The organism is Exiguobacterium sp. SH0S7 (assembly GCF_004337195.1).
GTDB lineage: Bacteria > Bacillota > Bacilli > Exiguobacteriales > Exiguobacteriaceae > Exiguobacterium > Exiguobacterium aurantiacum_A.
Genome location: NZ_SJVA01000009.1, coordinates 1 through 54834, shown reverse-complemented (window position 1 = coordinate 54834; position 54834 = coordinate 1). Strand labels below are relative to the sequence as shown.

Annotated in this window: 54 protein-coding genes and 1 rRNA gene; 38 read left to right on the top strand and 17 right to left on the bottom strand. The window is 50.8% G+C overall.

Features of this window, described 5'->3' with window-relative positions; translation table 11 throughout:
* The 8 genes from EVJ22_RS12360 to dnaA all read right to left on the bottom strand — a co-directional run.
* Positions 1-206: ribosomal RNA gene (locus EVJ22_RS12360) — 16S ribosomal RNA — on the bottom strand; the annotation flags it as partial.
* Positions 207-431: 225 nt separating this feature from the next.
* Positions 432-1421, bottom strand: a complete 990-nt coding sequence (locus EVJ22_RS12355) for an HD-GYP domain-containing protein (protein WP_131444033.1) — start codon at positions 1419-1421, stop codon at positions 432-434.
* Between the two features lie 61 nt (positions 1422-1482).
* Complete coding sequence (gyrA, locus tag EVJ22_RS12350) at positions 1483-4056, bottom strand: DNA gyrase subunit A (protein ID WP_131444032.1); 2574 nt, start codon at positions 4054-4056, stop codon at positions 1483-1485.
* Between the two features lie 22 nt (positions 4057-4078).
* Positions 4079-6007, bottom strand: a complete 1929-nt coding sequence (gyrB, locus tag EVJ22_RS12345; RefSeq protein ID WP_071398677.1) for a DNA topoisomerase (ATP-hydrolyzing) subunit B — start codon at positions 6005-6007, stop codon at positions 4079-4081.
* Between the two features lie 54 nt (positions 6008-6061).
* Positions 6062-7180, bottom strand: a complete 1119-nt coding sequence (gene recF, locus EVJ22_RS12340; RefSeq protein ID WP_070329327.1) for a DNA replication/repair protein RecF — start codon at positions 7178-7180, stop codon at positions 6062-6064.
* Position 7181: 1 nt separating this feature from the next.
* Entirely contained in the window at positions 7182-7397 is a 216-nt protein-coding gene (gene yaaA / locus EVJ22_RS12335; RefSeq protein WP_070329328.1) for a S4 domain-containing protein YaaA, read from the bottom strand.
* A gap of 134 nt (positions 7398-7531) precedes the next feature.
* A complete protein-coding gene (dnaN, locus tag EVJ22_RS12330; RefSeq protein ID WP_131444031.1) occupies positions 7532-8671 on the bottom strand; it encodes a DNA polymerase III subunit beta in 1140 nt (379 codons plus the stop codon).
* Between the two features lie 197 nt (positions 8672-8868).
* Positions 8869-10242 (bottom strand): chromosomal replication initiator protein DnaA, encoded by a 1374-nt coding sequence (dnaA, locus tag EVJ22_RS12325; RefSeq protein WP_070329330.1) that lies wholly within the window; start codon positions 10240-10242, stop codon positions 8869-8871.
* 778 nt (positions 10243-11020) lie between these two features.
* On the opposite strand from dnaA, the gene rpmH reads away from it, so the two are divergent.
* The 4 genes from rpmH to EVJ22_RS12305 all read left to right on the top strand — a co-directional run bounded on the left by rpmH (position 11021) and on the right by EVJ22_RS12305 (position 13293).
* Entirely contained in the window at positions 11021-11155 is a 135-nt protein-coding gene (gene rpmH / locus EVJ22_RS12320; protein ID WP_083274156.1) for a 50S ribosomal protein L34, read from the top strand.
* Between the two features lie 157 nt (positions 11156-11312).
* A complete protein-coding gene (rnpA, locus tag EVJ22_RS12315) occupies positions 11313-11666 on the top strand; it encodes a ribonuclease P protein component (protein ID WP_071398687.1) in 354 nt (117 codons plus the stop codon).
* 104 nt (positions 11667-11770) lie between these two features.
* On the top strand, positions 11771-12631 hold the full coding sequence (gene yidC / locus EVJ22_RS12310; protein WP_071398678.1) for a membrane protein insertase YidC: 861 nt from the start codon (positions 11771-11773) through the stop codon (positions 12629-12631).
* Positions 12632-12750: 119 nt separating this feature from the next.
* Positions 12751-13293, top strand: coding sequence for an HdeD family acid-resistance protein (locus tag EVJ22_RS12305; protein WP_131441355.1), 543 nt, complete (start codon positions 12751-12753; stop codon positions 13291-13293).
* Positions 13294-13311: 18 nt separating this feature from the next.
* Here the strand turns inward: EVJ22_RS12305 and EVJ22_RS12300 are convergent, their stop codons facing one another.
* Positions 13312-14064, bottom strand: a complete 753-nt coding sequence (locus tag EVJ22_RS12300) for a nucleotidyltransferase domain-containing protein (RefSeq protein WP_071398680.1) — start codon at positions 14062-14064, stop codon at positions 13312-13314.
* Positions 14065-14234: 170 nt separating this feature from the next.
* On the opposite strand from EVJ22_RS12300, the gene mnmE reads away from it, so the two are divergent.
* From mnmE to EVJ22_RS12275, 5 genes are all read left to right on the top strand, one after another.
* On the top strand, positions 14235-15614 hold the full coding sequence (gene mnmE, locus EVJ22_RS12295; protein ID WP_070329335.1) for a tRNA uridine-5-carboxymethylaminomethyl(34) synthesis GTPase MnmE: 1380 nt from the start codon (positions 14235-14237) through the stop codon (positions 15612-15614).
* Between the two features lie 15 nt (positions 15615-15629).
* Complete coding sequence (gene mnmG / locus EVJ22_RS12290) at positions 15630-17516, top strand: tRNA uridine-5-carboxymethylaminomethyl(34) synthesis enzyme MnmG (RefSeq protein ID WP_131444030.1); 1887 nt, start codon at positions 15630-15632, stop codon at positions 17514-17516.
* 4 nt (positions 17517-17520) lie between these two features.
* Positions 17521-18237, top strand: coding sequence for a 16S rRNA (guanine(527)-N(7))-methyltransferase RsmG (gene rsmG / locus EVJ22_RS12285; protein WP_070329336.1), 717 nt, complete (start codon positions 17521-17523; stop codon positions 18235-18237).
* Between the two features lie 79 nt (positions 18238-18316).
* A complete protein-coding gene (gene noc, locus EVJ22_RS12280; protein WP_131444029.1) occupies positions 18317-19195 on the top strand; it encodes a nucleoid occlusion protein in 879 nt (292 codons plus the stop codon).
* Positions 19196-19237: 42 nt separating this feature from the next.
* Complete coding sequence (locus EVJ22_RS12275; RefSeq protein ID WP_071398684.1) at positions 19238-20020, top strand: ParB/RepB/Spo0J family partition protein; 783 nt, start codon at positions 19238-19240, stop codon at positions 20018-20020.
* On the opposite strand, the gene yyaC is transcribed toward EVJ22_RS12275, so the two are convergent.
* On the bottom strand, positions 19993-20619 hold the full coding sequence (gene yyaC / locus EVJ22_RS12270; protein ID WP_070329339.1) for a spore protease YyaC: 627 nt from the start codon (positions 20617-20619) through the stop codon (positions 19993-19995). The genes EVJ22_RS12275 and yyaC overlap by 28 nt on opposite strands.
* A gap of 170 nt (positions 20620-20789) precedes the next feature.
* Here yyaC and EVJ22_RS12265 point away from each other — a divergent pair, with 170 nt between their 5' ends.
* The 22 genes from EVJ22_RS12265 (at position 20790) to EVJ22_RS12160 (ending at position 40743) form a co-directional block, all read left to right on the top strand.
* Positions 20790-21728, top strand: a complete 939-nt coding sequence (locus tag EVJ22_RS12265; RefSeq protein ID WP_131444028.1) for a mechanosensitive ion channel family protein — start codon at positions 20790-20792, stop codon at positions 21726-21728.
* Positions 21718-21921, top strand: a complete 204-nt coding sequence (locus EVJ22_RS12260) for a DUF951 domain-containing protein (protein WP_016509068.1) — start codon at positions 21718-21720, stop codon at positions 21919-21921. Before EVJ22_RS12265 ends, EVJ22_RS12260 begins: the two co-directional genes overlap by 11 nt.
* A 153-nt stretch (positions 21922-22074) precedes the next feature.
* Positions 22075-23175 (top strand): redox-regulated ATPase YchF, encoded by a 1101-nt coding sequence (ychF, locus tag EVJ22_RS12255; RefSeq protein WP_070329341.1) that lies wholly within the window; start codon positions 22075-22077, stop codon positions 23173-23175.
* 130 nt (positions 23176-23305) lie between these two features.
* Positions 23306-23593, top strand: a complete 288-nt coding sequence (gene rpsF, locus EVJ22_RS12250) for a 30S ribosomal protein S6 (RefSeq protein WP_071398686.1) — start codon at positions 23306-23308, stop codon at positions 23591-23593.
* Between the two features lie 37 nt (positions 23594-23630).
* Complete coding sequence (ssb, locus tag EVJ22_RS12245; RefSeq protein WP_131444027.1) at positions 23631-24158, top strand: single-stranded DNA-binding protein; 528 nt, start codon at positions 23631-23633, stop codon at positions 24156-24158.
* A 41-nt stretch (positions 24159-24199) separates the two neighbouring features.
* Positions 24200-24430: a 30S ribosomal protein S18 gene (gene rpsR, locus EVJ22_RS12240; protein ID WP_015880232.1), complete on the top strand. Its 231-nt coding sequence runs from the start codon at positions 24200-24202 to the stop codon at positions 24428-24430.
* Positions 24431-24580: 150 nt separating this feature from the next.
* Positions 24581-26572 (top strand): DHH family phosphoesterase, encoded by a 1992-nt coding sequence (locus tag EVJ22_RS12235; RefSeq protein WP_070329343.1) that lies wholly within the window; start codon positions 24581-24583, stop codon positions 26570-26572.
* Positions 26569-27012 carry a 50S ribosomal protein L9 gene (rplI, locus tag EVJ22_RS12230; RefSeq protein WP_070329344.1) on the top strand — a complete coding sequence of 148 codons (444 nt, stop codon included), beginning with the start codon at positions 26569-26571 and terminating at the stop codon, positions 27010-27012. Before EVJ22_RS12235 ends, rplI begins: the two co-directional genes overlap by 4 nt.
* 17 nt (positions 27013-27029) lie before the next feature.
* Positions 27030-28382, top strand: coding sequence for a replicative DNA helicase (gene dnaB, locus EVJ22_RS12225; protein ID WP_070329345.1), 1353 nt, complete (start codon positions 27030-27032; stop codon positions 28380-28382).
* A gap of 173 nt (positions 28383-28555) precedes the next feature.
* Positions 28556-29845, top strand: coding sequence for an adenylosuccinate synthase (locus EVJ22_RS12220; RefSeq protein WP_131444026.1), 1290 nt, complete (start codon positions 28556-28558; stop codon positions 29843-29845).
* A 118-nt stretch (positions 29846-29963) separates the two neighbouring features.
* Positions 29964-30674, top strand: coding sequence for a response regulator YycF (yycF, locus tag EVJ22_RS12215; RefSeq protein ID WP_070329347.1), 711 nt, complete (start codon positions 29964-29966; stop codon positions 30672-30674).
* Positions 30675-30677: 3 nt separating this feature from the next.
* Complete coding sequence (gene walK, locus EVJ22_RS12210; RefSeq protein ID WP_071398690.1) at positions 30678-32519, top strand: cell wall metabolism sensor histidine kinase WalK; 1842 nt, start codon at positions 30678-30680, stop codon at positions 32517-32519.
* Positions 32519-33904: a two-component system activity regulator YycH gene (gene yycH / locus EVJ22_RS12205; RefSeq protein WP_131444025.1), complete on the top strand. Its 1386-nt coding sequence runs from the start codon at positions 32519-32521 to the stop codon at positions 33902-33904. Before walK ends, yycH begins: the two co-directional genes overlap by 1 nt.
* The gene (locus tag EVJ22_RS12200; protein ID WP_131444024.1) at positions 33891-34715 is read left to right on the top strand and encodes a two-component system regulatory protein YycI; all 825 of its coding nucleotides are present in this window, start codon (positions 33891-33893) and stop codon (positions 34713-34715) included. The genes yycH and EVJ22_RS12200 overlap by 14 nt, the downstream gene beginning before the upstream one ends.
* Before the next feature lie 13 nt (positions 34716-34728).
* A complete protein-coding gene (locus EVJ22_RS12195) occupies positions 34729-35520 on the top strand; it encodes an MBL fold metallo-hydrolase (RefSeq protein ID WP_131444023.1) in 792 nt (263 codons plus the stop codon).
* Between the two features lie 49 nt (positions 35521-35569).
* Positions 35570-36838, top strand: coding sequence for a S1C family serine protease (locus EVJ22_RS12190; RefSeq protein WP_070329352.1), 1269 nt, complete (start codon positions 35570-35572; stop codon positions 36836-36838).
* Positions 36839-36875: 37 nt separating this feature from the next.
* A complete protein-coding gene (locus EVJ22_RS12185) occupies positions 36876-37037 on the top strand; it encodes a CxxH/CxxC protein (protein ID WP_131444022.1) in 162 nt (53 codons plus the stop codon).
* Positions 37038-37120: 83 nt separating this feature from the next.
* Entirely contained in the window at positions 37121-37600 is a 480-nt protein-coding gene (gene rlmH, locus EVJ22_RS12180; RefSeq protein WP_016509065.1) for a 23S rRNA (pseudouridine(1915)-N(3))-methyltransferase RlmH, read from the top strand.
* Positions 37601-37736: 136 nt separating this feature from the next.
* The gene (locus EVJ22_RS12175) at positions 37737-38798 is read left to right on the top strand and encodes a PD-(D/E)XK nuclease family protein (protein ID WP_131444021.1); all 1062 of its coding nucleotides are present in this window, start codon (positions 37737-37739) and stop codon (positions 38796-38798) included.
* A gap of 154 nt (positions 38799-38952) precedes the next feature.
* A complete protein-coding gene (locus EVJ22_RS12170; RefSeq protein ID WP_131444035.1) occupies positions 38953-39429 on the top strand; it encodes a peptide-methionine (S)-S-oxide reductase in 477 nt (158 codons plus the stop codon).
* A gap of 131 nt (positions 39430-39560) precedes the next feature.
* Positions 39561-40082 (top strand): sigma-70 family RNA polymerase sigma factor, encoded by a 522-nt coding sequence (locus tag EVJ22_RS12165; RefSeq protein ID WP_131444020.1) that lies wholly within the window; start codon positions 39561-39563, stop codon positions 40080-40082.
* Positions 40072-40743 carry a DUF3600 domain-containing protein gene (locus EVJ22_RS12160; RefSeq protein ID WP_131444019.1) on the top strand — a complete coding sequence of 224 codons (672 nt, stop codon included), beginning with the start codon at positions 40072-40074 and terminating at the stop codon, positions 40741-40743. The genes EVJ22_RS12165 and EVJ22_RS12160 overlap by 11 nt, the downstream gene beginning before the upstream one ends.
* Before the next feature lie 240 nt (positions 40744-40983).
* Here the strand turns inward: EVJ22_RS12160 and EVJ22_RS12155 are convergent, their stop codons facing one another.
* Together EVJ22_RS12155 and EVJ22_RS12150 are read right to left on the bottom strand one after the other, a co-directional pair.
* Positions 40984-41226, bottom strand: coding sequence for a hypothetical protein (locus EVJ22_RS12155; protein WP_131444018.1), 243 nt, complete (start codon positions 41224-41226; stop codon positions 40984-40986).
* A gap of 18 nt (positions 41227-41244) precedes the next feature.
* The gene (locus EVJ22_RS12150) at positions 41245-41877 is read right to left on the bottom strand and encodes an HNH endonuclease family protein (RefSeq protein WP_131444017.1); all 633 of its coding nucleotides are present in this window, start codon (positions 41875-41877) and stop codon (positions 41245-41247) included.
* A gap of 255 nt (positions 41878-42132) precedes the next feature.
* On the opposite strand from EVJ22_RS12150, the gene EVJ22_RS12145 reads away from it, so the two are divergent.
* Positions 42133-43326, top strand: coding sequence for a DUF4317 domain-containing protein (locus EVJ22_RS12145; protein ID WP_131444016.1), 1194 nt, complete (start codon positions 42133-42135; stop codon positions 43324-43326).
* 409 nt (positions 43327-43735) lie between these two features.
* On the opposite strand, the gene EVJ22_RS12140 is transcribed toward EVJ22_RS12145, so the two are convergent.
* Complete coding sequence (locus EVJ22_RS12140; protein ID WP_131444015.1) at positions 43736-45181, bottom strand: DEAD/DEAH box helicase; 1446 nt, start codon at positions 45179-45181, stop codon at positions 43736-43738.
* A gap of 290 nt (positions 45182-45471) precedes the next feature.
* On the opposite strand from EVJ22_RS12140, the gene EVJ22_RS12135 reads away from it, so the two are divergent.
* A complete protein-coding gene (locus tag EVJ22_RS12135; RefSeq protein WP_233589706.1) occupies positions 45472-46554 on the top strand; it encodes an alpha/beta hydrolase in 1083 nt (360 codons plus the stop codon).
* On the top strand, positions 46551-49328 hold the full coding sequence (locus EVJ22_RS12130) for a glycoside hydrolase family 3 C-terminal domain-containing protein (RefSeq protein WP_131444014.1): 2778 nt from the start codon (positions 46551-46553) through the stop codon (positions 49326-49328). Before EVJ22_RS12135 ends, EVJ22_RS12130 begins: the two co-directional genes overlap by 4 nt.
* Positions 49329-49364: 36 nt before the next feature.
* On the opposite strand, the gene EVJ22_RS15635 is transcribed toward EVJ22_RS12130, so the two are convergent.
* From EVJ22_RS15635 to mntA, 3 genes are all read right to left on the bottom strand, one after another.
* Positions 49365-49598 carry a hypothetical protein gene (locus tag EVJ22_RS15635; protein ID WP_233589705.1) on the bottom strand — a complete coding sequence of 78 codons (234 nt, stop codon included), beginning with the start codon at positions 49596-49598 and terminating at the stop codon, positions 49365-49367.
* Between the two features lie 215 nt (positions 49599-49813).
* Positions 49814-50221, bottom strand: a complete 408-nt coding sequence (gene hepT, locus EVJ22_RS12120) for a type VII toxin-antitoxin system HepT family RNase toxin (RefSeq protein WP_071398706.1) — start codon at positions 50219-50221, stop codon at positions 49814-49816.
* Positions 50214-50621, bottom strand: a complete 408-nt coding sequence (gene mntA / locus EVJ22_RS12115) for a type VII toxin-antitoxin system MntA family adenylyltransferase antitoxin (RefSeq protein ID WP_070327991.1) — start codon at positions 50619-50621, stop codon at positions 50214-50216. The genes hepT and mntA overlap by 8 nt, the downstream gene beginning before the upstream one ends.
* Before the next feature lie 129 nt (positions 50622-50750).
* On the opposite strand from mntA, the gene EVJ22_RS12110 reads away from it, so the two are divergent.
* From EVJ22_RS12110 to EVJ22_RS12095, 4 genes are all read left to right on the top strand, one after another.
* Positions 50751-51242, top strand: coding sequence for an LURP-one-related/scramblase family protein (locus EVJ22_RS12110; RefSeq protein WP_016509088.1), 492 nt, complete (start codon positions 50751-50753; stop codon positions 51240-51242).
* Positions 51243-51255: 13 nt separating this feature from the next.
* Entirely contained in the window at positions 51256-51795 is a 540-nt protein-coding gene (locus tag EVJ22_RS12105) for an NUDIX hydrolase (RefSeq protein WP_131444013.1), read from the top strand.
* Positions 51770-52078, top strand: a complete 309-nt coding sequence (locus EVJ22_RS12100) for a DUF1349 domain-containing protein (protein WP_131444012.1) — start codon at positions 51770-51772, stop codon at positions 52076-52078. The genes EVJ22_RS12105 and EVJ22_RS12100 overlap by 26 nt, the downstream gene beginning before the upstream one ends.
* A 219-nt stretch (positions 52079-52297) precedes the next feature.
* On the top strand, positions 52298-54688 hold the full coding sequence (locus tag EVJ22_RS12095; RefSeq protein ID WP_199749338.1) for a carbohydrate binding domain-containing protein: 2391 nt from the start codon (positions 52298-52300) through the stop codon (positions 54686-54688).
* Between the two features lie 65 nt (positions 54689-54753).
* Here the strand turns inward: EVJ22_RS12095 and EVJ22_RS15725 are convergent.
* On the bottom strand, positions 54754-54834 hold an 81-nt coding region (locus tag EVJ22_RS15725), incomplete at its 5' end, for an IS3 family transposase (RefSeq protein ID WP_131440828.1).

Below are 54834 nucleotides of genomic sequence, written 5' to 3'. Positions count from 1 at the left end.
GCGGTTCGATGACCCATCCGGTATTAGCCCCGATTTCTCGTGGTTATCCCAGACCTGAGGGCAGGTTCTTTACGTGTTACTCACCCGTCCGCCGCTCATTCCGTCGACTTCCCCCCGAAGGGTTCCGCCGATTTCCTGCGCTCGACTTGCATGTATTAGGCACGCCGCCAGCGTTCGTCCTGAGCCAGGATCAAACTCTCCAAAGAATTTGATATAGCTCTTGAAAATGACGAAGCTTGCGCTTCATTCAAAACTTGTAAAACTTTTTTTGCCTCATCGTTCAGTTTTCAAAGTTCGTCTGTCGCTCTTAACGACTCATTAATAGTATCATCTGTAATTATATTCGTCAACTATAAAAATAAAATATTTTAAAAGAATAATATCTAGCGTATTCTTTCGACGGCACTATATAGAAGGAACACGCTAGACGGTTACTGAAAAGCGACGATTCGAACCTCATCAAGTTGAGATAAATCGTATGTTTCTTGCGTTGGTTCAGCGATCACGACCGGTTGTTCTACACTCGGCGTGTAGCGTTGAATCGTTCCGCGCACACCACTGCTCAGTAAGACAGTCCGTCCTACTTCGTAAAAGCCGAGCAGTGTAGCTAAAAACGTCAATGCTTCCCCATCGTATGCCTCATTTTGCCACATATAAAAATAGGCCTCTTCTGCTGTCAACGCTGCCCTGAACGTACGTGGGGCTGTCAATTGGCAGAACCGATCAGCGACGATGAACAACGGTGATGCAGGATGAAGGGCTCGTTCTTCTAGCCGATTCGGAAAACCTGACCCGTCTAGGCGTTCATGATGTTCGGCAATCAATTTACCGACCCTGGTTCTAAGTGTCTGATCTTGCGGTAACATCGCAAACGAGACGAGCGGGTGCTGATACAACAGCTCTCGTTCCATTTTTGTGAAATAGCGCATGTGGGACCACTTTCGTATTTTAGCGTAGCTCGCATCTGCGAAATAGGAAGCAACGCCATAATCGAATTGAATGCGGTGTTCGTCTCCTCGGTATTTCGATAGCGTCTTGGCTACTAAGGCTCGATAAATCGCATGATGAATCACATGATTTTTTCGAAGTGATTGATTCGTGAAGAAGGTGACGATGGCCGATAGCGGATATTCACGTTTGAACAGTTGATGGACGAATTCAAGCGCTTCGTAAGGGTTGGGGGCAATTCGTTCTTCCCATTGGTTATAATGCCGTTCATATTGGAGCACTTTTGCACATAGATCGATTTCCTCGTCGCGGGTAAGATGGCGACATTCGACCGGAGCAACATCAATCGCTCCCACCTTTAAAAAACGGAGCAAGCGTAAATGTTCGTTTGTCAGTTTCGTTCCTGCCTCTAACGAAGAAACTGACGTCAAAAGCGTCATTCCAACGTGAACGTTTGAAATGGCAAGTCGCATGCTCATCCCTCCTGATTGTATGAAAAAAGGTCGAACGGAAGCACCGTTCAACCTTTTCGTCTTACTCAGTCTCTTCAGACGATGGGCCAACTTCGGGTGCTTCATCAACAAACCCATTCTCCACATCAACTGTCGATTCCTCTTCTAATTCATCTTTTTTCAGTTTAGCAATTGTCGCCAAGCGGTCGCCATCTTCGATATTCATGACTTTAACACCGCGCGTGCTACGCCCCATTTGCGAAATTGTTTGGGCATCGATTCGAATCGCGACACCGAGCTCGGTCATGAGCATGATGTCATCATCTTCATCGACTACGCGCATCCCGACGACAGTTCCGCGGTCTGTCTTGATTCCGATAATTCCAGAACCGCCTCGACCTTGTGTACGGAATTGTTCCATCGCCGTGCGTTTGCCATATCCTTTTTCCGTGATGATGAGCACGTCTTGCGTCGGGCGTACGATTTCCATCGAAACGACTCGATCATCATCTTTCTTCAATCGAATCGCACGTACACCGCGAGCGGTACGGCCCATCGAACGGACCTCACCTTCGAGCGGGAAGCGAATCGACATCCCTGCGTGTGTCACGATCAACATCTCGTCATCGCTCTTCGCGAGACGTACGGTAACGAGCTCATCGCTATCATTTAAGCTGATAGCACGCAACCCGTTTTTGTTGATGCGAGCATAGGCAGAAAGCGGTGACCGTTTGACAAGTCCGTGCTTCGTGATAAACACGAGTGACAATTGCTCATCAGCCACTTCTTCTTCTTCTGAACCTTCACCAACGTCCTCAACGATAGCTTTGTCCGCCAAATAGCTATTAAAGTCGACCGGAATCATCGTTTCGACCTTCTCGCCCTTATCGACTTGGAGCAAGTTGATAATCGGCATCCCTTTCGCGGTTCGGCTCATCTCAGGAATCTCATATCCTTTCAAGCGGAACACGCGACCGAAGTTCGTGAAGAACAAGATCGTATCGTGCGTTGAAGCAGATAAGAGGCGCAATACGAAGTCTTCGTCATTCGTACCCATTCCTTGTTTCCCTCGACCGCCACGGCGTTGTGTACGATACGAGTCACTCGGAATCGATTTGATGTAGCCTTCGCTCGTCAGTGCGATCATCATGTCCCGAACTGGGATCAAATCCTCATCCTCAAGCTCGATGATGTCGGTACGGATCACTGTACGACGTGCATCGCCGTAACGCTCTTTGATTTCAGTCAACTCATTGCGAATGATTTCGAGAAGGAGTTCCTCGTCCCCTAAAATCGCACGCAATTCTTCGATCAACGTACGGATCTCGCGATACTCGCCTTCGATTTTCTCGCGTTCAAGACCGGTCAACCGTTGGAGACGCATATCGAGAATGGCTTGTGTCTGCTCTGTTGATAGTCCGAAGCGAGCAATCAATTTCTCACGGGCCTCGTCACCGGTCCGCGTGCTGCGGATGATGGCGATGACTTCATCGAGGTGGTCGAGTGCGACACGGAGACCTTCGAGAATATGCGCACGCGCTTCTGCCTTATCGAGGTCGAACTGCGTCCGACGACGAACGACTTCTTTTTGGTGCTCGATGTAATAATAGATCGCTTGTTTCAAGTTGAGCGTTTTCGGACGTCCTCCGACGAGCGCGAGCATGTTCACCCCGAACGTCGTTTGCATCGGCGTCTGTTTATACAAGTTGTTCAAGATGACGCTTGCGTTCGCATCGCGGCGTACCTCGATGACGACGCGCATTCCGTTTCGGTCCGACTCGTCGCGAAGGTCTGTGATGCCCTCGATTTTCTTATCGCGAACTAGGTCAGCAATCTTTTCAACGAGACGTGCCTTGTTCACTTGATACGGAATTTCGTGGACGAGGATGCGTTCACGGCCGTTCTTCAACACTTGGATCTCGGCTTTCGCGCGCATCGTGATCGATCCGCGACCTGTCTCATACGCCCGGCGAATACCGCTGCGTCCTAAAATCTCACCAGACGTCGGAAAGTCCGGACCCGGAATGTACTGCATGAGCTCTGAAATCGTGATGTCCGGATTATGCGTGAGCGCAAGTACGCCATCGATTACTTCGTTCAAGTTATGTGGTGGTACGTTCGTCGCCATCCCGACCGCGATCCCGCTCGTACCATTGACGAGGAAGTTCGGGAAACGGGCCGGCATAACGACTGGTTCTTTCTCTTCACCATCAAAGTTTGCTTGATAGTCAATCGTGTTTTTACCGATATCGCGCACGAGTTCCATCGCGATTTTCGACATCCGGGCTTCCGTGTAACGCATTGCCGCTGCCGAGTCTCCATCGACGGACCCGAAGTTTCCGTGGCCATCGACGAGTTCGTAGCGATAACTGAAATCTTGGGCCATCCGGACCATCGTCTCGTAAACGGCTGAATCACCATGTGGGTGATATTTACCGATGACGTCCCCGACGACACGGGCAGACTTCTTATGGGGCTTGTCGGCACGAATCCCGAGCTCGTTCATCGCATAAAGGATACGGCGGTGAACCGGCTTGAGACCGTCTCGCACGTCCGGGAGGGCACGCGACACGATGACGCTCATCGCATAGTCCATGAACGACGTCCGCATCTCTTGGCTAATATTTATATCCTTGATATTTTCTTGTTCTGCCATTCGTTATTGCCTACCCTTCTTTTTAAATATCGAGGTTTTTCACGTAGTGTGCGTGTGACTGGATAAAGTCACGGCGCGGCTCGACATTGTCGCCCATGAGCGTCTCAAAGACCTCATCTGCCTCGATGGCGTCTTGAAGGTCGACACGAAGCATCGAGCGAGACTCTGGATTCATCGTCGTGCTCCAAAGTTGTTCCGGGTCCATCTCACCGAGACCCTTGTAGCGCTGTACACTATAGCGCGCGTTCTCAGGAAGTCGTTTGATTGCTTCTTGGAGTTCGCGGTCGTTTTGGACGTAAACAATCTCTTTACCATGTTTTACACCGTAGAGTGGCGGCTGGGCGATGTAGACGTAGCCGCTCTCAATAAGTGGCCGCATGTAACGATAGAAGAACGTCAGCAACAGTGTCCGGATGTGGGCACCATCGACGTCGGCATCGGTCATGATGATCAACTTATGGTAACGCGCCTTGCCGAGATCGAATTCGTCGGCGATCCCGGTCCCAAGTGCCGTGATGATTGTTCGGACTTCTTGGTTGGCTAAGATTTTATCGAGTCTTGCTTTCTCGACGTTGATGATCTTACCTCGGATTGGCAAAATCGCTTGGAAATGACGGTCGCGTCCTGACTTGGCTGATCCACCGGCCGAGTCACCCTCGACGATGTACAGTTCAGATTTTGATGCGTCCTTCGATGAACAGTCGGCCAGCTTACCTGGCAACGAGCTGACTTCAAGGATGCCTTTACGACGTGTCATTTCACGGGCGCGTTTGGCCGCGAGGCGGGCACGGGCTGCCATGAGCCCTTTGTCGACGATGAGTCGGCCGACCGACGGGTTCTCAAGCAAGAACTGTTCGAACGTCTCGCTAAAGAGTGAATCTGTCACCGTACGGGCGTCAGCGTTACCGAGCTTCGTCTTCGTCTGTCCCTCGAACTGCGGTGACGGGTGTTTGACCGAGACGATCGCGGTCATCCCCTCACGCACGTCGTCGCCAGAAAGGCTGCCATCAGCCTCTTTCATCAATCCAAAGCGTTTGGCGTAATCGTTGATCGCCCGTGTCAGTGCCGTTTTGAATCCGGTCTCGTGCGTTCCGCCTTCGTGTGTCGGAATGTTGTTTGTGAACGAGTAAATATTGCTAGAGAACCCTTCGTTGTACTGCAGCGCGATCTCTACTTCGATCCCGTCTTTCGTGCCGTGTACATAAACCGGCTCCTCGTGGATCGAAGACTTCGAACGGTTCAAATGCTCGACGTAAGACTTGATCCCGCCTTCGTAATAATAGTTTCGCTCAATCGTTTCGTCGCCCCGCTCGTCTTTTGCGATGATACGGAGTCCTTTGTTCAAGAAAGCAAGTTCACGCAAGCGAGTTGCGAGAAGATCAAAATCGTATTCGAGTGTTTCATCGAAGATGTCTCCATCTGGGAAGAAACGAACCGTCGTACCGGTCGTGTCTGTCGTGCCGACAATCTCGAGCTCACCTTGAGGTGCGCCGCGTTTGAACGATTGATAGTAAACGTTACCGTTTCGGCGTACGAACACCTCGAGTTTCTTCGACAAGGCGTTAACGACGGACGCCCCGACTCCGTGCAAACCACCCGACACTTTATATCCACCGCCGCCAAATTTACCTCCGGCGTGGAGAACGGTGAAGATGACTTCGACGGCAGGACGTCCTGTCTTTTTCTGAATGTCGACCGGAATCCCCCGGCCATCATCTTCGACCACGACAGAGTTGCCTGGTTCGACCGTCACGGTAATCGTTTCACAATGACCGGCGAGCGCTTCATCAATCGAGTTGTCGACGACTTCCCACACTAAGTGGTGGAGCCCGCGCGAACTCGTCGAACCGATATACATCCCTGGGCGTTTACGAACGGCTTCTAACCCTTCAAGCACTTGAATCTGATCGGCACCGTAATCTTGCATTTGTTTTTCGTTTTCGTTACTCATCGGTTTCATTCACCTACTATACATGAATTGGTGTTCATAAGGATTGGTCGTACGTTAGACAGATTCCGTCTCAACTTTACCTTGTTTCACGTGAAACAACTTGGCTTGTTGAATCGTTTCGTGAGCAATTCCATCGATATTGGTCGTCGTAATAATCGTTTGGACTTTCTGCCCCATCGTATCAAGCAGATGGGTTTGGCGATGATCATCTAATTCAGATAAGACGTCGTCTAACAACAGCAGCGGATACTCCCCGACCTCTTCGTGGATCAGTTCAATCTCCGCTAGTTTTAACGACAAGGCCGCCGTGCGTTGCTGGCCCTGTGAACCGAACGTTTGGACGTTCCGATCATTAACGTACAATTCGAAGTCGTCGCGATGGGGACCGAACAAGGTCACACCTCTTCTTCGTTCGTTCTCTCTTATTTTATCAAACTTTTGCCGATACGTTTCAAACATCTGTTCTTTCGTGTGACGTTCTTTTTGAAACGTGTCCGAGACGTATTGAATCGTCAACGTTTCTAAGTTCCGAGTGATTCCTGCATGGATCGGTCCGGCCCATTTCTCGAGTTGATCGATAAAATGGTGGCGCCTGGAAACGATTTTGACGGCAAGCTCAATCAGTTGGTCGGTGAGCACTTCGAGCAATGTCTCGTCCCCACCTTTGATCGACAGTTGTTTTAAAAATGCATTCCGTTGCTTCAGTGTTTTCAAATACTGATTCAAGTCATGTAAGTAAATCGGACTGACTTGTCCGATTTCCATATCTAAAAAACGTCTTCGTCCTTGAGGGCTGCCTTTGACGATCGCAAGATCTTCTGGCGCGAACAAGACGACGTTGAACGCTCCGACGTAGTCACTGAGCCGTCGTTGCTCGAGGTGGTTCAGTTTCGCTTTTTTCCCTTTCGGAGAAAAGCTCAGCGACTGTACCGTTTCACCGGTACGTTTATGGATCCGACCCTCGACGATGGCCGTTTCCGCTTCCCATCCGATCAGTTCACGGTCTTGCGTCGTCCGATGCGACTTTGCGAGCGCAAGTACGTAAATCGATTCGAGCAGATTCGTTTTGCCTTGGGCGTTCTCACCGATGAGAACATTCGTCTGTTCTGAAAAATTTAGCTCAAGGGCTTCGTAGTTGCGGTAGTTTTGCAGTCGAATCGACAATAAGTGCACGTTAGTTCCCCTCGATTTGGAAGTCCCCGTAGCCCTCGACTTCAATCTTGTCTCCGTCGCGGAGTTTACGGCCGCGGCGTTGATCGACCTCGCCGTTCACTTTGATCTCAACGTCTTCCAAAAAGAATTTCGCTTGGCCTCCGCTTGAAATAATATCAGCTAATTTTAAAAATTGTCCGAGTGTTACATACTCGGTCGTAATCGACACTTTTTCCATGTCGTCACTTCCTTTCCTTCATACTTTTCACAAAAAATCGCCATACATATTAGTTTATCGAAAAACGTCGAATAAGGCAAAAATAGGGATGATAAGGTGAAACACCTCATCATCCCCGATTCGCTCCATCTTGATTACGATGTGCGGACTGGCAAAATCAACTGAAGGACACTATCTTGTTCGACCGGACGCAAAATGAACGGGCGCATCGAACCTGTGAATTGAACCTCGATTTCCGTCGCATCGAGCGCACGAAGCGCATCCATGACAAATTTCGAGTTGAACGAAATTTTGAGTTCTTCACCTTCGAGCGATAAGATGCTGACCCGCTCGGACACTTTCCCGACTTCAGGCGAGTGTGAAGAGACTTCGACCGTGTTCGCTTCTTCAGCCACGAACTTGATGACATTGTTGCGATCCGAACGTGCCAACAGCGATGCACGATCAATCGCCTGTAAGAAATCTTTCGCATTCAAACGAACTGCAGTCCGATATTCTTCTGGGATCAAGCGAGACGTATCTGGGTACGCTCCATCAAGAAGACGTGAAAAGAACGAAATGTTTTTCAGACGGAATAGAATCTGTTGGTCCGTCAAGACGATTTCAATCGGCAACTCTTCACGGTCGAGTAATTTCGCGAGCTCATTGAGTGAACGACCAGGTACGACGACATTTTGGAACGTCAAATCGTCATCTGTTTCAAAACGGGCCCGGCGCAGTGCCAACCGATGGCTATCCGTCGCGACGCATGTCAAAAATCCTTTTTCAGCTGAGAAATTCACACCTGTCAGGACTGGACGTGTCTCTTGCGACGAGACGGCAAAGCTTGTTTGGCGAATGATCGTCTTCAACAAATCGGCCGGAAGATAGAACCGGCGGTCGCTCGCTAGTTCAGGGAGACGTGGATACTCGTCTGGGTCGAGTCCGTTCAGATGGAACTCCGCTTGACCTGATTCGATACGCGTCATGAAGTTTGGTGAGACTTCGAGTGTGACTTCGTTCGTCGGGAGCTTCTTGACGATTTCACCAAGGAAACGGGCGTTCAAGACGACGCTACCGGCACGTTTGATTTGGATGAGTTCGATTCCACCCTCTTCGACCGGGATCAATCGTTCGATTGAAATTTCCGTATCACTTCCTGTGAGCGTCAATCCATCCGCATGGGCTTCGAGTTTTAATCCTGTCAAAATTGGGATCGTCGTTCTAGAAGCAACAGCTTTTGATACATCTTGTACGGCTTGCATGAATACATCGCGCTGAATCGTTAAGTGCATGTGGATAATTCCTCCTAAGTGAAATGAGTCATATAGTTTAATAATAATAGTATTATTTAAGTCATAATAGTAATAAGGGCTGTGGATAGTGGGGATAACTCACTTGAACAACTGGTGTTGAGCCAATCTGCCTGTGAATAACGTGTGGATAACTCGGCTTGTTTATCCACAGGATATCCACAAGAGAAATGAGACGGTTACGACAACGCCTTCTTCAATGTTTTAATCGTCTCTTGCATCTCCGGATCATGCTTGAGTAACGTGCTAATCTTCTCATGCGCGTGGATAACTGTCGTGTGATCCCGCCCACCGAACTCTTCTCCGATTTTAGGGAGTGAGCTCTCGGTCATCTCGCGTGATAAATACATCGCGATCTGTCTCGGGAAAGCGAGCGTCTTCGTCCGTTTTTTCGCTTTGAGCTCATCGACCTCGATATTAAAGTGATGACCGACGATCTCTTGGATGTCACGGATGACAATCTTCTTCGCTTCTTGCACCGGCATGATGTTGTGGAGCGCTTCGGCAGCGACATCAGGGTCAATCGGCCGGGCGACGAGCTTCGCATAGGCGACGACGCGGGTAAGTGCGCCTTCAAGCTCACGAATGTTCGTGTCGATTTGATTCGCGATATAGAGCATGACGTCATTGGCGATATCAAGCCCTTCAGCTGTCGCTTTCTTCCGTAAAATCGCGATCCGCGTCTCGAGGTCAGGCGGCGTGATATCCGTGATCAGTCCCCATTCGAACCGAGACCGGAGACGATCTTCTAACGTCGGAATCTCTTTAGGCGGCCGATCGCTCGAGATGACGATTTGTTTTTGATCGTTATGGAGCGCATTGAACGTGTGGAAGAACTCTTCTTGCGTCTGTTCTTTCCCGGCCAAGAACTGAATGTCATCTATTAATAGAACATCGATGTTCCGGTAACGGTTACGGAACTCCTCTGTCTTATTGTCGCGGATTGAGTTAATGAACTCGTTTGTAAACTTTTCCGACGAAACGTAGGCGATTCGTGCGCCTGGCTTCTGCCCTTTCACGTAATGACCGATCGCATGCATCAAGTGTGTCTTTCCAAGTCCGACTCCCCCATAGATGAAGAGCGGATTGTAAGCTCTCGCAGGCGCTTCAGCCACAGCCAGTGAGGCAGCATGGGCAAACCGGTTGCCCGAACCGATGACGAACGTTTCAAAGATATACTTATCGTTTAATTGACCGAGGTTCCCTTCCTCTTTTGATCGTACTGGAACCGGCTGCTCTCTCGTTTCTGTAGCGGCAATCGCTTCTTTTGATCCCTCTGCAGGAGCATACTTGTGCGCTTGCGACTCCTCGATAAAATGAATCTCAAGTCGATTGTTCGTCACTTCCTCAACCGTATCTTGCAATAATGACAAGTACTGACGTTCGAGCCAAGTGACAATGAAACTAGCGGGGGCGGATACGACGAGTGTCGTTCCCATCAATGAAATTCCTTCCGTTGACTTCAACCACATGTCAAAGCTAGCTTTTGGTGTTCGTTCTTCTTCGTCGATTAGAGATAAAACATTTCTCCAAATCTCGCGAGCATTTTTCAATGAAAGACCTCCTTTACTCACATATTGGCGAAACTTATTCACATGATATACACATTCACTATTCTTATAGTAGAAACTAGGCTTATCCCCAGGAAACAAAAACTGTGGATAACGTTATCCACAAGGTGTTAACTATGGGGATAACAGTTATCCACAGGCTGTGTATATCTCGGAATTGATGAAATATCATCCACGAGTTGTGCACATTTAGTTTATCAAAATAAAATAGACGTGGCAACGGTTTTTGACATTTATCCACAGATTTAAAAAACAATCCACAGGCACTTATCCACATGCTGTGGACAGTGTGGATAAGCTGTGGATATGTTGTGGATAAACTTAAAGGGGACGAGCCGCCATGAAAAAGTTATACACAAAAGAGGGAGAAAGAGAATAACGTATTGTTTTTGTAAGAGAAGAAAGTAGAATTTTAAGAAACCGTACGTTACAATTGTTGAAAAAGATGGAGTTATACACATATAAGTGTGGATAACTAGGTGGATATGTGGATAAAATGGCTTTATCAAGCTATTTGTAAAAGAATGACGGCTCAAATGTAAAGGTTGCGTTTCGTTTAGCCCCCCATTTTATAGACGTCTAGCCTGATCCGTCTAGTTGGGGAGATCAAGTTCATCGTTGTTAACTATTCGTACCCGATTCGAAAACCTCTTGAAATGCCATTGACAATCGGTAGAACAGTTTATATAATCTTAAAGACTGCCTTAAATGAAACTATAACTTGCTAATAGAGCGTTAACCTTGAGGAGGTGCTTTAACCATGAAACCAACTTTTAATCCTAACAACCGTAAGCGTAAAAAAGTTCACGGATTCCGTTCGCGTATGGCGACTAAAAACGGCCGCAACATTCTTGCAGCTCGTCGTCGTAAAGGCCGCAAAGCCTTGACTGTCTAATAAAGATCAAAAGATTGCCCGGGGAACTGATCCTCGGGCAATCTTTTTTTATCGTCACAGAATTGAACGGAAAAAATCGATTCTCACTCGTTGAAATGAATGGGATATGATATGATGTTAGGTGACGATTTTTGAAGCGAAGGATGGAGTGAAAATTTTGAAAAAAGAATACCGCCTCCAAAAGAATGAAGAGTTCCAAGCGGTGTTTCGCGAAGGACGCTCCGTGGCTAATCGTCAGTTTGTCGTCTACACTCAGAAGGCGGATCAAGCGCATTTCCGGGTTGGACTTTCTGTCAGCAAAAAGTTAGGGAACGCAGTGGAACGAAACCGAATGAAACGATTGATGCGTGAATCGCTTCGCTTGCTCGAACCGAACGTGGCTCCGCATAAGTATGTCATCATCGCTCGTAAACCAGCGACGTCCCTCTCGCAAGATGAAGTGACGGAGAGTTTGAAACATGTGTTCAAACGGGCTAAAGTTTGGCAACAGAGGCAAGTCGATCGATCATAACAATCCGAGCTCGTTCTTTCATATATAACGCGAACTAATTAGGATTGACCGATAGACGTGTGAGGCAACTAAAAAGAATCGATACAGAAAGCGTAGGAGGAATTATGAGCAAAAACCTGAAATTAGGATTATTGGCCGTCATGACTGGTGTCATCTTGTTGATGGCCGGATGCGTCGATCCATCGACAATCCAAGGAGAGCCAATCACGGCTGAAACGGAAGGCTTCTGGTCTAAATACTTTGTATGGCCACTAGCATGGTTGTTAAAAGAAGCGGCTTATTTAATCGGCGGCACTTGGCAGTACGGGTATTCGATCATCGTTGCGACGATCATCGTCCGCCTCTTGATCTTACCGCTCATGATCAAGCAAACGAAGAGTATGGGTGCGATGCAAGTGTTGCAGCCGGAAATGCTCAAGCTTCGTGAGAAGTATAGCTCGAAAGACCAAGAGACACAGCGTAAACTGCAAGAAGAAATGATGAAGATGTATCAAGACTACCAAATCAACCCGCTCGCAGGGTGTTTGCCAATCTTGATTCAAATGCCGATCTTGTTCGCATTCTATGATGCGATTCGTCGGACACCTGAAATCTTTGAAGCAAGTTTCCTTTGGTTCGACCTTGGTGCGCCGGATCCGACGTTCATCTTGCCGATCCTTGCTGCGATCTTGACGTATGCCCAACAAAAAATCTCAATGGCGGGGCAAGAACAAAACCCGCAGTTGAAGATGATGCTTTATATCTTCCCGGTCATGATTTTCGTCATGTCGATCACCCTCCCGGCAGCCCTCTCGATGTACTGGGTCGTCGGTTACATCATCTCAATCATCGTGACGATGGCAATCATGTTGCCGATGCGTGAGAAGATGAAAGTTCAAGCTGAAGCGAAAATCGCTGCGAAAGAAGCAGAGCGCGCGGTACTCGCAGAAGAAGAAAAACAGAACAAAAAGAAAAAACGCAAATAAACGTTGAGGCTGTGGATAAATAATCCACAGCCTTTTTTTGTGACAAGAGAAGTATTGTGGATAAAATGCGGGAATAGGATTAAAGACCAATTATCTGAACCAAGAAGGGAGCATTCCTAATGGAGACGCTGATCAAACGGCTTGAACGTTCGACGTTAGTCCAAGCCGGTATTTATTTGGTGATCGGGTTACTGATTTTATTTAATCCGCGCTTTTTCTTTGACGTCATCGTTTATCTCGTCGCCGGTTATTTTGCTGTACTCGGTCTTTGGGTGTTGTTCCAAGGTCTTCGCCAACGAAAAGATGGGTTGCCGCCATCGTTCTTTATGGGGATCGTCTATATCTTGATTGCCTTAATCGTCTTTTTCTTCGCTGAAACGTTAGCCAGCCTCTTACCGCTCTTCATCGGTTTCTTGTTCTTGTTTGGCGGGCTCATCCGGCTCATTCAAGCCGTTGGTTTTCGCAAGACGATTGCGAATCGGTGGATGTTCTTTCTATTGAGCAGCTTGTTGTGGATCGGGATCGGACTACTCATGCTGGCGAACCCGTTCGACAGCTTACTCGTCTTGTTTCAATTGTTCGGTGGCTTTTTAATTGCCGTCGGTCTCATCGAATTAGTACTCTATTTCACGCTTCGGTCTGCAAGACGCCAGCACGTATGAACGAAGAGCCGCCTGATTTTACAGGCGGCTCTTTTCGCGTTGGAGCAAATTTATGAAAAACGGTCGGATTGTTGCGAACCCTTCGATTGTCTCCAAAAATCGACGCTCCTCCTCTAGGCGAGCGACGTACAGTCGCGCTGCCGTGGCATGTTTTGTCGGGGTCAACGACTCATACCACGCACGCAAATCAATGTGGGCGCGTGCAGCCACGTCTTTCAACCCGAGGACGCTACGATGCGGCTCGTAATGGGCTGCAAGGACGTAGGCGAAATGGTTCATCCCTTGGCGCAACATCTCGACGGCCCAAATGTCGTTTCCGCGGTCGCGTGCTTTCGTATATTGAAAGAAAAACCAAATCGTATCGAAGGCGTGCCCGTATAAGTCACCTGTAGCCAAGGTGAGCGAACGGGGATGATGTTCAAGCCGGTTGCCGGGGTCGAACAGCACCATAATTTCGTCGTGTCCGTTCAACGTCTCCGACGTGACGGTGAACAAGTCGACGTGTAAGAAGTCATCGTAGACGACAATCAGTTGCGGGGCGACGATGTCGATGTCGTCCTCGAGCAAGATTGGACGGTACGCCGACAAGTGCTGGCGCCGTCGGCTTAAAAAGTCAGCGACCTTCTCCGGGGCGACCATGACATAAAGGTCGACGTCCGAATGTTCATCGCCTTCCCCGCGTCCAAACGATCCTTTAAGAAAAATCGCTTGAACGGCTTCGTCTTGCTGTAACACGTCCGTCAGTTTAGAAATGGCCTCAAGTTGTCTCATTCCGTCGTGCCTCCTTTGGAAATATATTCCGCTATTGTACAAAAGTAAAAGCTGAAAAAGCAACTCGTGATGGAAAGGTCGGACCCTTTCGTTCGAGCTAAATATCGTGTATAGTAGGTGCGTTATGCATATGATAGATAAAGATGTTTGAAGTATGGGAGGGGAAGATTATGCTAGAGTTTGACACGATTACAGCCATTTCGACGCCGATGGGTGAAGGGGCAATCGGAATCGTCCGTTTGTCCGGTGACAAGGCTGTCGAGACGACGGCGAACGTGTTCGCGGGCAAAGACTTGACGGAAGTGGACTCGCACACGATTCATTACGGAAAACTGAAACGGCCTGGCACAGACGAGGTCATCGATGAAGTGATGGTCAGCGTCATGCGGGCGCCGAAGACGTTCACGCGAGAAGACGTCGTCGAAATCAACTGTCACGGAGGAATCGTCGCGGTCAATCGTGTCCTCGAGCTGATCCTCGAACAACCGAACATTCGATTGGCAGAACCAGGCGAGTTCACGAAGCGCGCCTTTTTGAATGGCCGCATCGACTTGTCACAAGCGGAAGCGGTCATGGATTTGATTCGGGCGAAGACCGACCGCGCCATGACCGTGGCGATGTCACAGATGGAAGGTCGTTTGTCGCGGCTCGTCCGTGATTTGCGTCAACTGTTGCTTGAAACGATCGCGGCCGTCGAGGTCAATATCGATTATCCAGAGTACGATGCTGAAGAGATGACGCAAGCGATCGTCGAAGAGAAGGCAGGCGAAGTGAAACGTGTGCTTGAACAACTGCTCGAGACGGCTCGGCAAGGGAAAATTTTGCGCGAAGGTCTCGCGACAGCAATCATCGGACGGCCGAACGTCGGCAAGTCCTCGCTGCTCAACACGCTCGTCCAGGAAACGAAGGCGATCGTCACCGAAATCGCGGGTACGACGCGCGACACGATCGAAGAGTACGTGAACGTCAAAGGCGTTCCGCTCAAGCTGATCGATACGGCCGGGATCCGCGAGACGGAAGATATCGTCGAACGGATCGGTGTTGAAAAATCGCGGAAGGCGCTTGCGGGCGCCGATCTCATCTTGCTCGTCTTGAACGGTCATGAGGGCTTGACGGTCGAAGATGAGGCGCTATTCGAGGCGATTGCCGGCATGAATGCGATTATCATCATCAACAAGACGGACTTGCCACAAAACATGGATTCTTCTAAGCTAGAGAAATTAGCGGCAGGGCGCCCGATTGTGGCTACATCGCTATTATTGGAAGAAGGGATCGATGCGCTTGAAAAGGCGATTTCGAACTTGTTCTTCGCCAAAGGCGTCGAGTCGCAAGATATGACATATATCTCGAACGCACGACACATTCAACTCATTAAACGGACGATCGAGCAAATCGATGAGGCGCTCGGTAGCGCCGGCATGAACATGCCGATTGACATGGTCCAAATTGATTTACGTCGGGCGTGGGATACGCTCGGGGAAATCAATGGGGACACGGTCCAGGAAAGTTTGATCGATCAACTGTTTTCACAGTTTTGTCTTGGGAAATAAGAAGGAGGAAACACTATGGCTTACACGGCAGGCGAGTTTGACGTCATCGTCATCGGAGCCGGTCACGCGGGGATCGAAGCGGCACTTGCGTCGGCGCGCATGGGCGCGAAGACAGCGATGCTCACGATGAACCCGGACATGGTCGGGTTTATGTATTGCAATCCGTCGATCGGAGGTCCCGCTAAAGGGATCGTCGTTCGTGAAATCGATGCCCTCGGAGGCGAGATGGCGAAAGCGATTGACGCGACATATATTCAAATGAAAATGCTCAACACATCAAAAGGTCCAGCGGTGCGTGCGTTACGGGCGCAAGCGGACAAATTCCAATATCAAAATCACATGAAGAAAGTACTTGAAGACGAGCCGAACCTGTTGCTTCGTCAAGCACTCGTCGAGCGACTCATCGTCGAAGACGGGCAAGTGCGCGGCGTCATCACGAACACAGGCTCGGAGTATCGGGCGAACGCGGTCATCGTCACGACCGGTACGTTCATGCGCGGACAGATCATCATCGGAGAACTGTCTTATGAGAGCGGTCCGAACAACCAAATGCCTTCTGTCGAGCTGTCGAAGCATCTCGAAGAACTCGGGCTTGAACTTGTTCGTTTCAAGACGGGTACGCCGCCGCGAATCGACGGGAAGACGATCGATTATTCAAAAACGGAGATTCAGCCGGGGGACGAGAACCCGTCGCTCTTCTCTTACACGTCGACCGATCTCAATCCGATCGAACAGATCCCATGCTGGCTCACGTATACGAGCGAGCGGACGCACCAGTTGATCGACGAGAACTTGCATCGTTCGCCGATGTATTCGGGCGCGATCAAAGGGACAGGGCCACGCTACTGTCCGTCGATTGAAGATAAAGTCGTTCGTTTCAACGACAAGCCGCGTCATCAAATCTTCCTCGAGCCAGAAGGCCGCGACACGGAAGAAATCTACGTCCAAGGCTTCTCGACGAGCATGCCGGAAGACGTTCAGCACCAGATGCTCCGGACAATCCCAGGTCTTGAGAACTCAGAGATGATGCGCCCCGGTTACGCGATCGAATACGACGCGGTCGTACCGACGCAACTTTGGCCGACACTCGAGACGAAGACGGTCAGCGGTCTGTTCACGGCTGGGCAGATCAACGGGACGAGCGGATACGAGGAGGCAGCCGGGCAAGGTATCATGGCCGGTATGAACGCCGCCTGCAAAGTGCTCGGGAAAGACCCGGTCATCTTGGACCGGTCGCAAGCATATATCGGTGTCTTGATCGACGACCTCGTGACGAAAGGGACGAACGAGCCGTACCGTCTGCTGACGTCACGTGCCGAATATCGCTTGCTCCTTCGCCACGATAACGCCGATCTTCGCCTCAGCGACATCGGACACGAAGTCGGTTTGTTGTCTGTCGAGCGCCATGCAAATCTTGAAGACAAACGTACAGCCATCGCTGCGGAAGTGAAGCGGCTCCAGTCGCTCGTGATCAAACCGTCTGCTGAAGTGAATGCGATTTTGGAAGAAGTCGGGGCGAACCCGCTCAAAGAAGCAGCACATGCCAACATCTTGTTGAAGCGGCCCGAAGTGACGTACGCGACGCTGACGCGGTTTGCACCGGCTCCGGTGGAAGTGCCGTTCGAAGTAGCTGAACAAGTCGAGATTCAAGTGAAATATGAAGGCTACATCTCGAAACAGCTCGAGCAAGTCGAAAAAATGCGTCGTATGGAAGAGAAGCGCATCCCTGAGAAGCTCGACTATGACGCGATCAGTGGTCTTGCGACGGAAGCGCAACAAAAATTGAAACAAGTTCGTCCGCTCTCGATTGGACAAGCGTCACGTATTTCCGGGGTGAACCCGGCCGACGTATCGATTCTTCTTGTCTATATCGAGCAGGGACAATACGCAACGGTGGAGTGAAACGATGAATCAATCCCAATTTATTGAAGCCTTACAGGCAGAAGGGTTCGAACTGAGCGAGAAACAACTCGCCCAGTTCGAACGGTATTTCGAGATGCTCGTCGAATGGAACGAGAAGATGAATTTGACGGCAATCACGGATAAAGAAGAAGTCTATTTGAAGCATTTCTACGATTCGCTGAGCGCTGCGTTTCATTTCGACTTCACGGCCGTCGAGACGGTATGTGACGTCGGCGCCGGGGCAGGTTTCCCGAGCTTACCGCTCAAAATCTTGTTCCCGCACTTACATGTGACGATTGTCGATTCGCTCAACAAGCGCATCACGTTCTTGAACGAACTCGCCCTCGCTCTCGAGCTAGATGGCGTCGCGTTCCACCATGGACGCGCCGAAGAGTTCGGGAAAAATAAAAAATTCCGTGAGCAATTTGATGTCGTGACGGCCCGTGCCGTCGCGCGGATGACGGTGCTCGCCGAGTACTGTCTACCGCTCGCAAAAGTCGGCGGAACGTTCGTGGCGCTCAAGGCCGCGAAAGTTTCCGACGAACTTGTGGACGCGAAGAATGCCTTGGCGGTGCTCGGTGGGAAAGTAAAAGCGACACACCAGTTCCTATTGCCAGGAGAGATGAGTGAGCGTAATATCGTAATTGTAGATAAATTACGTAAAACGCCCGGGAAATATCCGCGTAAAGCGGGAACGCCGGCGAAAGAGCCGCTAATCTGAGTATTCTTGTTTCACGTGAAACTAAAAGCAGATTCCAGTGGTGGAATCTGCTTATTTTTTACATAAAGGGGTGCCGACGTTGAAGAAAACATTTGCTAAACTGTTCGGAAGTCGTCAAGAAGTGGCCGTCACGGAAATGACGCAAGTTAAACCGAACGACACGGTCCAAGAAATCGCTTTAGCATTACTTCTTCCAAACCGTTATCAACCGCGTAAAGTATTTGAACCGGCTAAGATTGAAGAGTTGGCCGTCACGATCGAAGAGCACGGATTGCTTCAGCCGATCGTTGTTCGTAAGGCGGAAGGGGACCGCTATGAGATCATCGCTGGGGAGCGTCGTTTTCGTGCGGTCAAATCGTTAGGATGGTCCGTCATTCCGGCCATCATCCGTGACATGGATGATGATACAACAGCCGCCTTGGCGCTCATCGAAAACTTACAACGCGAACAGCTTAGCCCGATTGAAGAAGCGGAAGCGTATGACCGGTTGTTGTCGATGAAACAGTTGACGCAAGATGCGCTCGCGAAGAGCCTTGGCAAGAGCCAGTCGACAATCGCGAACAAGTTACGCCTCTTGAAGCTGCCGAACGACGTCAAACAATGTTTACGTGACCGTCAAATCAACGAACGACATGCCCGGGCGCTCTTGCCGCTCAAAGAAGAGTTGCTGCAAATTCAAGTACTCACGGAGATCCTTGAAGAAGACTATAACGTCAAAGAGACGGAACAGCGTGTCGCGTTCTTGACGACACCGATTGAAGAAGAGAAACGGAAACCGAAGAAGCAACGCCGGCGGACGAAAAGTTTTGCCCGAGACACTCGAATCGCGATCAACACGATCCGTGACTCGATTGATCTGATCGGGAAAACCGGTATCGAAGTTCAAACCGAAGAAGTCGATGAAGAAGAGTTTGTTGAAATTCGAATCCGAATCCCAAAAGCGCGGCCACAAAAGTGAGCTCGTGCTTTTTTTATAAATCATGAACAAGGAGGCGTCACGATGGAAAAGTTAGCGCTCAAATTTATCCGTCCCAACCCGAACCAACCAAGGAAGCAATTCGAAGCCGAGAAGCTAGAAGAGTTGCGACAATCGATTGAACGGTACGGTGTCTTACAGCCCATCGTCGTCCGTAAGGCGAGCGGCTATTATGAGATCATCGCCGGCGAGCGGCGCTATCAGGCGGCGCGGCTTGCCGGGAAGGAAGACATTCCGGCGCTCGTCGTTACGGCCGACTCGGATCGGGTCATGGAGCTCGCGCTCATCGAGAACATCCAACGGGCTGATTTGAACGCGATCGAAGAAGCGCTCGCCTATGAGCAACTCATGCAGACATTAGGGCTGACGCAACAACAGCTCGCCGAACGTGTCGGGAAGAGCCGGAGCCATGTGACGAACAGCCTCCGGCTCCTGAGACTGCCGAGCGCGGTCCAACACGCGGTCATGGTCGGGGAACTGACGATGGGTCATGCCCGTGCCATCACCGGCATGAAGTCGGAGGCGGCGATGGAACAAATCGCGCGACGTGTCATTGCTGAGCAGTGGACGGTCCGCCGGCTCGAGCGCCATTTGCAAAAAGAGCGCACAGAAAAAAAGACGCTCAAACGCTCAGACTCAGACGTCGAAGCCGTCGAGGCCGTGCTTGCGGAACGTCTTCAAATGGATGTCTCGATTCGGTCACGTCGAAAAGGCGGCGTCCTCGAGTTGAAATATTTTTCGCAGGAAGACTTGGAACATTTGTTGACGCTGTTGTCACCTCAAGATTTTGATTCGTCACGTGATTGACGAAGTCTTGTGAACGCGGCCTCTTCATGGTGGATGTTTCCGATTCGCGAATCGAATTCGACGAATCCGGCGGTGACGAAGCGCGCCAGTTCGTAAACGAGGTGGAGACGCGTGTTTTGTAGAATCATCATCTCCATGAAGCCGCTCACGTTGACGACCGCCTTGATGTTGTATTCGCCGACCGAGGGGAGTTCTTTTTGAACGCCAGCGCCCGGTGCGAGCGGGCCTTCCGAGAAGAAGACGTAACCGACGCTCGATAAGCGGCCGAGGCAGGCATCGATGGCGATGATGAGCGGACGGTGAAAGCGTGTCTGAATCTCATGGAGCGTTTCGACTAGGTTTAAGGCATGGACCGGTTTCGTGAGTGTCCCGTAGACGTGCAAGTTCCGAACCATTTTTTCCTCGAGAAACGTACCGACGAGGGGACCGAGCGAATCTCCGGTCGAACGGTCGGATCCGATGCAGACGAGAACGATCGGACGGTGTGTCTCGCTCGCCAACTGTTCATGAAGCTGGTCAGCAAAAAGTTTGGATCCACTCCGTTCAGTATGTTCGATGAAGAAAGAGTATGGTTTATGAGGTTTTAGGCGAAACGGCATGAATCTCATCCTCTCTTCTAAGCTGTTTGGGATCTAGTTGCAATTGTGGAAGGATATCGTATTAACCCATTCCCGGAACGAAGAAACTTATAACGTCCGGATGTAGGGTTTGAGAAAAGTCATCAATTGTGGTTTGATGGGTTAGAATATATGACTTTAGAGGTGACAACATGGCTTCACAGAATACAGAAACAGATTTAAGTACGGTGGCCGACGAGACGATTAATAACGTCAACCGCTTCGTCGCCTACTTTCAAGACACAGAGATGTGGATCGCTCTTGGGATTAAGCTGGTCGGGGTCGTGCTCATCATCGTGGCGTTGTATACGGCGACAAGAATATTGACGTCGATGGTCCAGCGCGTGTTCACGTTACGTAAAATCCATGAAGATAATATTGTGGCGCAACGGCAAAATGAAACGCTTTTGAAGCTGGCGCAAAACACGATCCGTTATGTGATCGGACTCATTATGATTTTGACCGTACTCGGTCAATTCGGGGTCAATATCGCCGGTTTGATCGCATCGGCCGGGGTCGCGGGTCTCGCCATCTCGTTCGGTGCCCAAAACTTGGTCAAAGACGTCATCACAGGCGCGTTCATTATTTTTGAGAACCAGTACAAGAACGGGGACTACGTGAACTTGAACCAACAAGTCGATGGGACCGTCATCGAAGTCGGCATCCGGACGACAAAACTTAAAGGATTGAACGGACAAGTGACGATCATTCCGAACGGCCAGATCATGCAAGTGACGAACTACTCGCTTGAGAACAGCGTCGCTGTCGTCGATATCGGGGTCGCTTATGAGGAAGAGACGGAAAGGGTCGAGAAAGCGCTGAAAGAAATCGCGAAGGCGGTCGAAGAAAAGTATCACGATTTGTTCATCGAACCGATCACACTTGCCGGTGTGCAGTCGCTCGGACCGTCGGAAGTCGTGTACCGTCTCATGGCCGAAGTGCCGCCGACGCAACATTTCGCGGCAGGCCGGATTTTGCATAAAGAGTTGAAGGCCGGACTTGATGAGCGCGGGATTGAAATTCCATATCCGCGCACGGTCATGATGTCTCCAACCACTTCGATTAAAGGAGCGTCCGAAAATGCAGGCTAAATCGTATGAGTTAAACGATTTTGTAGAGATGAAGAAACCGCACGCTTGTCAAACGAACCGTTGGCAAGTCACACGGGTCGGGATGGACATCCGAATCAAATGTCAAGGCTGCGGAGCGAGCGTCTTAATGCCGCGACGTGACTTTGACAAACGTTTGAAAAAAGTGCTTAAACAAGAGAACGCCGCTGAATAAGTGGCGTTCTTCTCTATGTTGCAACCGTGAGTTGCGGTTTAATCGAGGACTATCTATAATTGTGAAGGATGTGACGGTGTGGTGTACTGAACGTACCCACTCCACAGACGGATCAACATTTCCCGGGAAACGCCGGATGAGGAGGAAATATAAGTGGGATTAACAGCAGGAATCGTCGGGTTACCGAACGTCGGGAAATCGACATTATTTAACGCCATCACGCAAGCAGGTGTAGAAGCGGCCAACTATCCGTTTGCTACAATCGACCCGAACGTCGGAGTCGTCGAAGTACCGGACGCGCGTCTGGACCGGTTGACCGAACTCGTCAAACCGAAGAAGACGGTACCGACAGCGTTCGAATTTACAGATATCGCTGGAATCGTCAAAGGAGCATCAAAAGGAGAAGGGCTCGGGAACAAGTTCCTGGCCAACATCCGTGAAGTGGACGCGATTTGCCAAGTCGTCCGTTGTTTTGAAGATGACAACATCACCCACGTCGCCGGTAAAGTGTCGCCGATCGATGACATCACGACAATCAACCTCGAGCTCATCTTGGCGGACCTCGAACTTGTCGACAAGCGCATTACGCGCGTTCAAAAAATGGTGAAGTCAAAAGATAAAGGGGCCGCCCAAGAACTTGAAGCACTCGAAATCGTTCAAGCGGTCCTCGAATCAGAGCGCCCGGCCCGTGTAGCCGAATTGACGGAAGACCAACTCGCGATCGTCAAACACTTCCAACTGTTGACGATGAAACCGATGCTTTACGTCGCGAACGTGAGCGAAGACGAAGTCGCGGACTCGGACAACAACAAGTACGTGCAAGCCGTACGTGAACACGCCGCGACGGAAGATGCGAAAGTGATCGTCATCTGCGCGCGCATCGAGGAAGAAATCTCTGAGCTTGAGCCAGAAGAGCGCCTTGAGTTCTTACAAGACCTCGGGATCGAAGAGTCTGGCCTCGATCAGCTGATCCATGCCGCGTACTCGACGCTAGGTCTCGCCACATACTTCACGGCAGGTGAGAAAGAAGTCCGTGCTTGGACGTTCAAACAAGGGATGAAGGCTCCTCAGTGTGCCGGCGTCATCCATTCGGACTTTGAGCGTGGATTCATCCGGGCCGAAGTCGTCTCGTACGAAGACTTGTCGGCAGCCGGCAACATGACGCTCGTCAAAGAACAAGGCAAGTTGCGTTCAGAAGGTAAAGAATATGTGTTCGAAGATGGCGACGTAGTCACGTTCCGCTTCAACGTTTAAGACATTTCCTTGAAACGTATTGTAAAATGCAAATAAGTTTGATAGTATATTATGACGTGAGTAAAACAATTGTTTGCTCCTTGCTCCTGCAACCGGTAGGAGCCGCTAGTCCAAGAGGAGGTGAAAGATAATGCGTAAATATGAACTACTTTACATTATCCGTCCATCAGTTGATGAGGAAGCTAAAAAAGCGTTGATTGAACGTTTTAACAACGTCATCACTGACAACGGAGGTACTGTTGAAAAAACAACAGATATGGGTAAACGTCGTTTCGCTTACGAGATCAACAAAATGCGCGAAGGATACTATGTTCTTCTTAGCATCACTGCTGAACCTAAAGCGATCCAAGAAACAGAGCGTCTCATGAAGATCTCTGATGACGTTGTCCGTCAAATGACAACTAAAGATGAGCGTTGATTCTTGACGCTTCATATTGTGAAAGGGGAGCTTTGAGATGATTAACCGAGTTGTGTTAGTTGGTCGATTGACACGCGATCCAGAAATGCGTTATACGCAGAGCGGAATCGCCGTAACTCGCTTCACTCTCGCTTGCGATCGTCCATTCACTGGACAAGATGGGAAGCGTGAGGCGGACTTTATTGATTGTGTCGTTTGGCGCAAACAAGCAGAGAACGTGGCGCAATATTTGAAAAAAGGCAGCATGGCCGGCGTAGACGGTCGCCTTCAAATCAGTAGTTACGAGGGTCAAGATGGCCAACGTCGTTACCGGGCAGAAGTCGTAGCAGATAGCGTACGCTTCCTTGAACCACGCGGTGCCTCAGCGCAACGTGATACAGCACCAACGGGAGATGTTTTCGGTGGTGGTGAGTCAAGTGGATCAGGATGGGGCGCAGCCGCTTCTTCGACTTCATCTCAGTCCTCAAACCAATCTTCAAACCAATCTTCAAACAAAGGTTTTGAAGCAGATCCGTTCTCGGGTGGCGGCAAAATCGACTTATCGGATGACGATCTACCATTTTGATCGCGTCGATTCGAAACTAAACTAATAAAGGAGGTCTTCACATGGCACGTCGTCCAGGAGGTCGTCGTCGTCGTAAAGTATGTTTCTTTACGTCGAACAACATCACTCATATCGATTATAAAGACGTAGAATTGCTCAAGCGCTTCGTTTCAGAGCGTGGGAAAATTCTTCCACGTCGTGTGACTGGTACTTCAGCGAAATACCAACGTCCACTTACTGTCGCTATCAAGCGTTCACGTCAAATGGCTTTGCTTCCATACGTTGCAGAGTAATCTTTGACACACGGCTTATCCTTTTGGGTAAGTCGTTTTTTTGTTTTCTGTCTCCACGTAGGAGTGTAAGTGAAACCGGCAGATATGGTATGATAGAGCAGAAACCATTTAGACATCATGAGTGCTTGGCACTCATTTTAGGAGGCACACATGCACAGTGGTGAAGCAATAACATCAGTGAAGAACCAATACGCACGTTACGCGATTCCGTATGTGATTGGAATGCTCGTTTCGTTAGGATTGGCGTTCTACAGCATTGTGGCGGCAATCACCCTGTTCGTGGGCACGCTGATCTTCTTCACGTATCAGCAAGTGACGATCCGGCGAGAACGCAAAGCGTGGGAACGTTATGTCCACTCGCTCTCACATCGGATTGAGGATGTCGGCAAAGAAGCGCTCACGAGTATGCCGATCGGGATTCTAATATTCGATGAGACCCGGCGCATCAGTTGGTTCAATGAACAGTCCCGACTCATCTTTGAACTTGAGATGGAACTGGGCATCTCGATCGACTCGATTCATTCGGCCTTTACGGAGTTGATCGAGGAGGAAGAGGACGAGGCGACGATTGAAGTCGGGGACCGTGTATACCGTGTCCTGTACAATAAGGAATATCAAACGCTGTACTTGTTCGATATGACGGACGAGGCGGAGATTGAACAGAAGTACTCTGAAACGCAGACAGTGATCGGCGTCCTCTACTTAGACAACTACGATGAGATGTCGACTGCCGTCGATGAACAGGTCCGCAGCGAAATCAACCGCCGTGTGACCGTTCTCTTGAACCAGTGGGCGCAAAAATATCACATTTATATGCGGCGGACGGCTGCCGACCGGTTTTTCCTCGTCATGAACGAACGAACGCTCTCGGAACTCGAGAACAATCGCTTCTCGATTCTTGATGAGGTACGGGAAGCGACGAAGGAACATAAAATTCCGCTCACGCTCTCGATCGGTATCGGCTGCGGCGAGACGACGCTGACCGAACTCGGCAACTTGTCCCAATCGAGCCTCGATTTAGGGCTCGGACGCGGTGGTGACCAAGTCGTCGTCAAACGTCATAACGGAAAAGTCCGCTTCTTCGGCGGCAAGACGAATCCGACCGAGAAACGGACGCGGGTACGTGCCCGCGTCATCTCGAACTCGATGCGTGATTTGATTCGAGAGTCGAGCCGTGTCCTCATCATGGGACATAAAAACCCGGACATGGATTCGCTCGGCGCATCGATTGGAATCATGAAGCTCGCTGAGTTTGTCGGTCGTGAGGCGTACGTCGTCATCCCGGCCGGCGAGACGAGTGTCGGGATTCAACGGCTCGTCCATGAAGTCGAGAATGATGAAGACTTGTACAGCCGCTTTTTGACGGAGTTTGAGGCGCAACCGCTCATCGATGACCAAACACTTCTCGTCATCGTCGACACGCATCGTCCCTCACTCGTCATCTCACGGGATCTTTTAGACCGGGCCGAACGAGTCGTCGTCATCGACCATCATCGTCGCGGCGAAGAGTTTATCGAGGACCCGGTGCTCGTCTACATGGAACCTTACGCGTCGTCGACGTGTGAACTCGTGACAGAGTTGATTGAATATCAAGCGGGTACCCGCAAACTGTCGATTTTAGAGGCGACGTCGCTCCTTGCCGGAATCATGGTCGATACGAAAGGGTTCACGCTCCGAACCGGGTCGCGGACGTTTGATGCCGCTTCATTCCTCCGGATTCAAGGAGCGGACACCGTGCTCGTCCAACATTTCATGCGGCAAGACCTCGATTCTTATATCGAACAGTCGCATATTCTAGAGAATACCGACATTTATGCAGGCGGTATGGCAATCGCGGTCGCTTCAGACGACGAGGCCCATCATCAAGTGTTGATCGCCCAATCGGCGGACCAACTCCTGAACATGGAAGGCGTCAAGGCGTCGTTCGTCATCGCCATCTTGCCAGACGGTCGGACCGGAATCAGTGCCCGTTCGCTCGGTGACGTCAACGTTCAAGTCATCATGGAGATGCTCGACGGAGGCGGCCACTTGACGAACGCGGCCACGCAGTTGAACGTGGGTCGCGACGAGGCGAAGCAGCTGTTAAAAGAAGCGATCGATCATTACACGACAGATGAAAACGAGGGAGAGGAATCGGAATGAAAGTCATTTTAAAAGTAGATGTTAAAGGTCAAGGACAGGCAGGGGACGTGAAAAACGTCGCCGATGCTTACGCAAAAAACGTACTCTTCAAGCAAAACTTGGCAGTCGAGGCGACACCAGGCAACTTGAAGGCGTTTCAAGCGAAAGAACGCCGTGCCGAGGAAGCAGCCGAAGAAGAGCTGAAAGCCGCGCAACAGTTGAAAGACAAGCTTGAAAAAGAGACAATCGTCGTCAAGACGAAATCAGGCGAAGGCGGCCGTGTCTTCGGCTCGGTAACGAGCAAACAGATCGGTGAAGCGCTCAAAGGGATGGGCTACAAGATCGATAAGCGTAAAATCGAACTTGAACATCCAATCAAAGCGCTCGGTTTCACAAAAGTGCCCGTGAAGTTGCACCATGACGTCACGGCACTGTTAAACGTACATGTTCAAGAAGCTTGAAGGCGAGGTAGAAACGAATGAGTGATGCGATTCAAGTCAATACTCCGCCACATAGCGTTGAGGCGGAACAAGCCGTCCTTGGGGCAGTTATTCTCGATTCTGACCGGCTGATCACGGCCTCGGAACGAGTCGACCCGGACGACTTTTATCGTGTCAGCCATCAACGGATCTTCGAAGCGATGCTGAAGATCAACGACCGCGGGGAACTCGTCGACTTGGTCACGCTCAGTTCGGAGCTCCAATCACAAGGAATCCTCGATGAGATCGGTGGATTGAACTACTTGGCCGAAATCGCCGAGGCGGTTCCTGCCATCGGGAACATCGGGTACTATTTGAACGTCGTCGATCAAAAGGCGGCGCTCCGGCGTCTCATCCGGACGGCGACGAATATCGTCTCGGACGGATACGAGCGTCAAGACGAAGTCGATGCGGTCCTATCTGATGCCGAGCGAAACATTTTAAAAGTTTCGCAACGGAAAGGCCAATCGAGTTTCCATTCGATCGGTTCGGTTTTGTCGGATGCCTATTCGACGATTGAGAAGCTGCATCAATCGAGCGGTGAGATCACGGGGATCGCGACCGGCTTTAGTGACCTCGACAAGATGACGGCCGGGTTCCAGCGTAACGACCTCATCATCGTGGCTGCCCGTCCTTCTGTCGGGAAGACGGCCTTCGCCCTCAACATCTCGCAAAACGTCGCGGTTCGTACGGGCGAGAACGTCGCCATCTTTAGTCTTGAGATGGGTGCTGAACAACTCGTCATGCGGATGCTCTGTGCGGAAGGCAATATCGATGCGCAGCGTCTGCGGACCGGACGACTCGAGTCTGAGGACTGGGGACGGCTGTCGCTCGCGATGTCGTCGTTATCACAGGCCGGTATCTTTATCGACGATACACCAGGTCTTCGCGTCAACGAGATTCGGGCCAAATGCCGCCGCTTGAAGCAAGAGTACGGTCTCGGCATGATCATGATCGACTACTTGCAGCTCATTGTCGGGACCGGCAAGCCGGGCGAGAACCGGCAACAAGAAGTCTCTGAGATCTCGCGTACGCTCAAAGCGATCGCCCGGGAACTCCAAGTACCGGTCATCGCCTTGTCGCAGCTCTCGCGTGGCGTAGAGAGCCGTCAAGACAAACGGCCGATGATGTCGGATATCCGGGAATCCGGAGCAATTGAGCAAGATGCCGATATCGTCGCCTTCTTGTACCGGGACGACTATTACGATAAAGAGAGTGAAGATGCCAACACGATCGAGATCATCATCGCCAAACAGCGTAACGGTCCGACCGGGACGGTCAAACTCTCGTTCCGGAAAGAGTACAACAAGTTCGTCAATATGGAGACGCAAGCCTTCGCACCACCGATGTGAGATCGGTGGTGTTTTTTTGTAGAATCGGGGAAATAGTAATTGAATGCGAGTCAATAACGAACGAAAGGGTAATACATAAAATTATCGTTCGGTATTAGGTTGACTTTCTGAAGTGGCAAGTGTACACTTACCAATGGTTTGAACAGAACGTTTATCTACAAGGAGGATTCATTATGTCATCAGTAGTCGTAGTGGGAACGCAGTGGGGCGATGAAGGAAAAGGGAAGATCACCGATTTCTTGTCTAAACAAGCCGACGTCGTCGCGCGTTATCAAGGGGGAGACAACGCTGGTCATACGATCGTCTTCAATGATACGAAGTATAAACTTCACTTGATTCCATCGGGGATCTTCTATTCGGACAAGACATGTGTCATCGGGAACGGAATGGTCGTCAACCCGAAGTCACTCATTACAGAGCTTGCATACTTACATGAGCGCGGCGTGAGCACGGACAACCTCCGCATCTCAAACCGGGCCCACGTCATCTTGCCGTATCACCAGCTTCAAGACAAGCTTGAAGAAGATGCGAAAGGTGACGCGAAAGTCGGGACGACGCTCAAAGGGATCGGCCCTTGTTACATGGACAAAGCGGCACGGATAGGGATCCGGATCGCTGACCTGCTCGACAAGGAAGTGTTCGCCGAGAAACTGAAGACGGTCCTCGCAATTAAAAACCGGATGTTCGTCAAGATGTATGAAGTCGACGCGGTCGAGTTCGATGATATCTTTGAAGAATACTATGCGTACGGCCAACAGTTTGCCAAGTACGTGTGTGATACATCGGTCGTGTTGAACGATGCGCTCGACGAAGAACAGAAAATCCTATTCGAAGGCGCACAAGGTGTGCTGTTAGACATCGATCACGGGACGTACCCGTTCGTCACATCGTCGAACGCGGCGTCAGGCGGGGTATCGAGCGGTGCCGGAATCGGACCTTCGAAGATCGACCACGTCGTCGGCGTCTGTAAAGCGTACACGTCACGCGTCGGAGACGGCCCATTCCCGACTCAGCTCGATGACGAAATTGGTCACACGATCCGTGAAGTCGGTAAGGAGTATGGTACGACGACAGGACGTCCGCGCCGTGTCGGTTGGTTCGACTCGGTCGTCGTCCGCCACTCGCGTCGTGTCAGCGGCATCACCGACCTGTGCCTCAACTCGATCGACGTGTTGACAGGTCTTGAGACGCTTAAAATTTGTACGGCGTACGAGTACGAAGGCAAGCTCCTCGATGAGTACCCGCCTAACTTCCGCGTCCTCGAGAAGTGTGAGCCGGTGTTTGAAGAGCTCCCGGGCTGGACGGAAGACATCACAGGGGTCCGCAAGTTCGAAGACTTGCCGGTGAACGCACAGCGCTATGTCAAGCGCATCGAAGCGTTGACGGGCATCGAACTGTTGACGTTCTCGGTCGGACCGGCGCGTGAACAGACAGTCATCTTGCGTGACATCTACGAAGCATAAGACTAAGAGCCCTCGCGGCTCTTTTTTCATTTCCGTGGAAATGGACCACGCTTTCTAACCCATTGAAAAAGAGTTACAATAGGACGTGTACGTTTAACGATAGAGGAGGACTCACTGAATGGATCGTACGATTTTAGTGGTAGATGACGAACAACCAATCGCTGATATATTGAAGTTTAAACTTGAAAAAGAGGGCTATGTCGTCCACGTCGCTTATGACGGGGAAGAGGCACTCGTGAAAGTCGAGGAGGTCAAACCTGATTTGATCTTGCTCGACATCATGCTCCCGCTCAAAGACGGCATGGAAGTGTGTCGTGAAGTGCGCAAGAAGTATGATATGCCGATCATCATGTTGACGGCGAAAGACTCGGAGATCGACAAAGTACTCGGCCTCGAACTCGGCGCCGACGACTACGTCACGAAGCCGTTCAGCTCACGCGAGCTCTTAGCCCGCGTCAAAGCGAACATGCGTCGTCACGCGACGGCACCGGCTGTCGAAGCGAAAGGCGCCAACGCGAACGATATCGTGATCGGTGACTTGACGATTCATCCGGATTCATACATGGTCACGAAACGCGAAGAGAAGATTGAACTGACGCACCGTGAATTCGAGCTCATCCATTACCTGGCCCAAAACATCGGCCAAGTGATGACGCGCGAGCATTTGCTTCAGACGGTGTGGGGTTACGACTACTTCGGAGACGTGCGTACGGTCGACGTTACGGTCCGCCGTTTGCGGGAGAAGGTCGAAGACAGCCCGAGCACGCCGACGTATATTATTACGCGCCGCGGTGTCGGGTACTATTTAAAAGCGGGAGAAGAAGACTAAACGATGAAACGGACGAACTTCTTTAAATCTATCCAGTGGAAGCTCGTCGTCATCTATGCGCTGCTCATCCTTGTTGCGATGCAAGTCATCGGAGTGTACTTCGTACGCTCCCTCGAACGACAATACATCAACAACTTCTCGCAGTCGCTCGTCGATCGGGCCAACCTTCTGAGCTACAACGTCAGTGAAGGGATCGCATCGAACGGCGGTGACTCGACTACTGATCAGCAGTTGAACCAGGTACTGGATCAACTGCTGTCTGAGTTTACGGAGAGCACGACGCTAGCTGACGATATTCGCGAAGTCCAAATTATCGACACGAACAGTGTCGTCCGGGCGACTTCGAACCAAAACAACCAAAGTCTCGTCGGACAACGGACGGCGAGTTCATTCATTCAAAAATCGTTCGCGACAAGCGGTGCGCAAGAGACGCTCGTCTATGAGGACTCGAACGAGCGGATGCGCGTCGTCGCCGTCCCAATCAAATCCGAGGTCGATGGAACGACGACCGGGATGATTTATATCGAGGCGTCGATGCAATCGATTTACAACCAGATGGAGCAAGTGACGAGGATCCTTGCGACCGGTACACTCATCGCCTTGATCATCACGTCCATCCTCGGAATTTTGCTGTCACGGACAATCACGCGGCCGATTGCGGACATGCGTCGTCAAGCCGTCGAGATGCGAAAAGGAAACTTCTCGCGGAAAGTTAAAGTCTATTCCGACGATGAGGTCGGGCAACTCGCCTACGCCTTTAACGAACTGACCGACGAACTGATGGAGGCGAACGCGACGACCGAGGCCGAACGACGGCGCTTGACGAGTGTGTTAGAGAACATGTCGGACGGTGTCGTCGCGACCGACCGTTCGCTCCGCGTCATCCTCATGAACGACCAGGCCCGCGATATGATCGGTGTCGCCGAAGAAGAGGCGATGGGGTCGAACCTGCAGAGCCTGCTCGAGTTTGACGATGAAATCGTCATCCCGGAAGACGGGACGATGCCGGCGAAATTGATCGATCTCAGTACGGACGAAGAACTGTTCCTCGTCCGCGCCTACTTCTCACCAATTCAAAAGCATAGCGGTCCGATCACCGGTCTCATCGTCGTCTTGCACGACGTGACCGAGCAAGAGCAAGTCGAACAAGACCGCCGTGAGTTCGTCGCCAATGTCAGTCATGAGCTGCGGACGCCGCTCACGACGATGCGGAGCTATCTCGAAGTGCTCGCCGAAGGCGCGTACAAAGACGATGAACTCGCACCACGGTTCCTAGAGACGACCCAAAACGAGACCGAACGGATGATCCGTCTCGTCAACGACCTACTCCAGCTCTCGAAGATGGACAGTAAAGAGTATACGATGCAGAAAGTGAAGTTCGACTTCATCCAGTTCTTCAACGATATCATCGAGCGCCATGAGATGACGAAAGGCGAAACGATCCAGTTCCGCCGGAAGCTCATGAAGCGTCGCGTCTACGTGCACGCCGATCAAGATAAGATGACACAAGTGATCGACAACATCATCACGAACGCGGTCAAGTTCTCGCCAGAAGGCGGGACGATCACGTTCCGGACGATGCTGCGGGCGAAACGGCTCGTCATCGGTATCAAAGACGAAGGTGTCGGGATTCCGAAGTCGAATTTGAAGAAAATCTTTGAACGGTTCTATCGGGTCGATAAGGCCCGGGCGCGAAATATCGGCGGGACCGGACTCGGTCTGTCGATTGCCAAGGAAGTCGTTTCAGCCCACGGTGGTGATATTTGGGCGGAGAGCGAGTTTGGACGTGGGACGACGATTTATTTCACCATCCCGTTCGATACGATCGTGGAGGTGAATGACTGATGGAACGAAAACGTTTCTGGGCGAAGCCAGAGCTGGTAAAATCGCTCGTCTTGCTTACCTTGATCGTCACGTCCATCGTCCAAACGGTCATCCTTTGGGATTACCATCCGAAGTATCAATCGGTACAATCCGAGACTCAAGTGGCGACGGTGGATGAGTCGCTTCAACGTCAGGCCAGACAAATCATCGTGCCGACCCAGACGGTCGTCCACGAGAACAACGCTGTCTTTGCGACGAAGAACACGCCGAAGCAAATCGCTCGGGTCATTCGCGACGCATTCGAGGCGAACGAGTTTAAACCGCTCGTAGCCAAAAATGTACCGAGCTTGTATGCCGGTGTCAACGAGGCAGTTGAATTGATTTTACCGGAACCATACTATGCGGACACGCTCAGTTACATTTTGCCCGGATCTTACAGCCTGTCCGGAAAAGTACCGCAACGGGCGCTCATCTTCATGGATGACAACGTCTGGAAAGTCCGGGCGATCATGAGCGATCAGTCGCTGTGGGAAGGTCGGCTCTCTAAAGCCGGACAAGGGGACGTCAACAGTTTGTTCTTAAAAGATTCGAACCGTGCGATGCAACGTGTCACGTACACGGACGAGCGGGTCAACTATATCCCGGTCGTCGGGCCTGAGATGAACGAGCTGTTCGCGTATGACGTCTCACAAATCCAAATCTCGGCACGCCTTGATTGGATGCGCGATACGTTCTTCCCTGGTGACCCGAACGTTCAAGAAGTCGATCCAGCGAGTTCGATCGGCGCACTCACGAACGGGATCAGCGTCGCCGAGTATGACGCGACGTTGAACGCGAGCCGCTATCGCAACTTGTCACGCAATAGCACCGAGCGCGAGTCGGCGATCGGGCTTGATACGATCGTCGACTTCGTCAACTTTCATGGCGGCTGGGTCGATGAGACATCAGAGAGTCAAGGCCTGTCCCTTCGTTTCGATGCGATCACACCAGCGAACAAAGGCTTTGAGACGACCGTGTTTCGGTTTCACGTGAAAGGGCACCCTGTCTTTAGCCAGCGTGATGCGTTTATCAACAACGATGCGATCGACTTATCCACACTGCGCGTTGAAAACGACGGGGCACAAGTCCGGTCCATCACGCGTCATCATCTCGAAATCGACCGGTTGATCTCGGTCGGGACGACACAGCTTGCGGACGGGCAAGACGTCATCGATACGCTCGTCAACGCAGACCGGTTCGAAAACGTGACTGAGATTCGTCTCGGTTATGAGATCGAATACAATGAAGACGCGAGTCGTTACGTCACGTTCTCCCCGAACTGGTTCGTCCGTGAAGCCGGGAGATGGATCCCTTACGACAAGCCGGAAGATTGGACAGAGAGGATGATGTACCGTGGATTGGAGTAAAGCGAAAACGATTTTAATCTTCGCCTTCCTCGCGCTGAACATCTACCTGTTGTTCCAGCTCTTGACGGAAACGTGGGCGACCGAAGTTGTGACGAGCGATAACACGTCAATCGCCCAAATCTTGGACCAACGTGACGTCGACGCATCGAAATTGCCACGGATGGGACGGGATATTGGTTATTTGACCGGCTCGTCTGAGCAGATGTCGGCGTCGATGATCACGAAAAATCGTGAAGTACAATTAGCGACGACGCTCGACAACATGCAGCTTGAAGTCGAGCTCAAACAAGCCGTCCCACTCGACGAGAACGACTTGCGGACGACGGCGTCGACATTCGTCACCGAGTACGTGCCGTTCGGGTCAGAGTACGCCTACTGGCGGTTTGACCAAGAGACGCGCCAACTCGCGTTCGTTCAGACGTATGAAAACAATAAGATTTTCTCGAACCCGGAAATCGAGGCGGACACGGAGACATATATCGGTCCGTCCCTGTTATTGCTTCAATTGAATGAAAACTACGAAGTGACCGACTACAAGCAGCGCCATTTGACGAACTTGTCGTCGAAATCGCAAGACGACCTCGTCTTGACGGCGAGCGAGGCGATCTCACAACTCGCGGCCCGGAAGTACTTCCAGCCGAACCAAGAGATGCGCGCCATCAACACCGGGTTTTATAGCTTACCGCTCGATAGTTCCGGCAGCTTGATCATCATGCCGCCGCTCTGGTCGATCGCCATCGACGACAACGTGTATTTCGTCAACGCCATCGATGGGACGGTCGAGCGGGTCGAATTTAATTTAGAAGACTGAAAGGAGTGATCGAGTGACTTTACGCTACAGTGTGCTCGCGAGCGGTTCGACCGGTAACGCGCTCTATATTGAGACGGACCGGGCGAAATTGCTCGTCGACGCCGGATTGACCGGCAAGGCGATGCAGCAACGCATCACAGACATCGGCCAGTCGTTCGAGGGTATCGACGCACTGCTCGTCACACATGAGCACTCCGACCATATTAAAGGAGTCGGGATCCTCGCCCGGAAGTACAACTTGCCGATCTACGCGAACACGAAGACGTGGGCAGCGATGGAAGACAAAATCGGGAAGATCGACCCGGCCTTGAAGTTTCATTTCGAGGTCGGTGACGTCAAACAGTTCGGGGACATCGAGATCGAGTCGTTCAACGTCAGCCACGATGCGGCCGACCCGATGTTTTATCAGTTCGCCCATGACGGCAAGCGGCTGGCCCACATCACCGATACCGGGTACGTCTCGGACCGGATGAAAGGGCTCATCCGCGGCGCGGACGACTTCATCTTTGAGTCGAACCATGATGTCTCGATGCTACAGATGGGACGGTACCCGTGGAGCGTCAAACGGCGAATCCTCGGGGACTATGGCCACGTCTCGAACGAAGACGCTGCCATCGCGATGAGCGAGGTCATCGGTGAGCGGACGAAACGGATCTTTTTGGCCCACCTCAGTAAAGACAACAATATGAAAGAACTCGCGCAGATGAGCGTCGCACAGACGCTCGGCACGCGTGACGTCGATCTCGGACGTATCAAACTGCATGACACCGACCCATTAATCCCATGTCCGCTCGTTTCTTTATAAGCGAACTTGGGAAAAGACAGGTAACACTGTCCTGAAGGGGGGGCGCGTCGTGAACGAAGAGAGACACCATGAGTATGAACCTCAAGACGTCGAACCTTTAGAGCACGAAGCAGCATCAATGAACGATTCACCATCGACTTATCCATCCCGAAGCGAGTGGCGTCCAAAGCAAGAGGAACACGTGCGCCATAAGCCACGGCTGAATGTAAAACCGTTATTACTCGGAGGGGTTGGCGGATTCTTAGGAGCGGCGTTATTCTTTTTCGCGATGATGCTCTGGGATTCGCCGACCTCTCGTTTCGTTACAAACGAGCTGGTCCGTACCGAGCAAGCCGTCACCGTCACGGAGTCGGACATCACGGCCGCCGTCACAGGCGCGAAGACGTCCGTCGTCAGCATCACGAACATCCAGCGCGCCTTCACCTCGGACTCGCAATGGGAGGCCGGTGCGGGCTCTGGTGTCGTTTATAAAGTCGACGGGGACACGGCGTACATCGTCACGAACTTCCACGTCATCGAGGAAGCGGACGAGATCAACGTCGCCTTCGCCGACGGGCAAGTCGCCCCGGCCACGATTTTAGGAGAAGACCCGCTCAACGACTTGGCGGTCGCCTCCGTGAAACTTCCGGAGAATATCGACGTCAATCCGATCGTGCTCGGCGATTCGACGGTGCTACAGGCCGGCGAGACCGTGATGGCGATCGGCAACCCGCTCGGCGTCTTTTCAAACTCGGTCACGCGTGGTATCGTCAGTGGTGTCGAACGGACCGTGCCGGTCGATACGAACGCGGACGGTCTCATGGACTATAACGCCGAAGTCATCCAGACCGACGCCGCCATCAATCCCGGCAACTCGGGCGGGGCACTCATCAACATCCGCGGTGAGCTCGTCGGCATCAACTCGATGAAGATCGCCGAAGCGAGCGTCGAAGGGGTCGGCTTCTCGATCCCGGTCAACGTGGCGTTGCCGGTCATCGACATGCTCGAGCGTGACGGACGGGTGACACGGGCTCAGCTCGGCGTCACGATCCAAGAAGTCATCGCCGTCCCGGGCAATGTCCGGGAAGAATACGGCATCAGTTTTGACAAAGAGGACGGGGTGTTCGTCGAAGCGATCACACCCGGTAGTCCGGCCGAACAAGCGGGGCTTCGCGTCGGGGACGTCATCACGAAGATCGGCGACCGTGAGATTAAACGTTACGTCGATTTACGTGACGCTTTGTACCGAGACGCCGCGGTCGGGGATAACATCGTCATCGAATATACACGGCGAGGCAAGGCAGAAACGACCGAGGCCACATTAACAGAAGCAACGTAAAGGAGCGGCGACGCTTCTTTTTTAAGGAGGAAAATTTGTGGAAAAAAAAGTATGCAAGGAACATGTTGAAATCGCTTTAGACATCATTGTCGATGAGACGGGGGAGTACCCGTTACTCGAAGAACTATCCGCAAGTGGACAAGTCAAATGTGAGTTCTGCGAAGCCGACGCAACATATGTTGTGTCAAGCAAAAAATGATTGTCAACATGTGGATTTGTGGATAACTCTGTGGATAACCCTATGGATAACTCCGAAAAAACTGTGGAAAAAGGAAGAATTGGATGAATATTTCAATTATCACGGTCGGCAAATTAAAAGAAAAATATTTAAAACTAGGAATTGCGGAGTACACGAAGCGCCTGTCGGCATACGCGAAAGTGCATGAAATCGAGGTTGCGGACGAGAAAGCGCCCGAACATTTGAGTGAAGCCGACATGTTTCTAGTAAAACAAAAAGAGGGCGAGCGGATTTTGGCGAAAATCAGTCCGGACACGCACGTCATCGCTCTCGCGATCGACGCCAAGCAGCGGACGAGTGAAGAGTTCGCCCGTGAGCTCGACAAGTTGGCAACGTACGGCAAGAGCAAAATCGCCTTCGTTATCGGTGGGTCGCTTGGCTTATCCGATGACGTCATGAAACGGTCGGACGATACGATCTCGTTCTCGAAGATGACGTTCCCGCATCAATTGATGAAGCTCGTCTTGTGTGAGCAGATTTATCGGGCGTATCGGATTAATCGGAATGAACCGTACCATAAATAAATAAATAAAGAGTGGTTGAGTTGAGTCTCGATCACTCTTTTTTACGCATGAATCCAAATTAATGTGGATAAATAAGGTAATATATAGTGGGGATTAACGTTTAAATTTTAATAGCAGATGAGGAGGGAGAAATGAAATGTCATCTTCATACGCAAGAATATATAATTTGTTGCGAAAGACCGATAAAAATCCGTACGAGGACTATCTAACTGAAATCATTGCACCTTTGTTTGAACAAAGAAGCATATTAATAAGTTTTTTTAAACAATTTGCTGGTATAAATTTGAGCGATGTCCATGATATTGAAGTACATACACAAAAAACATACACGAAAATACTTAAACATTCTACAGACAGCAGACCTGATCTAGTTATTACCTTCAGAGAAGGAAAAACCCGAAAGCTTGTTTTTATTGAAAATAAGCTTAGTAGTGGAGAAGGCCATTTACAATTGGAACGCTATTACGAACACCTTCAACAAAGCGAAAAAATGGGATTTTCGACATTTTTGTTTTACATTACAAAATATTTTGACCCTAAGCAGATAGAAAAATCCTCAACGCTATTTTGTCAGGTGCAATGGTTTCAAATATTTAGTTGGCTTCATGAAAATTATAAAGAGGATTTATTTTGCAAACAAATCTTATCGTACATGGAGGAAATTGAATTGAATAAAACGAGGACGTTTTTACCGCAAGACATTTATTCTGTTCAAAATCTAGGGAAGACCATTTCAATGTTAGATCAATGTTTAGACGGAAAAACAATTCATTCATTTACAAGATTTTTTGGGAAACCAAAACCGTGGGGAAATCGGACAATTGAACTTCGTGATTATAATCGCTATGTAATTCTGAATGACCAAAGTGATTGGAAGTTTGTCGGCTGTGGTTTTTCATTTGAAGATAGTGACTATCCAGAAGTATCTATTTTTATGGAAGTTAGCCCAAATAGTAAACATATAGATATTCTGATGAATGCTTTTGAAGCATTCGTACAACGAAATGAAGACTGGACTTTTGATCGTCCAGAAGATCAAAATGACTGGTTTATGCTTCATGCAAGTAAGTCACTCATTCAGTTTTTGATTGAAAAAGATCATGTTGAATCCATTGAAAGTTTTTTTGTTGAAAAATTAACAGAACTTGAAAATATAAAAGGAAGTTTATCAGGGTTGAAATGGATGATAAGTGAATAAAAGAACCTAAATGCTCATTTTAAGGAAGAAGCTATTTGTTGAAGGTGGAAATAATCTAGAAGGATCACTTCCTCTTTTTTCTTTTCGAATAAACTCATGTATAACGATAGTATAGCGAGAATTTTCTAAAACTGACCAACAAGGAGTGAGACTCATCAAAATAGTTTATTTAGCTGGAGGCTGCCTCTGGGGCGTCCAGGCGTTCATCAAGACGTTACCGGGCGTGGTCTCGACAGAAGCTGGACGGGCGAACGGGGCGACCGATACACTTGACGGAGAGTATGACGGCTACGCCGAATGCGTTAAAACGACGTTCAATCCAGACGTCGTCACGGTGGATGATTTGATGTATTATTTGTTCGAAATTATCGATCCATACAGCGTTAATCGCCAAGGCGAGGACGTTGGGAAGAAATATCGGAATGGCGTCTATAGCGAGGACCCGCTCCATTTGGAATCAGCTCGTGCGTTTATCCACAGTCGAAGTGACGTGGACCGGATTGCGGTCGAAGTATTGCCGCTCACGAACTATATCCCAAGCGCGGACGAGCATCAAGATCGCCTGGATCGATGCCCGGATGACTACTGCCATATCCCGAAAGCGTTGCTGACAAAATATAAAACATCGTGATGATTAAACGGACATCTCAAACGAGGTGTCTTTTTTAGGGTTTTTTTCAAATAAATCTAAAATGATGAAGCTAAATCCATCAAACTTTTATCTAATGAGTGTAAGGAAAAAACGAAAAAGGGGGGCGGCTGATGAAACGTCTCATTCAAAAAGCTCAACGTGGAAACGATCAAGCGTTTCTGAAGATATTTCATCATTATGAGGCAGATCTTTATCGCATGGCTTATGTATATGTGAAAAATCCAGATGACGCGCTAGATGTCGTGCAAGAAACAGCCTATCAAGCATTCAAAAAGATTGGGACACTGCGAGAACCCGACTACGTGAAGACGTGGCTCGTAAAAATCACGATCAACTGTGCGCTCAATCTGATGAAACAAAGACAGAAGGTCATCCAACTGAAATCGGAGTTTGACGAAACGATTGGCGTCGAAGAGCAGGACGTGGCATTAACGCTAACCCTGGCCGATGTGCTAGATAATCTGTATGAAGAAGAGCGCAGTATAATCGTCCTAAAATATTATCAGGATTATACGTTCCAACAGATTTCGGATTTGCTTGAACTGCCAATCGGGACTGTGAAATCAACATTATATCGAGCGGTCGAAAAACTTCGAAACGAGTTGAAGGAGGCTGATTACTATGGATCATGAGATGAAACGCGTCTTGGAGGCAATTGAAATTCCGAGTGAGTTACAGGAACGGAGTCAAAAGGGCGTGGAACGAGCGAAACTGGAGATGCGAAAGACGCCTAGCTTTTTTCGAAAGCGTTTGATGGCGGCGAGTCTCGCGGTTGCATTGATGGTACCGACGGGTGCGTTCGCTTATCAAGCACTCTTGGCCGATGATTTATACGGTTCGTTCGATGAGTTGAAAGTACATATTGTCAGTGCGACGATGGAGAAGTATTTATTGCTCAATGCCAAGTTGGAACAAGCGAAAGGAATGTTAGATGCGTCAGAATATGATGCGTTCAAAACAGAGTTACGTATTTTCACGAACACTCGCATCACGTATGGAGATGCGAACGGAAATGTGGACTATGATGCGATTCCTGTTGAGACACGTGCAGACGTTAAACAAGCGCTTGCTGAATTACAACCTTATTTCGATACGCTCAACAAACAGGCAGCGACAAGAGAGCGATTAACAGCGGAAGAATACGATGCTTATATTGAGGCGATTATGGCGATGGAATCAATCAGAGCTCGTGGAGGAGAAGTAGTCGAGACGATGCCTGAGTCGCTTCGAACGGAATATAAAGAAGCATTGAGCGTGATTCGGGCTGTCGAAGAGAAACAGTTACAAAAATAAACTCAGCTTATGTGAGTGTGGGACAGATGATATAGTGGTCAAGGTAAACAATCATCATGTCATCACGGAGGACTATTATGTTCACACTCGGCATCATCGGTGGCGCTAGTTTGCTGTTGGCTGGAATCATGATTGGGGTTAGTTTCCTTATCATTCGTGCCATCGTCAAAATGGTGAAGTAAGCAGGTTACAAAAAAGGAGTCTCGTCACCAAAACTAGGTGTCGAGACTCCTTTCTACATCACGCCCGCTCAAGGACGTTCACGAGCAACTGATGCACGACGTCATGGTCACGTAGGTCGTGTAGCTTATAGTCTTTCCCGGGCAATGTATACCACTCAGCCGCCCCGACATACGTGATGGCGAGTTCGAGCGTGCCGTCTTCTTGGCACGTCGTCTTCAGTTCGAGCTCCCCGCTAATGACGCCGACTTCTTCAGTCATAACGCCATGTGAGGCTTTGAATGTAGAGGAATGTTGATGCATAGCAGACTCCTTTCTGAATCAGTAAATGCAAGCGTTGATGGCGGTTTGAAGGGCCGCTTTCTCTGATGACTGAAGGCTCAGTCCCCAACGGCTCTTCGTCTCGACCCACATCTTCGCATAAGCGCAGCGTGCCCCGGTCCGTGTCGGTTGCCATGTTGACGGATCTTGGTCACCTTTTGAGCGGTTCGAGCTAGCTGAGACGGCAATCAGTTGCGGGCCAGTCAAATCGTTGGCGAAACTTTGGCGTTTCGTCGTCGTCCAGCTGTTTGCGCCTGAACGCCATGCTTCAGCCAAAGGTACGACGTGGTCGACGTCGAGGCTAGATGGCGACGTGAATGTGAGCCCATCGTAGTAACTGTACCATGACCCTGACGTGACCGGGCAGTCGCCGACGTATGAGTCCGCGTCGCGTTTCAAGACGATTTGACGGGTGTCACAACTGTTGCCTTGACCGCTCCAATGGGGAAATAAGTCGCGGCTATAGCCGGTCATCGCACCTTCAGTCTTGACCGTCAACGCGTTCAACTTCGTGAGAGCGCTCGACTTCGACGGGATACCCGGCGGGAGCGCCGAAGCGGTCGGTGTGGTTAAGTGGAGCGACGTGACGATTAAGACGATGGCGAACAAAGAACTGATGCATTTTTTCAACATGTTTGTGCCTCCTATTATGTATGACGACTGTACGACTCGCACCCTCATTTTCCGGATGCACATCGAATATACACGGCAAAGTCGGCAGAAAGATTGAAATTTACAAAAATGAATCAAAAGATTAGAAAAGTTGAGGTCAGGGACATGAGACATGACATCAGACGTCCCGGCTTTAGAACTACTGACATACGCGTGAGGGAGAACTATTGGTATAATGAAGTCGATTTGTAGTCAAGAACGAAGGAGTTGGGACAGATGAATCAAAAAGACATCGCGGCAATCCGCAAGCATTTCAAGTTGAATGCGGAAGCGGTCAAAATCGCTGAAATTTATAATATTTACATCCGGCAAGACAGCAACGAGATCTTCCACGAAGAGATGCGGTCGTTCCCGTTTTTGGAGCAAGAGCACCAAGAGCTATTTTTGACGAGTTTTAAGAAAGTACTCGGCGGCAAGCTAGACGAGAAACTGTTTGAAGTGAAGTTCGAGCACCCGGAAGCGGGTCAGACCGACCATACGCAGACGCTATTGTACAAAGGATTGCAGACAGAAGACTTAGAGGACTGGGCCGCCTCGATGCAGAAAATCGCGTTGAAGATGGTCCAAGACGCCCCGTTCGAGAAAGATGTCGTCGTCACGTTCATTCGCTTCCAATACAATAAACCGACGCGGCGTCATTCTGAAGAGACGGAAATCGATATGCGCGACGAGGTTTACACGTCGCGGTTCATCCTCGGCAGCATCAACCAGACCGAACTGCCGAAACAGTCGCTCGTGTTCGACTTTATCGAACGTGAGTACAAATCGAACGTCTTCATCAATCCTGTCATCAAACTCGACGCACCCGTCGGCGGTTTCTTGTTCCCGTGTTTCACGGACAACGCGGCCGACGTCAACCATGTCTTGTATGCGGCCCAGAAGGCGCACCAACCGGACTTCGGTTTTATCGAGAACGTGTTGAATGGCACCGAGATCGTGACGGCGGTCGAAGAGAAAGCGATGTTCGAAGAAGTCGTCAAAGCCGTTATCGGGGAGGAAGTCAACTTGGCGACGCTCGCCACCGTCTATGAAGAGATCAATTATTTGATCGTCGCGGAAGAAGAGCGTGAGGACGAGGACGAGACGGTCCCGATGCTTGACGCACGAGCGGTCGAGGTCGTCTTGAAAGCGAGTGGCGTCGAGGACGTGACGACGGAGAAAGTCGAGCAGGCGTTCAAACAAGTCGTCGATGACACGAAATACGAGATGAAGGCGAGCAGCGTCGTCCCGAAGTATACGTCGAAGTCGATTAAAATCAACACGAAAGTCGCGAATATCACGATCAGCCCGCAAGATTTGAAATACGTGAAGCAAGTGAACGTGAAAGGCAAACGATGTCTGTTAATCGAATTAGAAGAGGACACGGAAATCGAAGGATTCAAGTTGATCTCGGAAGAACTGTTCGACTAATTCATCTCGGCTGGACGAAATCCGTTGCACCCGACAGAGCTGATTGAGCATGTGCTCGCAGCGATTGTTCTCTTTACGATGTTATGTATTTCACGGGAAATGGTGAACGGTGATTCGCACGCTGGCTGTGCTCTGTATGCAAGGTAGAAGTGACCGGATATCGTGCACGAAACAATACAGAGTTGAAATTTTTAGAGTGAGAGATGAAGGCTCAGGCGACATTGCTTGAGCCTTTTTTTGACAATCAGGTGAGGAAGGTTGAATTCAAGACGTGTTATCGGTATGATTCTGTTGAAAGCGTTCTCTCAAAGACATTATTTTTTTACTGTTTTTCGAAAGCGCTTTCGATAACGTGGTCAAAACACAAAAAAAGGCTCGGAGAGATCAAACTCTCCGAGACCTGGATTGGTTATTTATGTGCTTTACTCACTTTTAGCTTTTTGCCTTTGATCGGTGTCGACTCCATCGCCTGAAGGACGAGTGAGCCTTTCCCGTTCAAGATGTCGACGTACGTCATCTGATCGGTGATCGTGATGATGCCGATGTCTTCGACTGTCACACCTGGGATTTTGGCGATCGTGCCGACGAAGTCGATGGCACGAAGTTTTTTCTTCTTCCCGCCGCTGAAGTGAAGCTTCAGGATGTCTTGGTTGATGCGGGCCGTCTTGTTGTTACGGACGACGCGTCGACCGCTCAACTTCTCTTCGAACGCCGCTTTGCCGCGAGCGACTTGTGCTTCGGTCGGGGCGTCCATCGTCGGAATCTCGAACTTGATGAACGCTTCGATGGCGCGAACGAATTTACCTTCATAAGGAGTCGCGAGCGTAAGGGCTTTCCCTTTGTTACCGGCGCGGCCTGTCCGTCCGGTCCGGTGCACGTAGCTCTCTTTTTCCATCGGGACGTCATAGTTGATGACGAGATTGACGTTATCGATATCGATGCCGCGTGCCGCGACGTCTGTCGCTACGAGATAACGGAAGTTGCCCGTCTTGAACCCTTCCATGACGGCGAACCGGTCTTCTTGCTCGAGTCCGCCATGGAGCCGTTCGCAAGAATAGCCGGCCTTATCGAGCTCGCTGTACACGGTGTCGACATGTTCTTTCGTCCGGCAGAAGATGAGGCAGCTGTCAGGATTTTCGACGACAGTGATGTCTTGTAACACCGACAACTTGTCTTCATTGCGGACTTCGATCAAGCCGTGCTCGATCGTCGAGGCCGTGACGCCAGCAGACTCGATCGAGATGCGGGTCGGCTCGTTCATGTGTTGTTTACACAGACGCTCGATGTCATTCGGGAACGTGGCCGAGAACACCATCGTGACGCGATCAGTCGGTAGCTTTTGGATGATGGCTTCAACGTCGGCGAGGAAGCCGCGGTTCAACATCTCGTCTGCCTCATCGATGATCAAGTACTTGATTTGGTCCAAGACGAGCGTTTCACGTTCGATATGGTCCATGACGCGTCCCGGTGTCCCGACGACGATATGCGTCTTCTGTTTCAAGTCTTCACGTTGTTTTGAGAACGGTTCTTTCCCGTAAACGGCAGTCGCCTTGATTCGTTTGAAGCGGCCGATGTTCGTCATGTCTTCCCGGACTTGGACGGCGAGCTCGCGTGTCGGTGTGAGAATTAACACTTGTGGTTTGTTTTCTTCCCACTCGATCATTTCAGTGATAGGAATGCCGAATGCGGCCGTCTTGCCGCTTCCGGTCTGTGCTTTGACGACTAGATCTTGGTGCTCGAGTGCGAGCGGGATGACTTTCTGTTGCACTTCTGTCGGTGCCACGTATTTCATGATGCCGAGTGCGCGTTGGATGTCTTCACTTAAGCGGTAGTCCGCAAAGTTTGGTTGATTCATATGTTTACCTCGTTTTCGTGTAAGAAACTTCTGTTGTAGAAATTTTCATTAGCAATTTAGTTTACGTCTCATTATACACGAAAGGGAGCAGTTCGTCGTTCATCCGTGAAATCGAGCGAGTGCGAAGGGGGGAAGGTCGAACTGACTTCTACCGTCTAACGCTAGTTGCGTCAACACTTCACCGATGACACGACCGAATTTGAAGCCTTGTCTGAAAAAGTAAGATTTAAGTCAACGGATAAAGCTGTCATCAGCAAGGTAGCGGTGATTGAGAAAGGAGCATTCAGTTCATGTCGACTCAAAGTAACCCGTACGAACGGTTAGTTGACGAGTTAAGTGCAGTACATATTCGAGAGACGATTGATGGCGTCGAGACGACGATCAAGCCCATCCCGGACTCAAGCAAACAAGGCGACCTCGACCCACGCGTGTTGGCGAACACCAGTCAGCCGGCATCGGCCGATGAGGCACCGGCACCGTTTGACCTCGCGGCCGTCCGCGCAAGCATGGGCTGGCCGAACCGTGACGTGACGACACGTCCGATCACGACGGAATCAATCTCGATTCCAAGCCTTGAAGGCGACATCCCGGCCCGACTCTATCGGCCCGAGTCAGATGAGCCGTTACCGGCCGTCCTGTTCTTCCACGGCGGCGGTTTCTTCGGCGGGACACTCGATACGGTCGAGAACCCGTGCAAAGCGCTCGCTGAGAAAGCGAACGCGGTCGTCGTCTCGGTCGACTATCGGCTCGCGCCGGAGCACCCGTTCCCGGCTGGCTTACATGATTGCTTTCAAGCGGTCAAATGGGTATACGACCAGGCCGATGAGCTCGGGGTGTTGCGAGACAATATCGCCGTCGCGGGCGACAGTGCCGGGGGAAATTTGGCGACCGGCTGCTGTTTACTCGATCGTGCGCAACAGACGAGCATGATCAGCTTCCAGGCACTCATCTATCCGGTCGTCAATTTAGGTTCGGTCCCGACAGATGATTACGCATGGGACATCGCACAATACGATATCCGACATCATCACGACTTGATTCGCGGGATGGTGCTAGCGCTCAGCGACGCGGATTCGATGTTCAACAACATTTATTTACAAGGTGCGACCGACGTGACGCATCCGCTCGTATCGCCCTTGTTGGCGGACGACTTGAAGAACCTCCCGCCCACGCTTATCGTGACGGCGGAGTACGATTATTTGCGCTTAGAAGGCGAGGCGTATGCGCGGAAACTCGCGCGCGACGGCGTGAAGACGAGACTGATCCAATACCGAGGGATAGACCACGCCTTCCTCGATAAAATCGGGGACTATCCGCAAGCTGAAGACTGTATGAACGAAATCGCAAACGAAATGAAGGAGCTGACAACATGAAACATTACACATTGAACTGGGATACGTATAAACAACTGGCGCGAACGGCGGTCGCCGAAGGGGCTGTCCTCTTAAAGAACGAACAGACGCTGCCGATCCAGGCGGGGACGACCGTGTCCGTGTTCGGTCGCAGCCAATTCAACTACTATAAGAGCGGGACCGGCTCAGGGGGGATGGTCAACGTCTCCCACGTGACGAGTCCGCTCGAGGCGCTCCAAGCGAGTGAAGGCATCCAGCTGAACGAGTCGCTCCTTCAGACGTATGAGGCGTGGGTCAAAGAAAACCCGTTCGACAAAGGTGTCGGCTGGGCCGGCGAACCGTGGTCACAGCCGGAGATGGCCGTCACGGACGCGCTCGTCGCGGAAGCGGCAGCCAAGTCGGATATGGCGCTCATCATGATCGGGCGTACGGCGGGTGAGGACCGTGACAACACGGCCGACCCGGGCAGCTACTTGTTGACCGAGATCGAGAACGAGTTGATCGAGAAAGTGTCGAAGGCGTTTACGAAGACGGCCGTCGTCTTGAACGTCGGCAACATCATCGATATGAAGTGGGCGACGGACTATGAGCCGAGCGCGATTCTTTACGCATGGCAAGGGGGATTAGAAGGTGGGACCGGGCTCGTCGATGTACTCACAGGCAAAGTCAGTCCGTCCGGCAAGTTGACAGACACAATCGCCCGGTCGATTGACGACTATCCGTCGACGAAAAACTTTGGTCACGCCGACAAAGGAATTTATCAAGAAGATATTTATGTCGGCTATCGCTATTTCGAGACGTTCGCGAAAGACGAGGTGCTCTATCCATTCGGTTTCGGGTTGTCGTACACAAGTTTCAGCACGGAAGTCGTTGAAGCGAGCGAACAGAACGGTTTGATTACGATCAACGTCGCGGTGACGAACACCGGGGCAGTTGACGGGAAAGAAGTCGTCCAGTTGTATGTCGAGAAGCCGCAAGGCGTCCTCGGTAACCCGGCACGCGCCCTCGTCGCGTTCGATAAGACAGGTCTGCTTGCACCAGGAGAGCAGCAAACGCTCGAATTCTCCGTCCCGGTCACGGACTTTGCGAGCTATGACGATCGTGGCGTCACCGGATACGCGTCGAGTTTTGTCTTAGAAGCCGGGACGTACCGGATTCATGCTGGGACGGACGTACGTTCAGCCGTCGCGGTCTTCGACTATGAGCTCGCCGAACTACAAGTCGTCGAGACGCTCAGCGAGAACATGGCGCCGGTCACACCGTTCGACCGCATCAAGCCGGTTGAAAGCGGCCAAGGATATGAAGTCAGCTACGAAGCAACACCGCTGCGCCAGGTTGACGTTGAGGCACGTTATCTCGCCGAACGTCCGATGCAGCGCCATCAGACAAGCGACAACGGCTTGAAATTGACGGACGTCTATCACGGGAAAGCCGAGCTTGAGACGTTCCTCGACCAGTTGACGGATGAGGACCTCGCCTGTATCGTCCGCGGACAAGGTATGAACTCACCCCGCGTGACACCAGGGACGGCCGCCGCGTTCGGCGGCGTGTCGGACCGTTTGAACGAGCTCGACATTCCGGCCGCTTGTTGCGCGGACGGTCCGTCTGGTATCCGGATGGACATCGGCACGAAGGCGTTTGCGTTGCCGAACGGGACGCTGTTGGCGTCAAGCTTCAACGTGGCGTTGATCGAAGACCTGTTCGAGATGACGGGACTCGAGATGCGGAAAAACCGCGTCGACACGTTGCTCGGACCAGGGATGAACATCCATCGTAATCCGCTCAACGGACGGAACTTCGAGTACTTCTCGGAAGATCCGCACGTGACGGGCAAGATGGCGATCGCCCAGTTGAACGGGATGCACCGCGTCGGCGTGACCGGTACGCTCAAACACTTCAGCGCCAACAACCAAGAAGCGCACCGCCACGACATCGACTCGGTCGTCTCGGAACGGGCGTTGCGCGAGATTTATTTGAAAGGGTTCGAGATGGCCGTCAAAGAAGGCAAGGCGACGTCGATCATGACGACGTACGGTGCCGTCAACGGCGTCTGGACGGCCGGGCTGTATGATCAGAACACACGTGTCCTTCGCGACGAGTGGGGCTTTGAAGGCATCGTCATGACCGACTGGTGGGCGAAAGTGAACCACCATGAAGATGAGCCGGCGAACCGTCAGAACACGGCGGCGATGGTCCAGTCGCAGAACGACTTGTACATGGTCGTCGACCGTCCGGATACGAACTCGTTCGACGACAATACGGGAGCGGCACTCGCTGCCGGTACGTTGACGCGGGCGGAACTGTTGCGGAGTGCGGCGAACATTTGCCGCTTCGTCTTGCAGTCTCCGGCGATGGAGCGTCTGCTCGGGCTTCATGACGGTTCAGTCGAAGTGATCGGACTCGACGAAGAAGCAGGACAAACGATCGATTTCGATGTGACGTATCAGCATCTTGCGAACGGAGAGAGCGTCAGCTTGATCGACGCGGACACATCGACGGGAAACACGCACGTCTTCGCCGTATCGGTCGATGAGACGGGCACGTACGACGTGACGATCACGGCCCGTTCGGAAGCAGGAGAGCTCGCTCAAATGCCTGTGACGCTATTTGCGAACAACATCCCGGGTCCGACGTTCACGTTTAACGGAACGGGCGGGGAATGGGTGACGCAGACGAAGCAACTGTTCTTCTTGAACCAACACAACTACTTGCAGCTTTACTTCACACTCGGAGGTCTCGACGTGAAAGACATTACGTTCACGCTTGCTGACTCGTTCAGTATGAAGAACGGATAATTGAAAAACGCCGTCTCGGAAACGAGGCGGCGTTCTTTATATGCGTTCAAGTGATTTTACGGCGTGACGTAACGTCTCGGCCTCTTCATTCTCCCATCCGTTCCGGTCGATCGCGTTGAGAAGCTGGTATGTCGTTTTGATGAGGGCCTGTTTCAGCTCTTCGATCAATACAGTTCCCATGAGCACGTGACGTGTATCACTGCCTACGTATAGGAGTTCGGCCTCTGTCGCGTTCACTTTTCTCGCAATCACATCGTCTCGTCCGTCCATAAAGGAGAATGAATACTTTTCGTGTAGTGGCGCGGATAAAAGGGCACGACAACTGTCAATCCACCATTTCAAGACGATGACGACAAAATCGGACCAGCCTTGGCCAGGGAAATATATATAAGAGTCAATAATGAAGGAGATATCACCGACGATTTGAGTTTCATAAGTTAAAGAGTCGACATTTAGTTCGATTGAGATTTGTTCGCCCATGACTGTCACACATCCAGTTGCAGAATGATTTTTGTGAACGTTTTAAAATCATCGATGTGCTTTTCGAGAATCGCTTCAAGAATTTCGAGTTGGAGTGCTTGGTAGTCGTGGACGGCGATATTACGGAATCCGACCATGTTCATGAGCGTCTTCGCTAAGGCACTATCAATGATACCTGCTTCCTCGAGCATGATGAACCCGTCCCGGCTCGTCTTAGGAACGCCCAACTTTTTTTGACTGACTAGGTACATCGCGATATCGATACTCGCTTCACAGGCGCGTTGGATGTTGAGAATGATACTGTCTTGCTTCGTGAAATCGTTTAGGTGATCTGGATTATCGTCATACACGTCATGGATTCGCTGAAGACAGCGCTCGATTGTCGTCACTTTGTTCAACACAACATCATTCATCGAATACACTTCCTCTAGCTTTGATTTCTTTCAAGACGATGTCTCGTTGTTCGTTCAATTCAGCATACATCCGAAAGGCTTTCATCTGTTGTCGCGTAAATTCGTTCTGATCTTGAATCGATAATGGAACGCCCTCTGAGAAAATTTGCATGGCAAAGACGGTGTCGACTTCACGGATATCGATCAAGTCGACGTCTCGCCCGCATAGAAGCGCTAATTCGCTCGCCAAGGCAAAGCGATTATATGGTGAGAGTCGCTTCTGACCGAAGTATGCTAAATCGACATCACTATCCTCACGATCTGTTCCTTTGGCGAATGACCCGAATAACAAGATGAAATCAGCGTCGGTCTCACGTTGAATCGTTTCAGCGACAGCTTGTTTTACTTTTTCAGAAATCAATCTCTCACCTCCTCATCTCATTATACGCCCTGTTGTGTCGGCCTGAACATTCATTCCATCAGAAAAAATGAACCATAGTCGGGTATATACTCGTATAGAGGACAACAGACATAAATTGGAGGGATGACGATGAACACGCTTTACATGAAACAGAAAGTCTTCAGCTTGCGCGGACGGTTCACGATCAAGGACGCGGATGAAAACGATATGTATTTCGTCGAAGGGAGCTTTATGAAGCTGCCGAAGTCGTTCACCATCTCGGACAAGGATGGGCGGGAGATCACGACCATTACGAAAAAGACATTCAGCTTCTTACCGAAGTTTTACGTCGACGTCGAGGGTGAGGAGACGATGACGATCTCAAAAGAGTTCACCTTCTTCAAACCGCGTTATACGATTGATGCAGCAGGGATTGAAATCGATGGCGACTGGTGGGATATGGACTTCGAGGTGACACAGAACGGGCAAGTCATCGGCAGCGTCCAGAAAAAATGGTTGTCATGGGGCGACACGTATGAGATTCAAGTGATCGATGAGGCGGTAGAACACATGCTTATCTCGATCGTCGTTGCCATCGATTGTGTGAAATCAGATCAAGCGGCAGCGAGTGCGGCCACATAAAGGAGATTGAACGATGGAGTTTTGGGACGTCTATAACGTTGACCGAGAAAAGACAGGACGGACGTGGCAGCGGGGCAATCGTCTCGAGAATGGCGATTACCATCTTGTCATCCACGTCTGTATCTTCAACAAGCAAGGACAGATGTTGATTCAACAGCGCCAACCGTTCAAAGACGGCTGGTCGAACATGTGGGACATCACGGTCGGCGGCAGTGCCACGGTTGGCGATACGAGTCAACAGGCGGCGATGCGCGAACTCGAAGAAGAGATTGGATTGAAACTCGACTTATCAAACACGCGCCCGCATTTGACGGTCAACTTCGACGAAGGATTTGATGATATCTATCTCGTCGAAACAGAAGTCGATCTCGATAGCTTGACGCTCCAGGAATCAGAAGTCCAGGCGGTGCAGTGGGCGGATGAGGCGACGATTCTTAACATGATTCGAGCGGGTGAGTTCATCCCGTACCACGAACCGATGATTCCATTGTTGTTCGCGATGCGAGGCCAATGGGGAGGAATCAATCATGTGGCAGCAGTACACGTGGATTAACGAGCCGAGAGCAACAGATGTACGGGAGAGACTTACCTTCAAGACAGAAGCGGACACCGATTTTTGGCGCAACACCCACTACGGTTTCAACCGGATGACGGCGCACGCCTTGTTGACGGATGTGTCGACCGAACAGTTCACGTGTCGCGCGACTGTAGAGATGAAGCCGAGCCATACATACGACCAGGCCGGCATCTTATTGTATGTGAATGACGACCATTGGCTCAAGACGTCGATCGAATACATTCAGGATTTTCAGTCACATTTTCAGATTGGACAGTGAGGAAAACCTAAGCATCGACCTGATTATGGGTTGGTGTTTTTTTATGTGTCATTTTCATTTCACTTCAAGAAAATGGTTGAATCTAGGTAGGCGAAAAAATTATAATAGACATAACGAAAGCGCTTTCGGAAAACGCTTTCAATGTTCGTGAGTTGTTAGAGGAGAGGCAGGTACGACTGGAGTGTGTCTGCCTTCATTTATGTCAAAGGAGGAATTTTGATGAAGAAATGGGTAGCACTTGCTCTCGGTACCGGACTTGTCTTGTCAGCCGCACAAGGCGCATCTGCCGAAAAGCCAGAGAAAAAAGACAATACGAAATGGAAGCTAGTCTGGGCGGATGAGTTCAGCAAGAAAGAAATCGACCAGGCAAAATGGAATTTCGATACGGGGAACTGGTTGAAAGATAACGACGGCAATCCGGTCGCACCGGGTTGGGGAAACAATGAGAAGCAATTTTATACGGACAAAAACGAAAACGCTTTCGTAAAAGACGGCAAGCTCGTCATCCGCGCCAAACGGGAACAGACGATGGATGAACTCGGGACGTATGACTTTACGTCGGCGAAGCTGACGACGAAAGGCAAGTTCAGTAAAACATACGGTCGCTATGAAATGCGGGCAAAACTACCGACCGGGAAAGGTTTGTGGCCGGCGTTTTGGATGTTGCCGGAACAAGACCGGTACGGTGCCTGGGCATCGTCTGGCGAAATCGACATCATGGAATCATGGGGCAGCCAGCCTGACAAAGTCGCCGGGACGATTCACTATGGCGAGAACTGGCCGAACAACAAATATACAGGCAAAGATTATCACTTTGAAGAAGGTGACGGCATCAATCAATGGCATACATATGCCGTCGAGTGGGAGCCTGGTGAGTTGCGCTGGTACGTTGATGGAGAGCTCTATCAGACGCAAAACGACTGGTACTCTAAAGGGTTGAACCAGGCGACGAAGTACAGCTACCCAGCGCCGTTTGACCAAAACTTCTACCTCGTGATGAACTTGGCCGTCGGCGGTTGGTTTGACGGGGATGTCGATGCGACGACACCGTTCCCGGCCGAGATGGAAGTCGATTACGTTCGTGTCTTCGATTTGAAAAACCGCGATTACCGTGAAGCAGTCGAACCAGTCTATACGGACGAAGAAATCGTATTGCCGGACGGAGCGAAACAACCGTCTGAAGACGGAAACCTCGTCTACGACCAAGATTACACGGAGCCGATCACGACCGTGACGAACGGTTCGCAAGCGCTCGACCCGACGTACTGGAACTATGTGGCCTTGCCAGACTTTGGCGGCGTCGGGACGGTTGATGTCATCGAACAAGCAGGCTCACGCTTTGCCGACATCTCGATCACTCAAGCCGGCAGTCAGCCGTATTCGCACCAATTGATTCAAAACGTCTCGCTCGGTAAAGGCGGACACTATAAAGTGACGTTCGACGCGAGTGCCGATTCGGCCCGTTCGATCGCCGTGAAAGTCGGCGGCGGACCAGACCGCGGCTACGCGAAATACTCGGATGAAGGTTCATTCGATTTGACGACAGACGTACAGACATATTCGATGACGTTTGATATGACAGAAGACACGGACCTTGCGGCACGTCTCGAGTTCAATGTCGGACTCAGCACGGCCGGCGTTCAAATCGGGAACGTCCGTGTCGAACAGACCGAGCGTGCAGCGCTCGACCCGAACGCTACGAAACCAGCGCTCGGCGACGGGAACTTGGTCTACAACGGAACGTTTGACCAAGGCGCGATGGACCGCTTGACATACTGGCAGTTCGACCCGGGCGCAACGAAAGGGACGGCTACAGTTGACGAGAAGTTGCGTCACTTCAAGTTCGTGACGAACCCGAAAAAGGGCGAACCGGCAACGCTCGTCCAAAACGGGATTCAACTGACGGAAGGTCGTGACTACGTATTGCGCTTTAAAGCGAGAGCGGAACGCATCAAAGCACTTCAAGTCGGTTTGAATGGAGCGGACGGCAACGCGTATCTCCCGCTTCAAGACGTCGCGTTGACGCGCGAGTTTGAAACGATCGAGCTCCCGTTCACGATGGGACAAGCGACGGACCTGTTGAGCCAGCTCCAGTTCGTACTCGGTTCGGCGAAAGGCTCGATTGAGCTTGACGACGTCAAACTGTTCGACGTGACACCGATCGCGATCGATCCGTCTCCGCTGAAGAACGGATCGTTCACGGACGGGTTGACACATTGGGGCTCTTACGTGCACTTCGATGCGCAAGCCGCGGTTGAAGCGGTGAACGAAGCCGCGCAAATCACGATTGGTCAAGAAGGACAGGAACCTTGGAGTGTCTTGCTTGAGCAAGGCGGTCTTGAACTGCACGAGGGACAGACGTACGTCGTCCGTTTCGATGCTTCTTCGACAGTCGCACGCAATATGGAAGTGACGCTTGAGAACGCGGCGTATACGCGTTACTTGAGCCAAATCGTTCAAGTCGGACCTGAGACGAAAACGTATGAGTTTGAGCTCACGATGGGACAAACCGATATGACAGGATTGAAATTCTTGCTCGGACGCACGGACGGTTCACCGCTCGGTGCGCACGATGTGACGATTGATAACGTTGAAGTAGAAGTAAAATAATGAAAACGCCTCGACATCATGAACTGCTCCCCGTCAAGTAGACAGGGTAAATAATGAAAACCAGCCTAGGCGGCTTGAGCCCTGTATTCGACAGGGCTCAAGCCGTTTAGTCGTTTCTGGAGACGATCATGGTTGTAGAACGATAT

Bases quoted from the DNA above. Each gene is read 5' to 3' on its own strand.
- EVJ22_RS12095 (WP_199749338.1), top strand. From the start codon at position 52,298: ATGAAGAAATGGGTAGCACTTGCTCTCGGTACCGGACTTGTCTTGTCA.
- EVJ22_RS12235 (WP_070329343.1), top strand. From the start codon at position 24,581: ATGCACAGTGGTGAAGCAATAACATCAGTGAAGAACCAATACGCACGT.
- gyrB (WP_071398677.1), bottom strand. From the start codon at position 6,007: ATGAGTAACGAAAACGAAAAACAAATGCAAGATTACGGTGCCGATCAG.
- rsmG (WP_070329336.1), top strand. From the start codon at position 17,521: ATGAATCAATCCCAATTTATTGAAGCCTTACAGGCAGAAGGGTTCGAA.
- EVJ22_RS12355 (WP_131444033.1), bottom strand. From the start codon at position 1,421: ATGCGACTTGCCATTTCAAACGTTCACGTTGGAATGACGCTTTTGACG.
- mnmE (WP_070329335.1), top strand. From the start codon at position 14,235: ATGCTAGAGTTTGACACGATTACAGCCATTTCGACGCCGATGGGTGAA.
- EVJ22_RS12145 (WP_131444016.1), top strand. From the start codon at position 42,133: ATGAATCAAAAAGACATCGCGGCAATCCGCAAGCATTTCAAGTTGAAT.
- yycF (WP_070329347.1), top strand. From the start codon at position 29,964: ATGGATCGTACGATTTTAGTGGTAGATGACGAACAACCAATCGCTGAT.
- EVJ22_RS12150 (WP_131444017.1), bottom strand. From the start codon at position 41,877: ATGTTGAAAAAATGCATCAGTTCTTTGTTCGCCATCGTCTTAATCGTC.
- EVJ22_RS15635 (WP_233589705.1), bottom strand. From the start codon at position 49,598: ATGGACGGACGAGACGATGTGATTGCGAGAAAAGTGAACGCGACAGAG.
- walK (WP_071398690.1), top strand. From the start codon at position 30,678: ATGAAACGGACGAACTTCTTTAAATCTATCCAGTGGAAGCTCGTCGTC.
- EVJ22_RS12300 (WP_071398680.1), bottom strand. From the start codon at position 14,064: ATGAGACAACTTGAGGCCATTTCTAAACTGACGGACGTGTTACAGCAA.
- EVJ22_RS12105 (WP_131444013.1), top strand. From the start codon at position 51,256: ATGGAGTTTTGGGACGTCTATAACGTTGACCGAGAAAAGACAGGACGG.
- rpsR (WP_015880232.1), top strand. From the start codon at position 24,200: ATGGCACGTCGTCCAGGAGGTCGTCGTCGTCGTAAAGTATGTTTCTTT.
- EVJ22_RS12155 (WP_131444018.1), bottom strand. From the start codon at position 41,226: ATGCATCAACATTCCTCTACATTCAAAGCCTCACATGGCGTTATGACT.
- dnaN (WP_131444031.1), bottom strand. From the start codon at position 8,671: ATGCACTTAACGATTCAGCGCGATGTATTCATGCAAGCCGTACAAGAT.
- EVJ22_RS12260 (WP_016509068.1), top strand. From the start codon at position 21,718: ATGCAGGCTAAATCGTATGAGTTAAACGATTTTGTAGAGATGAAGAAA.
- EVJ22_RS12275 (WP_071398684.1), top strand. From the start codon at position 19,238: ATGGAAAAGTTAGCGCTCAAATTTATCCGTCCCAACCCGAACCAACCA.
- EVJ22_RS12130 (WP_131444014.1), top strand. From the start codon at position 46,551: ATGAAACATTACACATTGAACTGGGATACGTATAAACAACTGGCGCGA.
- EVJ22_RS12110 (WP_016509088.1), top strand. From the start codon at position 50,751: ATGAACACGCTTTACATGAAACAGAAAGTCTTCAGCTTGCGCGGACGG.
- yidC (WP_071398678.1), top strand. From the start codon at position 11,771: ATGAGCAAAAACCTGAAATTAGGATTATTGGCCGTCATGACTGGTGTC.
- rpmH (WP_083274156.1), top strand. From the start codon at position 11,021: ATGAAACCAACTTTTAATCCTAACAACCGTAAGCGTAAAAAAGTTCAC.
- rpsF (WP_071398686.1), top strand. From the start codon at position 23,306: ATGCGTAAATATGAACTACTTTACATTATCCGTCCATCAGTTGATGAG.
- yycH (WP_131444025.1), top strand. From the start codon at position 32,519: ATGGAACGAAAACGTTTCTGGGCGAAGCCAGAGCTGGTAAAATCGCTC.
- EVJ22_RS12265 (WP_131444028.1), top strand. From the start codon at position 20,790: ATGGCTTCACAGAATACAGAAACAGATTTAAGTACGGTGGCCGACGAG.
- ssb (WP_131444027.1), top strand. From the start codon at position 23,631: ATGATTAACCGAGTTGTGTTAGTTGGTCGATTGACACGCGATCCAGAA.
- EVJ22_RS12135 (WP_233589706.1), top strand. From the start codon at position 45,472: ATGTCGACTCAAAGTAACCCGTACGAACGGTTAGTTGACGAGTTAAGT.
- EVJ22_RS12160 (WP_131444019.1), top strand. From the start codon at position 40,072: ATGGATCATGAGATGAAACGCGTCTTGGAGGCAATTGAAATTCCGAGT.
- EVJ22_RS12165 (WP_131444020.1), top strand. From the start codon at position 39,561: ATGAAACGTCTCATTCAAAAAGCTCAACGTGGAAACGATCAAGCGTTT.
- gyrA (WP_131444032.1), bottom strand. From the start codon at position 4,056: ATGGCAGAACAAGAAAATATCAAGGATATAAATATTAGCCAAGAGATG.
- rplI (WP_070329344.1), top strand. From the start codon at position 26,569: ATGAAAGTCATTTTAAAAGTAGATGTTAAAGGTCAAGGACAGGCAGGG.
- dnaB (WP_070329345.1), top strand. From the start codon at position 27,030: ATGAGTGATGCGATTCAAGTCAATACTCCGCCACATAGCGTTGAGGCG.
- rlmH (WP_016509065.1), top strand. From the start codon at position 37,121: ATGAATATTTCAATTATCACGGTCGGCAAATTAAAAGAAAAATATTTA.
- mnmG (WP_131444030.1), top strand. From the start codon at position 15,630: ATGGCTTACACGGCAGGCGAGTTTGACGTCATCGTCATCGGAGCCGGT.
- EVJ22_RS12305 (WP_131441355.1), top strand. From the start codon at position 12,751: ATGGAGACGCTGATCAAACGGCTTGAACGTTCGACGTTAGTCCAAGCC.
- EVJ22_RS12140 (WP_131444015.1), bottom strand. From the start codon at position 45,181: ATGAATCAACCAAACTTTGCGGACTACCGCTTAAGTGAAGACATCCAA.
- EVJ22_RS12100 (WP_131444012.1), top strand. From the start codon at position 51,770: ATGTGGCAGCAGTACACGTGGATTAACGAGCCGAGAGCAACAGATGTA.
- yaaA (WP_070329328.1), bottom strand. From the start codon at position 7,397: ATGGAAAAAGTGTCGATTACGACCGAGTATGTAACACTCGGACAATTT.
- EVJ22_RS12175 (WP_131444021.1), top strand. From the start codon at position 37,737: ATGTCATCTTCATACGCAAGAATATATAATTTGTTGCGAAAGACCGAT.
- EVJ22_RS12220 (WP_131444026.1), top strand. From the start codon at position 28,556: ATGTCATCAGTAGTCGTAGTGGGAACGCAGTGGGGCGATGAAGGAAAA.
- yyaC (WP_070329339.1), bottom strand. From the start codon at position 20,619: ATGCCGTTTCGCCTAAAACCTCATAAACCATACTCTTTCTTCATCGAA.
- hepT (WP_071398706.1), bottom strand. From the start codon at position 50,221: ATGAATGATGTTGTGTTGAACAAAGTGACGACAATCGAGCGCTGTCTT.